The 55174-nt window shown below is 69.1% G+C and carries 53 protein-coding genes and 3 tRNA genes (1 of these 56 cut by a window edge); 25 read left to right on the top strand and 31 right to left on the bottom strand.

The genetic code is table 11. The features are described from left to right. Window positions 1-70, top strand: the final stretch of a protein-coding gene (locus tag ASF53_RS14010; RefSeq protein ID WP_056199293.1) for an alginate O-acetyltransferase AlgX-related protein. It extends 926 nt beyond the left edge of the window; the window shows 70 of its 996 coding nt (coding positions 927-996); its start codon lies beyond the left edge, outside the window; its stop codon occupies window positions 68-70. 12 nt (window positions 71-82) lie between these two features. Here ASF53_RS14010 and ASF53_RS14005 read toward each other — a convergent pair whose 3' ends face one another. Next, entirely contained in the window at window positions 83-814 is a 732-nt protein-coding gene (locus tag ASF53_RS14005; RefSeq protein WP_056199291.1) for an SOS response-associated peptidase, read from the bottom strand. Window positions 815-1013: 199 nt separating this feature from the next. Here ASF53_RS14005 and ASF53_RS14000 point away from each other — a divergent pair, with 199 nt between their 5' ends. The 3 genes from ASF53_RS14000 to ada all read left to right on the top strand — a co-directional run bounded on the left by ASF53_RS14000 (window position 1014) and on the right by ada (window position 4737). Further along, on the top strand, window positions 1014-2234 hold the full coding sequence (locus ASF53_RS14000; protein WP_056199288.1) for a GNAT family N-acetyltransferase: 1221 nt from the start codon (window positions 1014-1016) through the stop codon (window positions 2232-2234). Next, window positions 2231-3400 (top strand): M20 aminoacylase family protein, encoded by a 1170-nt coding sequence (locus tag ASF53_RS13995; protein ID WP_056199285.1) that lies wholly within the window; start codon window positions 2231-2233, stop codon window positions 3398-3400. Before ASF53_RS14000 ends, ASF53_RS13995 begins: the two co-directional genes overlap by 4 nt. 251 nt (window positions 3401-3651) lie before the next feature. Continuing rightward, entirely contained in the window at window positions 3652-4737 is a 1086-nt protein-coding gene (gene ada / locus ASF53_RS13990) for a bifunctional DNA-binding transcriptional regulator/O6-methylguanine-DNA methyltransferase Ada (protein WP_056199283.1), read from the top strand. Between the two features lie 4 nt (window positions 4738-4741). Here the strand turns inward: ada and ASF53_RS13985 are convergent, their stop codons facing one another. Then, on the bottom strand, window positions 4742-5764 hold the full coding sequence (locus tag ASF53_RS13985) for a cation diffusion facilitator family transporter (protein WP_056199279.1): 1023 nt from the start codon (window positions 5762-5764) through the stop codon (window positions 4742-4744). A gap of 132 nt (window positions 5765-5896) precedes the next feature. Here ASF53_RS13985 and ASF53_RS13980 point away from each other — a divergent pair, with 132 nt between their 5' ends. Further along, a complete protein-coding gene (locus ASF53_RS13980) occupies window positions 5897-6325 on the top strand; it encodes an HIT family protein (protein WP_056199277.1) in 429 nt (142 codons plus the stop codon). 56 nt (window positions 6326-6381) lie between these two features. On the opposite strand, the gene ASF53_RS13975 is transcribed toward ASF53_RS13980, so the two are convergent. The 7 genes from ASF53_RS13975 to ASF53_RS13945 form a co-directional block, all read right to left on the bottom strand. Beyond that, window positions 6382-6798 carry a PilZ domain-containing protein gene (locus ASF53_RS13975; protein WP_056199274.1) on the bottom strand — a complete coding sequence of 139 codons (417 nt, stop codon included), beginning with the start codon at window positions 6796-6798 and terminating at the stop codon, window positions 6382-6384. Window positions 6799-6879: 81 nt separating this feature from the next. Next, on the bottom strand, window positions 6880-7128 hold the full coding sequence (locus tag ASF53_RS13970) for a hypothetical protein (RefSeq protein ID WP_056199273.1): 249 nt from the start codon (window positions 7126-7128) through the stop codon (window positions 6880-6882). A gap of 69 nt (window positions 7129-7197) precedes the next feature. Further along, on the bottom strand, window positions 7198-9081 hold the full coding sequence (locus ASF53_RS13965; protein ID WP_056199269.1) for a glycoside hydrolase family 15 protein: 1884 nt from the start codon (window positions 9079-9081) through the stop codon (window positions 7198-7200). Window positions 9082-9173: 92 nt separating this feature from the next. Further along, complete coding sequence (locus ASF53_RS13960; RefSeq protein ID WP_056199267.1) at window positions 9174-9434, bottom strand: hypothetical protein; 261 nt, start codon at window positions 9432-9434, stop codon at window positions 9174-9176. 59 nt (window positions 9435-9493) lie between these two features. Then, on the bottom strand, window positions 9494-10651 hold the full coding sequence (gene nagA / locus ASF53_RS13955) for an N-acetylglucosamine-6-phosphate deacetylase (protein WP_502690589.1): 1158 nt from the start codon (window positions 10649-10651) through the stop codon (window positions 9494-9496). A gap of 106 nt (window positions 10652-10757) precedes the next feature. After that, entirely contained in the window at window positions 10758-11771 is a 1014-nt protein-coding gene (locus tag ASF53_RS13950; protein ID WP_056199263.1) for an SIS domain-containing protein, read from the bottom strand. Next, a complete protein-coding gene (locus tag ASF53_RS13945; protein ID WP_056200135.1) occupies window positions 11768-12655 on the bottom strand; it encodes an N-acetylmuramic acid 6-phosphate etherase in 888 nt (295 codons plus the stop codon). Before ASF53_RS13945 ends, ASF53_RS13950 begins: the two co-directional genes overlap by 4 nt. Window positions 12656-12908: 253 nt before the next feature. Between ASF53_RS13945 and ASF53_RS13940 the strand changes: the two genes are divergently transcribed. Together ASF53_RS13940 and ASF53_RS13935 are read left to right on the top strand one after the other, a co-directional pair. Further along, window positions 12909-13736 carry an endonuclease/exonuclease/phosphatase family protein gene (locus tag ASF53_RS13940; RefSeq protein ID WP_286134436.1) on the top strand — a complete coding sequence of 276 codons (828 nt, stop codon included), beginning with the start codon at window positions 12909-12911 and terminating at the stop codon, window positions 13734-13736. A 74-nt stretch (window positions 13737-13810) separates the two neighbouring features. After that, window positions 13811-14878: an asparaginase gene (locus ASF53_RS13935; RefSeq protein ID WP_056199257.1), complete on the top strand. Its 1068-nt coding sequence runs from the start codon at window positions 13811-13813 to the stop codon at window positions 14876-14878. A gap of 258 nt (window positions 14879-15136) precedes the next feature. Here ASF53_RS13935 and ASF53_RS13930 read toward each other — a convergent pair whose 3' ends face one another. The 12 genes from ASF53_RS13930 to ASF53_RS13875 form a co-directional block, all read right to left on the bottom strand. Next, window positions 15137-16666, bottom strand: coding sequence for a phospholipase D-like domain-containing protein (locus tag ASF53_RS13930; protein ID WP_056199255.1), 1530 nt, complete (start codon window positions 16664-16666; stop codon window positions 15137-15139). A gap of 58 nt (window positions 16667-16724) precedes the next feature. After that, window positions 16725-17423 carry a TVP38/TMEM64 family protein gene (locus ASF53_RS13925; RefSeq protein ID WP_056199252.1) on the bottom strand — a complete coding sequence of 233 codons (699 nt, stop codon included), beginning with the start codon at window positions 17421-17423 and terminating at the stop codon, window positions 16725-16727. A 146-nt stretch (window positions 17424-17569) separates the two neighbouring features. Further along, a complete protein-coding gene (locus tag ASF53_RS13920) occupies window positions 17570-17980 on the bottom strand; it encodes a hypothetical protein (protein WP_056199248.1) in 411 nt (136 codons plus the stop codon). A 213-nt stretch (window positions 17981-18193) separates the two neighbouring features. Further along, a complete protein-coding gene (locus tag ASF53_RS13915) occupies window positions 18194-18919 on the bottom strand; it encodes an SURF1 family protein (RefSeq protein ID WP_056199245.1) in 726 nt (241 codons plus the stop codon). A gap of 61 nt (window positions 18920-18980) precedes the next feature. Next, complete coding sequence (cyoD, locus tag ASF53_RS13910) at window positions 18981-19361, bottom strand: cytochrome o ubiquinol oxidase subunit IV (RefSeq protein WP_056199241.1); 381 nt, start codon at window positions 19359-19361, stop codon at window positions 18981-18983. Then, entirely contained in the window at window positions 19358-20005 is a 648-nt protein-coding gene (gene cyoC, locus ASF53_RS13905; protein ID WP_082482720.1) for a cytochrome o ubiquinol oxidase subunit III, read from the bottom strand. Before cyoC ends, cyoD begins: the two co-directional genes overlap by 4 nt. A gap of 8 nt (window positions 20006-20013) precedes the next feature. After that, window positions 20014-22017, bottom strand: coding sequence for a cytochrome o ubiquinol oxidase subunit I (gene cyoB, locus ASF53_RS13900; protein WP_056199238.1), 2004 nt, complete (start codon window positions 22015-22017; stop codon window positions 20014-20016). 39 nt (window positions 22018-22056) lie between these two features. After that, window positions 22057-23199, bottom strand: a complete 1143-nt coding sequence (gene cyoA / locus ASF53_RS13895; RefSeq protein WP_286134434.1) for a ubiquinol oxidase subunit II — start codon at window positions 23197-23199, stop codon at window positions 22057-22059. Between the two features lie 215 nt (window positions 23200-23414). After that, a complete protein-coding gene (locus ASF53_RS13890) occupies window positions 23415-24749 on the bottom strand; it encodes an MFS transporter (protein WP_056199233.1) in 1335 nt (444 codons plus the stop codon). 297 nt (window positions 24750-25046) lie between these two features. Next, entirely contained in the window at window positions 25047-28109 is a 3063-nt protein-coding gene (locus ASF53_RS13885; protein WP_056199230.1) for an efflux RND transporter permease subunit, read from the bottom strand. 39 nt (window positions 28110-28148) lie between these two features. Continuing rightward, window positions 28149-29300: an efflux RND transporter periplasmic adaptor subunit gene (locus ASF53_RS13880; protein WP_056199227.1), complete on the bottom strand. Its 1152-nt coding sequence runs from the start codon at window positions 29298-29300 to the stop codon at window positions 28149-28151. Then, window positions 29297-30448 (bottom strand): efflux RND transporter periplasmic adaptor subunit, encoded by a 1152-nt coding sequence (locus tag ASF53_RS13875; RefSeq protein WP_056199224.1) that lies wholly within the window; start codon window positions 30446-30448, stop codon window positions 29297-29299. The genes ASF53_RS13880 and ASF53_RS13875 overlap by 4 nt, the downstream gene beginning before the upstream one ends. A 219-nt stretch (window positions 30449-30667) precedes the next feature. Here ASF53_RS13875 and ASF53_RS13870 point away from each other — a divergent pair, with 219 nt between their 5' ends. Further along, window positions 30668-31228 (top strand): TetR/AcrR family transcriptional regulator, encoded by a 561-nt coding sequence (locus ASF53_RS13870; RefSeq protein ID WP_056199221.1) that lies wholly within the window; start codon window positions 30668-30670, stop codon window positions 31226-31228. A gap of 391 nt (window positions 31229-31619) precedes the next feature. On the opposite strand, the gene ASF53_RS13865 is transcribed toward ASF53_RS13870, so the two are convergent. Then, window positions 31620-32330: a response regulator gene (locus tag ASF53_RS13865; protein ID WP_056199219.1), complete on the bottom strand. Its 711-nt coding sequence runs from the start codon at window positions 32328-32330 to the stop codon at window positions 31620-31622. 1 nt (window position 32331) lies between these two features. Beyond that, complete coding sequence (locus ASF53_RS13860) at window positions 32332-33540, bottom strand: sensor histidine kinase (protein WP_056199215.1); 1209 nt, start codon at window positions 33538-33540, stop codon at window positions 32332-32334. A gap of 690 nt (window positions 33541-34230) precedes the next feature. Here ASF53_RS13860 and ASF53_RS13855 point away from each other — a divergent pair. The 6 genes from ASF53_RS13855 (at window position 34231) to ASF53_RS13830 (ending at window position 39701) form a co-directional block, all read left to right on the top strand. Continuing rightward, window positions 34231-34881: a response regulator transcription factor gene (locus ASF53_RS13855; RefSeq protein WP_056199213.1), complete on the top strand. Its 651-nt coding sequence runs from the start codon at window positions 34231-34233 to the stop codon at window positions 34879-34881. A gap of 193 nt (window positions 34882-35074) precedes the next feature. Next, complete coding sequence (locus ASF53_RS13850; protein ID WP_056199210.1) at window positions 35075-35836, top strand: LuxR C-terminal-related transcriptional regulator; 762 nt, start codon at window positions 35075-35077, stop codon at window positions 35834-35836. A 94-nt stretch (window positions 35837-35930) separates the two neighbouring features. Continuing rightward, window positions 35931-36749 (top strand): glycosyltransferase family 2 protein, encoded by an 819-nt coding sequence (locus ASF53_RS13845; protein ID WP_056199207.1) that lies wholly within the window; start codon window positions 35931-35933, stop codon window positions 36747-36749. Between the two features lie 181 nt (window positions 36750-36930). Beyond that, a complete protein-coding gene (locus ASF53_RS13840; RefSeq protein ID WP_056199205.1) occupies window positions 36931-38118 on the top strand; it encodes a CgeB family protein in 1188 nt (395 codons plus the stop codon). Between the two features lie 214 nt (window positions 38119-38332). Then, window positions 38333-38406 (top strand) — tRNA-Gln (locus ASF53_RS13835). 284 nt (window positions 38407-38690) lie between these two features. Then, the gene (locus tag ASF53_RS13830) at window positions 38691-39701 is read left to right on the top strand and encodes a 2-hydroxyacid dehydrogenase (RefSeq protein ID WP_056199202.1); all 1011 of its coding nucleotides are present in this window, start codon (window positions 38691-38693) and stop codon (window positions 39699-39701) included. A gap of 19 nt (window positions 39702-39720) precedes the next feature. Here ASF53_RS13830 and ASF53_RS13825 read toward each other — a convergent pair whose 3' ends face one another. Continuing rightward, window positions 39721-40683 carry a LysR family transcriptional regulator gene (locus ASF53_RS13825; RefSeq protein ID WP_056199200.1) on the bottom strand — a complete coding sequence of 321 codons (963 nt, stop codon included), beginning with the start codon at window positions 40681-40683 and terminating at the stop codon, window positions 39721-39723. A 173-nt stretch (window positions 40684-40856) separates the two neighbouring features. Between ASF53_RS13825 and ASF53_RS13820 the strand changes: the two genes are divergently transcribed. After that, the gene (locus ASF53_RS13820) at window positions 40857-41105 is read left to right on the top strand and encodes a hypothetical protein (RefSeq protein WP_056199198.1); all 249 of its coding nucleotides are present in this window, start codon (window positions 40857-40859) and stop codon (window positions 41103-41105) included. 32 nt (window positions 41106-41137) lie between these two features. After that, window positions 41138-41890 (top strand): sulfite exporter TauE/SafE family protein, encoded by a 753-nt coding sequence (locus ASF53_RS13815; protein WP_056199194.1) that lies wholly within the window; start codon window positions 41138-41140, stop codon window positions 41888-41890. A 62-nt stretch (window positions 41891-41952) separates the two neighbouring features. On the opposite strand, the gene ASF53_RS13810 is transcribed toward ASF53_RS13815, so the two are convergent. Next, on the bottom strand, window positions 41953-42864 hold the full coding sequence (locus ASF53_RS13810; protein WP_056199191.1) for an AprI/Inh family metalloprotease inhibitor: 912 nt from the start codon (window positions 42862-42864) through the stop codon (window positions 41953-41955). Continuing rightward, entirely contained in the window at window positions 42861-43835 is a 975-nt protein-coding gene (locus tag ASF53_RS13805) for a 2-hydroxyacid dehydrogenase (protein ID WP_056199187.1), read from the bottom strand. Before ASF53_RS13805 ends, ASF53_RS13810 begins: the two co-directional genes overlap by 4 nt. A 282-nt stretch (window positions 43836-44117) precedes the next feature. Here ASF53_RS13805 and leuC point away from each other — a divergent pair, with 282 nt between their 5' ends. Continuing rightward, window positions 44118-45527, top strand: coding sequence for a 3-isopropylmalate dehydratase large subunit (leuC, locus tag ASF53_RS13800; protein WP_056199184.1), 1410 nt, complete (start codon window positions 44118-44120; stop codon window positions 45525-45527). A 149-nt stretch (window positions 45528-45676) separates the two neighbouring features. Continuing rightward, window positions 45677-45761: transfer RNA gene (locus ASF53_RS13795), tRNA-Leu, on the top strand. 462 nt (window positions 45762-46223) lie between these two features. On the opposite strand, the gene ASF53_RS13790 is transcribed toward ASF53_RS13795, so the two are convergent. Further along, window positions 46224-46652 (bottom strand): DUF3597 domain-containing protein, encoded by a 429-nt coding sequence (locus tag ASF53_RS13790; RefSeq protein WP_056199182.1) that lies wholly within the window; start codon window positions 46650-46652, stop codon window positions 46224-46226. A gap of 211 nt (window positions 46653-46863) precedes the next feature. Between ASF53_RS13790 and ASF53_RS13785 the strand changes: the two genes are divergently transcribed. The 5 genes from ASF53_RS13785 to ASF53_RS13765 all read left to right on the top strand — a co-directional run bounded on the left by ASF53_RS13785 (window position 46864) and on the right by ASF53_RS13765 (window position 50234). After that, complete coding sequence (locus ASF53_RS13785) at window positions 46864-47889, top strand: ABC transporter substrate-binding protein (protein WP_056199179.1); 1026 nt, start codon at window positions 46864-46866, stop codon at window positions 47887-47889. 19 nt (window positions 47890-47908) lie between these two features. Then, on the top strand, window positions 47909-48661 hold the full coding sequence (locus ASF53_RS13780; RefSeq protein WP_056199176.1) for an ABC transporter permease: 753 nt from the start codon (window positions 47909-47911) through the stop codon (window positions 48659-48661). Beyond that, entirely contained in the window at window positions 48658-49419 is a 762-nt protein-coding gene (locus ASF53_RS13775) for an ABC transporter ATP-binding protein (protein WP_056200130.1), read from the top strand. The genes ASF53_RS13780 and ASF53_RS13775 overlap by 4 nt, the downstream gene beginning before the upstream one ends. Before the next feature lie 100 nt (window positions 49420-49519). Beyond that, entirely contained in the window at window positions 49520-49954 is a 435-nt protein-coding gene (locus tag ASF53_RS13770; protein WP_056199173.1) for a tellurite resistance TerB family protein, read from the top strand. A gap of 88 nt (window positions 49955-50042) precedes the next feature. Then, complete coding sequence (locus ASF53_RS13765; RefSeq protein ID WP_056199169.1) at window positions 50043-50234, top strand: hypothetical protein; 192 nt, start codon at window positions 50043-50045, stop codon at window positions 50232-50234. 45 nt (window positions 50235-50279) lie between these two features. Here ASF53_RS13765 and ASF53_RS13760 read toward each other — a convergent pair whose 3' ends face one another. Both ASF53_RS13760 and ASF53_RS13755 read right to left on the bottom strand, forming a co-directional pair. After that, window positions 50280-51899, bottom strand: a complete 1620-nt coding sequence (locus tag ASF53_RS13760; RefSeq protein WP_056199165.1) for a peptide chain release factor 3 — start codon at window positions 51897-51899, stop codon at window positions 50280-50282. A gap of 106 nt (window positions 51900-52005) precedes the next feature. Continuing rightward, window positions 52006-52755 (bottom strand): SDR family oxidoreductase, encoded by a 750-nt coding sequence (locus ASF53_RS13755; RefSeq protein WP_056199162.1) that lies wholly within the window; start codon window positions 52753-52755, stop codon window positions 52006-52008. A 198-nt stretch (window positions 52756-52953) separates the two neighbouring features. Here ASF53_RS13755 and ASF53_RS13750 point away from each other — a divergent pair. After that, a tRNA-Gln gene (locus ASF53_RS13750) sits at window positions 52954-53028 on the top strand. A 342-nt stretch (window positions 53029-53370) separates the two neighbouring features. Here the strand turns inward: ASF53_RS13750 and ASF53_RS25030 are convergent. Beyond that, a complete protein-coding gene (locus ASF53_RS25030; RefSeq protein ID WP_286134468.1) occupies window positions 53371-53736 on the bottom strand; it encodes a hypothetical protein in 366 nt (121 codons plus the stop codon). On the opposite strand from ASF53_RS25030, the gene ASF53_RS26735 reads away from it, so the two are divergent. Further along, complete coding sequence (locus tag ASF53_RS26735) at window positions 53669-53842, top strand: hypothetical protein (RefSeq protein WP_286134473.1); 174 nt, start codon at window positions 53669-53671, stop codon at window positions 53840-53842. The two genes, ASF53_RS25030 and ASF53_RS26735, sit on opposite strands and share 68 nt — an antisense overlap. Window positions 53843-55018: 1176 nt before the next feature. Here ASF53_RS26735 and ASF53_RS25020 read toward each other — a convergent pair. Next, window positions 55019-55174, bottom strand: a 156-nt coding sequence (locus ASF53_RS25020; protein WP_082482702.1) for an EF-Tu C-terminal domain-related protein, incomplete at its 5' end; no start/stop codon positions are given.

The following is a 55174-nucleotide window of genomic DNA, read 5'->3' as shown; positions in this document are numbered from 1 at the left end:
CAACCTCGACGATTACGCCGCCGAACGGTTCGGGGAGGAAGCGGTCGGGGGAAGCGACGCGGCGGCCTGAGCGAAGGACATTTCAGAACAATTCGCCCTGCACGATCGCGGCCTTCGCCGGAGCCCTGCGGCTGGCGGGCGGGGCCACCGGTTCGGGCAGCCCGGCATCGTCGTTGCGCGCATTGTTGACCCGCTCGCTCACCGGATCGAGCCGCAGCCATTCGTCCGGGCAGGGCCGGCAGAGGCGGGCGGCTTCGGGCGCATCCACCGCTGCATCGAGCCACGGGCCGATCGCTTCGGGCGCCAGGATCGCCGGCATCCGCTCGTGGATCGCGCTCAGGGTGCCGTTGGCCGAGCAGGTGATGATCGCCGCCGTATCGACTTCCGAGCCGTCCGCGCCCATCCACGGCTCCCACAGGCCAGCAAACGCCATTGGCGTCCCATCGGTTCGGCGCACCGCGAATGGCGTCTTCGTCGCGGCCTTGCCGGTCCCCTCGCGGCGCCATTCGTAGAAGCCGTCGGCCAGGAACACGCAGCGGCGGTGGCGCAGCGCCCCGCGGAAGGCCGGCTTCTCCGCCGCCGTCTCGATGCGGGCGTTGAACAGGGTGGGAAAGTCCGACGGATCCTTGAGCCAGGTCGGCCAGAGGCCCCAGCGCATCAGCCGGAAATGCCGCGCGCCGCTCTCGCTGATCACGACGGGCACCGGCTGGGTCGGCGCCACGTTGAAGCGGCCGGGGAAATTCGGCTGCTCGGGATAGCCGTAGAAGGCGCGGTAGACCTCCGGCGGCTGGCCGATGAAGAAGCGTCCGCACATGGACGCGATATGGGCTTTTGGCGAGGGCGGGATCAAGCGGCCGGGGCGCCCGAGTCACAGCGATGCGGGTGATCCGGCCCGTCCCCTCGGGATCAGGGTGAGGCGGGGATCGAATCCGTAACGCCGGCCCCGTTTTGTCGCGCCTCGCATTCGCCGAACCGGTATCCACTTCCGCGCTCAGGCGCTCTAACTTGGGGCCATGACCACCCAAGCGACGGCGAACGCTCCCGAGCCCGTCCTGCAGGTGCGCGCCGTGCCGGGCATGGCCCGGTTCGACGCCGCCGAATGGGACGCCTGCGCCACCTCCCCCGAGACCCTCGGGGCGGGCGACGAGACCTTCAACCCGTTCACCTCCTACGCCTTCCTCTCGGCGCTGGAGGAGGCGGGCTGCGTCTCCCGCCGCACCGGCTGGCTGCCGCTGCATGTCCGCGTCGAGCGCGAGGGCCGGCTCGTCGGCGTCGCGCCCTGCTATCTGAAGTCCCACAGCCAGGGCGAATACGTGTTCGACCACGGCTGGGCCGATGCCTACGAGCGGGCCGGCGGCAGCTATTATCCGAAGCTCCAGGTGAGTGTGCCGTTCACGCCCGTCACGGGGCCGCGCTTCCTCATCGCGCCGGGGGAGGATCCCGACACCGCCGCCTCCGCCCTCGTCGCGGGGCTGCGCGCCCTGCGGGCCGAGACCGAGGCCTCCTCGATCCATGTCACCTTCACCCGCGCGCGCGAGGCCGAGCAGGCCGAAGCCCTCGGGATGCTGCCCCGCATCGACCAGCAGTTCCACTGGGAGAACGAGGGCTATGCCGGCTTCGACGATTTTCTCGGGGCGCTCGCCTCGCGCAAGCGCAAGGCGATCAAGCGCGAGCGGCGGGAGGCTCTGAGCCAGGGCATCACGGTCGAGCACAAGACCGGCGCCGACATCACGGAAGCCGATTGGGACGCCTTCTACGAGTTCTATCAGGACACCAGCGCCCGCAAATGGGGCCGGCCCTACCTCAACCGCACCTTCTTCTCGCTGATCGGCGCGCGCATGCCCGAGCGCATCCTGCTCGTCATCGCCAAGAATGCGGGCCGGCCGATCGCCGGCGCCATCAACTTCATCGGCGATGTGGCGCTCTACGGCCGCAACTGGGGCTGCATCGAGGATCACCCCTTCCTGCATTTCGAGGTCTGCTATTATCAGGCCATCGACTTCGCGATCGCCCGCGGGCTGAAGCGGGTCGAGGCCGGGGCCCAGGGCGAGCACAAGCTCGCCCGCGGCTATCGCCCGGTGCCGATGCATTCGGCCCACGACATCGCCGATCCGGCGTTGGCCCGCGCCGTCGCCGACTATCTGAAACGGGAGCGCAGCCACGTGAACGCGGCGATGGCCGAGTACGCGGCGATGTCGCCCTTCCGCCGCACCTGCGAGGACGCCAGCGAATGAGCCCGCATACGAACCCGATCGACCGCATCCGCAGCTATGCCGACGAGCTGACCGCCCTGCGGCGCGATCTCCACGCCCATCCCGAGATCGGCTTCGAGGAGGTCCGCACCTCCGGCATCGTCGCCGCGCATCTCGAACGGTTCGGCATCGAGGTCCACCGGGGGCTCGGCAAGACCGGCGTGGTCGGCGTGCTGCAGGGCCGGCCGGGGTCTCGCCGGATCGGCCTGCGCGCCGACATGGACGCCCTGCCGATCACCGAGGAGACCAACCTCCCCTACCGCTCCACCGTGCCGGGAAAGATGCATGCCTGCGGGCATGACGGCCACACCACCATGCTGGTCGGCGCCGCCCGCTACCTCGCCGAGACGCGGGATTTCGACGGCACCGCCGTGTTCGTGTTCCAGCCAGCGGAGGAAGGGTTGGGTGGGGCCCGCGCGATGATCGCCGACGGCCTGTTCGAGAAATTCCCGGTCGACGAGATCTACGCGATCCACAACGCGCCCCATGGCCCGCACGGCGTGCTGCAGGTGCGGCCCGGCCCGATCATGGCGGCGGCGGACTTCTTCGACATCCGCATCACCGGCCGCGGCGCGCATGCGGCCATGCCGCACCAGGGCATCGATCCGATCGTGATCGCGACGGGGCTGGTGCAGGCGATGCAGTCGATCGTCAGCCGCAACAGCAACCCGCTGAAATCCGCCGTGGTCTCGGTCACGCAGATCCATGCGGGCGCGGCCTACAACGTCATCCCCGAGGGCGCGCATCTCACCGGCACTGTGCGCACCTTCGATGCCGACCTGCGTAAGCTGATCGCGGGGCGCATCCGCGAACTGGCAGCGGGCTTCGCTGCAGCCTACGGCGCCACCATCGAGGTGGACCTGCGCGACGTGTTCTCGGTGCTCGACAACCATCCCGAGCAGGCGGCGGCCGCGGCCGAGACCGCCGCCGAGCTGTTCGGCTCCGAAAAGGTCGAAGCCAACACCGTCCCGCGCATGGGCAGCGAAGACTTTGCCGACATGGTCGCGGCGGTGCCCGGCGCCTATGCCTGGCTCGGCGCCACGCCGGGGCCGGGCCTGCACAATGCGAGCTTCGATTTCGACGATAGCCTGATCCCGCTCGGCGCGGCCTATCTGGCGCGGATGGTGGAGCGGCGCACGGCGGCCTAAATCATCGGCTTTCGTCCGCCCCTCGCCCTCATCCTGAGGTGCTGGAGCGAAGCGGAAGCCTCGAAGGATCTTCCAGGTCCCGCGCGTTTCCTGGAGCATCCTTCGAGGCCGCTTTCGCGGCACCTCAGGATGAGGTGCGGGTCGGAAATCGTCGGCAAGCGAACGCGACAAGCGATTCGACCGCAAGGGACGGGATGCACCAGCCGCCGTCTCGCGCCAGGATCGCCGCATCCCTTCTCCCGGAGGAGCCGATGCTCGCCGAACCCGAAATCGCCCCGCCCGACGCGGCGCCCCTCACCGAGGCACAGATGCGCGCCGCCGTCGCCGCGCGCGATGGCGGTTTCGATGGGCGTTTCGTCTACGCGGTGCGCTCCACGGGGGTCTATTGCCGGCCGAGTTGTCCCTCGCGGGCGGCGCGCCCCGAAAACCTTTCCTTCCATGCTGGATCAGCCGAGGCGGAGGCCGCGGGATTCCGGTCCTGCCGCCGCTGCCGGCCCGACGAGCCCTCTCTGTCCGAGCAGCACGCCGAAACAATCACCCGCGCCTGCCGGCTGATCGAGGCGGCGGAGACGCCGCCTTCCCTCGACGCGCTGGCCCGTGCGGCGTCCCTGAGCCCGTTCCACTTTCACCGGATCTTCAAGACGGTCACCGGCGTGACGCCGCGGGCCTACGCCCAAGCCCACCGCGCGGCCCGCGCCGCCGACAGCCTCGCCGAGGGCAAAACCGTGACCGAGAGCGTCTACGCAGCAGGCTACGGCGCGCCGAGCCGGTTCTACGCGGGCGGGGCGGAGCGGCTCGGCATGAGTCCGTCGGCCTACCGCAAGGGCGGCGCGGGCGAGCGGATCTGTTTCGCGATCGACGCCTGTGCCCTCGGGCTGGTGCTGGTGGCGGCGACCGTTCGAGGGATCTGCGCGATCTTGCTCGGCGACGATGCCGAGGCGCTCCAACGCGATCTGACGGCGCGTTTCCCCAAGGCGGTGATCGCGGCCGGCGACGCGGATTTCGCGTCCACGGTGACTGACGTCGTGCGCCTCGTCGCAGCGCCGGGGGGGGCCTTCGATCTGCCGCTGGATGTCGGCGGCACCGCCTTCCAGCAGCGGGTGTGGCAGGCGCTGCGCCGCATCCCGGTCGGCACGACGGCGACCTATGCCGAGATCGCCCGCGCCATCGGCGAGCCGGCGGCGGTGCGGGCGGTGGCCATGGCCTGCGGCGCCAACGCGCTGGCCGTCGCGATCCCCTGCCATCGGGTCGTGCGCTCGGACGGGGCGCTCTCGGGCTACCGCTGGGGCACGGCGCGCAAGGCGGCCCTGCTCGCCCGCGAGGGGGTGAAGCGGTAACCCCTCACGCCGGAACGGCGGAGCCGGGCGGGGCAGCGTCGTGGCCCGTCGGCGCATCGGTGGGCTTGTCGGTCGGTGCATGCCCGGCGGCATGCGCCTTCCGCGCCTGGATCTCGATGAAGACGCGGGTGACGTTGCGGCTCTTCGCCTTGATCCGTTGCTCCAGCCGCGCCACCGTCTGCTCCACTTCACCCGCGGGTACGTCGTCGGCAAAGTCGAGGCTGAGGTTCACGAGGATGTCCGACGGGCCGAGATGCTGGGTCAGCACCTCGTTGACGTGCTGGACCGCGCTCTCCTCGCGCACCGCCGCCTGGATCGTGCGCACCACCTCCGGGTCGGCGGCCTCGCCGATCAGGAGGCCGTGGGTCTCGATCATCAGGAAGATCGACATGCCGATCAGAACGAGGCCGATGCCGATCGAGGCCCAGCCGTCGAGCGCGGGCTTGTCGAGGACATGCGCGAGCACCACGCCGCCGATGGCGATGACGAGGCCGATCAGCGCGGCGACGTCCTCCACGAGGATCGTGTAGAGCGCCGGGTCCTTGCTGCGCTGGATCGCGGTGATGGCACCGCGCTCGCCCTTCTCCGCCCAGAACGCCTTCACGGCAACCATGCAGGAGTAACCCTCCGCCAGGATCGCGAAGCCGAGGATCGAGACGTTCACCCAGAAGCCGGAGAGTTGCACGCCGAACAGGGTCGCGTCGGCGGCGGGCTCGGGATTCTCGATCTTGTGGGCGCCCTCGTAGATGGCGAAGATGCCGCCGCCGAGGAAGATGAACAGGGCGACGATGAAGGCGTAGAAATACACCTCGCGCCCGTAGCCGAAGGGATGCTTGGCGTCCGCCGGTCGCTTCGCCCGCTTCAGGCCGACCAGCAGCAGGAGCTGGTTGGCGGTGTCGACCAGCGAGTGCGCGCCCTCGGCCAGCATCGCGGTCGAGCCGGTGAGGAAGGCGCCGACGAACTTCGCCGCCGCGATGGCGAGGTTGGCGCCCGCCGCCGTGTAGATCGCACCCGTGCTTTCGGCCATGTCCGCTCCTGAGCGGCGCACGCCGCCGTCACGGGCTCGTCAACGCCGCGGGAGTGGTCAAGGTTGCTGGCGAGGTTGCTGCGATGAGCCGGCCCGTGCAACGTGCCGCCCGTTTCTGCCAGGAGCCGTGCGATGACGCCCTACGATCCGGACAACATCTTCGGGAAGATCCTGCGCGGGGAGATCCCCGCCCACAAGGTCTACGAGGACCAGCACAGCCTCGCCTTCATGGATGTGATGCCCCAGGGCGAGGGCCATACCCTCGTCATCCCGAAGGTGCCCTCGCGCGGGCTGCTCGATGCCGAGCCGCAGACGCTCGCGGCCGTGATCGGCACGGTGCAGCGGGTCGGCCGTGCGGTGAAGGCGGCCTTCAAGGCCGATGGGCTGACGCTGTTCCAGTACAACGAGCCGGCCGGCGGGCAGACGGTGTTCCACCTGCATTTCCACCTCGTGCCGCGCCATGACGGCGTGCCGCTGAAGCGCCACGAGGGCGGCATGGCCGACAATGCGGTGCTCGCCGAGCATGCCGCGCGCATCCGGGCGGCTTTGGACGAGGGCTGAGCCGGCTCCGCGACATCCGTTCGCGTCCTCTTCAGGAGCGCGGATGTCGCCTCCGCTCAGGCGTGCCGTGTCCCGTTCGTCGATCCAGCTCCCATGCTGCTCCCCATGGACGCGATCACCGCACGCAGGCCGGCATTCTCGGCCTCCAACTCGGCGATCCGGCGCAGCAGGACGGCGAGCGACGGGTCCACCGACGGGGCCGGCTCGGCGGCGGGCTTCTGCACTTCCGCGAAGGCGACGCCGACCGCGTCGCCGCGGCGCCAGCGCAGGTTCGACCGGAGGGTGATTTCTTTCTGCGGGATGAAGAGGTCGAACGTGTCCGGCAGGGTGCTGGTCTCGCTCAACTCCAGCCGTGCGCCCATCTCCGAGAAATCGCGCACGAGGCAGTCCATGCTGGACGCACCCTTGTTGAAGTGGATCCGTCCCTTGAGAAAGGTTCGCTTGCGAGGCTCCTGGCGCTTCTCGCTGATCATGATCGGTCTCCGGCCCGCCTGATTGCAGGCCTGTCTGGCATGCCGGCCGTTAAAGAATGCTCGACAGGATGGCCCACCCGCTCAGGGGCCGTCGGCCGCCCGCTCGGTCCCGGCCTCGTCGAGGCACTGGAACAGGTAGAAGCCGTTGAAGCGCACGGCGGTCGCCGCCGCGCGGTCGTCGAAGCCGGGGGGCGGGCTCGCGCTTTCATCGATCCGTCCACCGAAGGTCCAGCGGCGCCCGCCGACGAAGCGCGGCACGGCACAGCTCTCCGGAACTGCGCAGAAAAGCGCTTCCCTGCCCCGGCGGCGGAACAGGTTGTAGCTTCGCATCGGATCTCCTCCGCATCGCTGCACCCTCGGAATCAGAGGTAGCCCGACAATCGGTCCGGTTTGTGTCGATCAGGCCGGGACGGCGTCGGCCTCTGCCCGGCAATCCGGCTCCTCGGTCGGCGTCTCGCGGTCGGAGGCGGCGAGGCGGACGGCGTGGTTGATCACCGCCATATGGGTGAAGCCCTGTGGTAGGTTTCCGCGCTGCTCGCCCGATTCCGCGTCGATCTCCTCGGCGAACAGGCCGAGATCGTTGCCCCGCGCCAGCAGCCGCTCGAACAGGGCGGTGGCCTCATCGTTACGGCCCGCCAGTGCCAGACAGCCGACCCGCCAGAAACTGCAGGCGGTGAAGGTCGCCTCCTCGCCCTCCAACCCGTCATCGATCCGGTAGCGGTAGACGAGGTCGCCCGCGTCGAGTTCCTCGCCGACCCGTTCGAGCGTCCTCGCGACCCGCGGATCGTGCGGATCGAAGGCGCCGAATAGCACCGCGCGCAGCACGGCCGCGTCGAGGTCGTCCGATTCGTAGGCCATGGTGTAGGCGCCCCGCGCCGCGTTCCAGCCGCGGGCGTGGTACTCGGCCCGGATCTCGGCTGCCGCCCGCTCCCAATCCGCGATCGTGTCGGGACTGGCGAGACGGTGCTTCGGATCGGCGCGGGCGATCTGCACGGCGCGGTCGAGGCCGACCCAGAGCATCGCCTTGGTGTGCAGGCTCTGCTGTTTCTCCGTGCGCATCTCCCACAGGCCGTGATCGGGCGCGTGGCGGGCCCGCAGGATGTGGCCGGTGAGATGGCCAAGCGCCTCGGGCAGGTGGTCGTTGACCTTGACCGGCGGGTCGTACTCAACCGCCTCGAGGTAGCCGTGGAGGGCCACCAGGAACTCGCCGTAGATGTCGTACTGCTCCTGATCCGCCGCCGCGTTGCCGATCCGCACCGGGCCGGTGCCGCGCCAACCGCGCAGATGGTCGAGGGATTCTTCCCGCGGCACCCCACCGTCGAGGGCGTACATCAGGTGGAGGTTACCGCCCCGGCTCGTATCGGCCTCGCGCAGGAAGCGCAGGAACTCGGCGGCTTCGCGCTGGTAGCCGAGATTGACGAAAGCGGTGACGGTGAAGCTCGCATCCCGCATCCAGACGTAGCGGTAATCGTAGTTGCGGTTGCCCGGTACCGCCTCGGGCAGCCCCGCCGTCGCGGCGGCGACGATGCCGCCGGAGGGGCCATGCGTCAGGAGCTTCAAAGTCAGGGCGCTGCGAAGGACCGTCTCGCGGTAGGGCCCCTCATAGGTGCAGCGGCCCGACCATTCCTCCCAATAGGCCCGCGTGGCGGCCAGCGAGGCATCGACCGCGCCGGGCAGCCCCTCTCCCTTCGTGACGGGCTCATCGCCATGGGCGATCACGAGGTCGGCGCGTTCGCCGGCCGCCAGCGCGAAGGCGCCCTCGGCCTCATCGCCCCGGAGGGCGAGCGGCACGGCGCAGACGGCGCGGATGGTGTCCCCTCCGCCTTGGAAGCGGATACAGGTCTCGCCCTCCGCCATCGCCTCGGTCGGGGCGCGGGCATAGTCGAAGCTCGGGCGCAGGCGCCAGCGACCGGAGACCCGGCCGGACAGGCAGGCGAGGCGCCGGATCACCTGAGCCTGGGCCCGGCCGTCCGGCCCCTCCTCCGGCACCGTTTCATGACGGTGAAGCGGCATGAAGTCGGTGAGCACCGCCCGGCCGGTGGCCGTGACGAAGGTGGTTTCGAGGATATTGGTGCCGGGCAGATACCGGCGGATGGTCTCGGACAGATCGTCGAGGACGAGGCGGCAGGTGCCGCCCTGCTCGCTGTCGAGCAGGGCCAGGAACACCGCCGGCCCGTCATGCCGGGGCCAGCACAGCCAGTCGAGGGAACCGTCGCGGGCGATCAGGGCCGTGGTGCAGGTATCGCCGATCACGGCGTAGTCGGCGATGGCTCTGTCCGTCACGGTCGTTCCCGGTCGAGTGGCGCGGCGCCAACGTTTCCGTGCTTCGCAGGGTTCGCCCCTGCGACATCAGGCAACGCGGCGTGGGGTGCCGCTCAGAAGCGGGGCGCGCGGTTTCGCATCAACCGCCGCGACGGAGCCCGGACCGAGCGGGAGGCCCGCCGCGTGCCGTAGCTGCCGGGCCGCCGGTAATTGCCGTTGTTGACCCCGGCACTGCGGTCGTTGCCGGTGGCGCTGGACGACGGGGAGAGGCCGCTGCCCGCATTGCCGCTGTTGCCCTGCGCGGCCACGGGAGCGGCGGCGAGGGTCAGCGCTGCAGCCAGAGCGAACAGGCCGCTTCGAAGCGGAAGTTTCATGGTTCTCGATCCTCTTGGAAAAACGCCCCGACGGGCTCCGTGAGGGAGCGAACCATGGCTCAGACGGCTTGTTCCCCGCCGATCCACGTGCAGAGCACCGTCATATCGGCGGAGAGTGCGACGAAGTCCGCCGCAAAGCCGGGGGCGATCCGGCCGAGCCGGGTGTCGAGCCCGAGGAAGCGGGCCGGGGTCAGCGAGGCCATCGCCAGGGCCTCCGCGAGGGAAGCCCCGCCGCGCGTGCTCATGTGGCGCACGGCCTCCGCCATGGTGATCGCCGCGCCCGCCAGGGTGCCGTCCTCGCCGGTGAGCCGGTCGCCGGTCCGGACGATGCGGCGCCCGAACAGGGTGAAGGACGCGTCCGCGCGGGAATCGCCGACGGTTGGCATGGCATCGCTCACCAGCATCAGCCGCTCGCTTCCCTTAAGGCGCAGGGCCAACCGGAGCTGGTCGTCGCCGACATGGTGGCCGTCGGCGATGATCCCGGCGAACGTCCCGGCCTCCGCGAGGGCGACGCCGACCGCGCCGGTCTCGCGCGGGCCGATCTGCGACATGGCGTTGAACAGGTGGGTGAAGCCGGTGAGCCCTTCCGCCATCGCCGCCCGGATCGCGGGACCCGCATCTGCTGTGTGCCCGGCGCAGACGCGCGCGCCGCGGGCGACGAGGTCGGCCACCGCGCCGGCCGGCACCCGCTCGGGCGCCAGCGTCACCAGGGTGAGGCCATGCTCGCCCAGGCCGGTCAGGAGGTCGGCATCGCCGGGGCCGAAGTCCGCGAGCCGGGCGGGATCGTGGATGCCGATCCGCTGCGGGCTCAGGAACGGCCCTTCGAGGTGGATGCCGAGGATGCCGGGGACGCCCGCCCGGATCGCCGCCGCAACGCCGGCGATGGCCGCCCGGATCGCGGGCCGTGTGTCGGTGATGAGGGTCGGCAGCAGGGCCGTGGTGCCGCCGCTTCGGTGCGCCGCCGCGATCCGGGCGATGCCGGCCACGCTGGAATCGTCGTTGAGGAGCACCCCTCCGCCGCCATTCACCTGACAATCGATGAAGCCCGGCGCCAGCACCGCGCCCGCCGGCAGCCGGACGAGGGGCACGCCTGCGGGCGGTTCCGCGGTGACGTCGATGATATGCCCACCGCGCAGCAGCACGGTGCGACCGCCGAGCATCCGCTCGCCGTCGAAGACGTGCTCGGCAGCAATCGCGAAATGATCTTGGGTTCCCAAAGGGATCATCCCTTTGGCTGGGTCTCGGGGCAGAGCCCCGATATCATCCCAGGGCTCTGCCCTGAACCCGCGAAAGGGCTCGCCCTTTCGAAACCCGGACTCTTCATCACAGGGTCTCCGTCACTTTGGTGAGGCCGGTCGGCTTGTCCGGGTCGAGGCCGCGGCGGCGGGCCTCCGCCTCGATGGCGCGGTAGGCCGGCACCAGCATGGCGATGGGATCGCAGGCCGGATGGTCGTCGCCGAGCCAGGGCAAGGTGCCGAGGGGACCGCCGCAGGCATGGACCCGCATTCCGTCGCGGGTGAGGTCGCGCACGAGCGCATCTACGCCCTCGGCCAGCGGATCGGCCTGGCGCAGCGCGAGCACTGGCGTTGCCGCCGAGACGGAGGCGCGGGGACCGTGGCGCAGCTCCGCCGCCGAGTAGCCGAGCGCGGGCAGACGCAGGGTCTCGGCGAGTTTGAGCGCGATCTCGCGCAAGGGGCCGAGGCCGTGGCCGCGCCCGGTGACGAAGGCCGCCGGCGCGCCCGCGAGGTCGGCGCTCCAGGCGGACCAGTCGAGGGCAAGCGCCTGTCTCAGCCGCTCCGGCAAGGCGGCGAGGCCCTGTTCCAGCTCGGTGTCGCCGGCCCAGGCCGCCACCAGCGCGGCCCCCGCAATGGCGGAATTCGTCACCGTCTTGGTGGCGGCCACCGCCTGTTCCGGCCCGGCGAGGATCGGCAGGACGAGATCGCTCGCCCGCGCGGCGGGGGATTCGGGATCGTTGACGAGGGCGACCGTCAGCGCGCCGCCGGCCCGCGCGGCCTCGGTCGCGGCGACGAGATCGGGCGAGCGGCCCGATTGCGAGACCACGATGAAGAGCGCACCCGCCACCTTCGGCGGACGGTCGTAGCCCGTCACCACCGAGGGCGCGGCGGCCGAGACCGGCAGGCCGAGCCGCGTCTCGATCAGGTAGCGCAGATGCACGCCGGCATGGCCCGAACTGCCTCGCCCGCACACCACCACGAAGGGGAAGCTCCGGGCGCTCAGCGTCGTGCCGATGCGCGCCGCCTCACCGGCGGCCAGCAATGCTTCGGCGGCGGCGGGGATCTCGGCGATCTCCCGCGCCATGAAGGTCGTCGCACTCATGATCGGCCCACCTCACGAAGCGCCCGGCGCAGGTTGCCGTCGTGGCGCAGGAGCAGGTCGTCGGCCCGCATCGCGCTCATCCCGCCCGCGATCAGCACCGCGCGCTTGATGTCGCCCTCGGCCCGCGTCAGGGCGTCGGCGGCGATCTCCGCCGGGCAGCCGGCGAGTTCGGAGACCATGGCGACGCCGCGGGCGCGCAGCTTCCGGTTGGTCGCGCGCATCGCCACCATCCGCCCGCGATAGACCCGGCCGAGCCGGATCATCACCAGGGTCGAGAACAGGTTGAGGATCACCTTCTGCGCGGTGCCCGCCTTCATGCGGGTGGAGCCCGCCAGCACCTCGGCCCCCGTGGCGGCGAGGATGCCGTGGGCGGCTTCGCGCAGGATCGGCGCATCGGGGTTGTTGCTGACGCCGACGGTGACGGCGCCGAGGATGCGGGCGGCCTTCAGCGCCTCGACGGTGAAGGGCGTCGAGCCGCTGGCGGCCAGCCCGATCACCACGTCGCGCGGGCCGATCTCGGCGCGCCCGATCCAGGCGGCGCCGTCGGCGGCGGAATCTTCGGCATCCTCCACGGCGCGCAGCAGGGCGCCCTCCCCGCCGGCGATGGCGAAGCCGAGCTGCGCCTCCGGCCAATCGAAGGTCGGCGGCAATTCCGCCCCGTCCTGCACGCCGATCCGCGCCGAGGTGCCCGCCCCGACATAGACTAGCCGCCCGCCCTCGCGCAGGCCCGGCTCCGCGGCCCGCGCCGCCGCATCGATCGCCGGCAGGGCCGGCCCCACCGCCGCGACCGCCGCGAGCTGGCCCTCCCAGAGTGCTTGGAGGATATCGAGCCCGCCCCAGGCGTCGAGATCGACGTAGCGGGCGCTGGCGTCCTCGGTCCTCATGCCTCGCCCGTCCTGCTCGTCCGCATCGCGTCCATCCGGTTCCGTCTTCGGCACTGCATCACGCGCCTCGCCTGTTCGAAAGAGGTCATTCCCGATGCGGTTCCGCCAAGACCGGAAAACGGGCGTCGGCGTGATTTCGCTGCGTGCGATCCGACGCGACGAGGGATCGGTTGGCCGGTCCCGGCGTTCGGTCGGGGCGCGCCGCTCCGGCTCCTTGCAGGGGACGCGCCGCATTCTGGCCGGGGGAGAGGGCGTGCAACAGGGGCAGATCGAAGGGTATGCCGAGGACCGATCGGAGATCGCGTTCGATGCGCTGGCATCGGTGGCGTCGCGGCGCTTGCGCCTGCTCACCTACAATGTCCGCCATTGCCGCGGCACCGACGGGCGGGTCGCGCCCGAGCGGGTCGCGCAGGTGATCGCCGCCCTGGCGCCGGACATCGTCGCGCTTCAAGAGGTCGATGTCGGGCGCGCGCGCACCGGCGGTCTGGATCAGGCGGAGGAGATCGCCCGGCTGGTCGAGATGAGCGCGCATTTCCACCCGGCCCTGCATGTCGAGGAGGAGCGATACGGCGATGCCCTGCTGACCCCCCTGCCCTCTCGGCTCAAGCGCGCCGGCCCCCTGCCCGGCCTGCTGCGGCGCCCCGGCCTGGAGCCGCGCGGTGCGCTGTGGGTCGAGGTGACGGCGGGCGCCAGCAAACTTCAGGTGCTCACCACCCATTTCGGGCTGCTCGGGGCGGAGCGCGTCGCCCAGGCCAAGGCGCTGCTCGGGCCCGATTGGCTCGGCGATCCGGCCTGCCGCGCGCCGACGGTGCTGCTCGGCGACTTCAACGCCACGGGCTGGTCGCGCGCCTACCGCCGGCTGAACGAACGCCTCACCGATGCGCGGCGGCTCACGGGGGAGCGGCGCTGGCGGCGCGGCGGCGCCACCTTCCCGAGCCGCTTCCCCCTGCTGCGCATCGACCATGTCTTCGTGAGCGAGCGCATCGCCGTCGAGCGCATCACGGTCGTGGACACGCCGCTGGCCCGGAAGGCGTCGGACCATCTGCCGGTTCTGGCGGAGATCCGGATCGAGCCGGGTTGAGGGGATTTCCGCGCACGAGCATGGTCGCCCGCAGGCTGGCCCGACGACCGGCCGTCAACAGGAGAGGATGCGCGATGACGAAGACGAACGGAAACCTGAGCGCTCTCGGTCTCGCCGCCCTGATGGCGCTGTCGGCCGGGCCGGCTCGGGCGGAGCCGCCGCGGATCGCCGTGGACGCGACCGGCGGCACCATCGCGATGAAGCTCGATCCGACGACCCATGCGCCGGTCCCGGCCCTGTCGGGCGAGGATCTCGTCTCGGTGGTGCCCAAGCTGAAGGACATCGCCACCATCGAGGTCACCGAATTCAGCAACGTGCCGAGCGATTATATGGGCCCGGACCGCTGGCCGGCGCTGAGCGCCAAGCTCGACGCGCTGCTCGCCGATCCCGGCATCCGCGGGGCGATCGTCCTGCACGGGACGGACACCCTCGACCAGACTGCCTACTTCCTCGACCTGACGCTCAAGAGCGACAAGCCGGTGGTGCTGGTGGGCGCCCAGCGCAACGCCTCCGACGGGGATGCCGACGGCCCCCGCAACCTCCTCAACGCCGCCCGCCAGATCCTGGCCGAGGGCGCAGTGGGCCAGGGCGTGACGGTGACGCTCAACCACCGCATCAACGCGGCGCGTGAGGTCCGCAAGACCCACACCAGCAACGTCGAGACCTTCAATTCCGGGGAAGCCGGTATCCTCGGATACGTGGACGAGGACCGCGTCGTGTTCAGCCGCCGCTCCCTGCGCCGCCAGACCCTGCCGCTCCCGGAGCGGATGCCGCGGGTCGATCTCGTGGCGATGTATGCCGGCGCGGACGGCTCGCAGGTGCGGCACGCCGCCGAGAGCGGGGCCGAGGCGATCGTGGTCGAGGCCTATGGCTGGGGCAACGTCAACGCCGAGATGCACGACGCCATCGCCGAGGTCATCGCGCGGGGCGTGCCGGTGATCGTGGCGACCAAGGTCCATGACGGTCGTGCCCTGCCGGTCTACGGCTTCAAGGGCGGCGGCAACACCCTGCGCAAGGCCGGCGCGGTGTTCGCGGGCGACCTCACGCCGGACAAGGCCCGCATCCTCACCCTGCTCGCCCTGCCCGCGGGCAAGGAGGCGCGCAAGGATCAGGCGGCGTTGCAGGCGGTGTTCGACAAGTAGCAGTGCTCGGCGGCCTTGCCGCCGAGCCTTCTTCGAGCCGGGTTTCCGAGACCCGTTCAATCGACCTGTTCCGGTGACCAAGACGCTCCTCATGCTGAGGCGCCGAGCGAAAGCTCGGCCTCGAAGCACTCCGCCATGCGTCTCCCGGGGAGCCTGTGCCATGGGATCGACCGTTCCGGCGTGCTTCGAGCCCCGCTACGCGGGCGCCTCAGCATGAGGACCGATGAGCTTGCCGGATAAGCGCCCTCAAACAGGGGCTCAGGTCGCCTCGAGAACCTCCTCCGGCGATGGCGCTCCGGCCTTCGAATCCACCACACCTTTGGCCCGGCGCAGCGCCTTGCGGCGGCGCCACGGGCGCCACGCATCGGCGGGGCTTACCGGGTCACCGAGATGGAACGACTCGACGAGGCGGGCCACCGGGCCGCGGCGGGACGGGACGAGGGGGCAGACCCGCGAGCACGGCATCAAGCGGGGATCGTCGAGCACGGCGCGCAGGGAGCCGCGCGCCTCGAAGGCTTGTGCGAACACGTCGGGCGGGCAACCGCCGTGATGGGAGAGCAGCCGGACGAGAAGCCGCCGCAAAGCTGCGCGGGACTCGGCGGCGTCGGACGGCACCTCCACGGCGAGGTCGCACTCGGTGTCGTAGCCGAGGGAGCGGTTGTTGAGGTTGGTCGAGCCGATCCGCAGCAGGCCCTCGTCGATGATCGCGACCTTGGCGTGGACCAGGATCGGCCGGCCTTTCTCCGTGTGCGGCGCCACGATCCGCAGGCGGTCGAACCGGTCGGCGCGGCGCAAGGCCCGGATCAGGCCGCGGCGGGCGCTGTCCATGGTCAGGCGGTCGAAGCCGCTCGGGCTGCGCTCGGACAGCACGATCACGATCTCCGGCCCGTCGGGTTCGGCGAGACGCTCGGCCAGCGCCTCCGCGATGACCGGCGAGGTGAGATACTGGTTCTCGAGATAGATGAAGCGCTGCGCCGCGCGGATCGAGGCGCGATAGAGCGCGGTGCTCTCCGTCACCGCCGGACACCCGTCCCGCGGCGGATCGGTGCGGGCGAGCCCCACCGTCACGTCGGTCAGGTGCGGCGCGAGGGTTTCGGGCCAGGGATCCCAGTCCGGATCGCTGTCTACAGAGGGAACGGCTTCGCCGGCGGCGCGGCGCCAGCGCTCGCGGGCCAGATCCGCCAGCGCCCGCGCGGCGTCGCGATCGACCAGCATCATCACGTCGTGGCGCGGCGGGTAGTCCTCGCCGGAGGGCAGGCGGCGGCGGGGGTCGCGGTCGCGGTGGGCGGGGGTGTCCCAGCGGTTCACCTCGAAGTCGCTGCCGCCGCTGAAGGCGATCGCATCGTCGATCACGAGGATCTTCTGGTGCTGGCAGGCGCCGAAGGGCAGCGTGCCGTCGATGCGGAAGTCGATGTCGGGACCGAGGCTCGCGCGCACGCTGTCGGGGGTGTGGTCGTTGCCCGCCGAGATCGGCCAGGGCATGTCCCAGATCAGGATGCGGATGGCGAGTTCCGGCCGCGCGGCCTTGAGGCGGCGCAGCAGCTCCGCCAGGGTCTCGCCGGCATCGGGCGAATCCCCCGGCAACAGGCGCGCGCGCGGATCGAAGCTCCAGCCGATCAGGGTGATGGATGTACGCGCCTTCAGCAGCGCCGCGTGGGCAGCAGCGAAATAGGCCGCGCCGTCATGCAGCACCGCGACGCGCCCCGCTCTCTCCTGCCGCCAGCAGGTGAGCCCGGGCCGCAGCCAGCTCTCGGACGATCCTTGACCCACCCCGAATTCCATCCTCATGCGCGCAACCACCCGCCACGCCGCGACGGCGCGCTCAATCCCTGTTCGAGCGGAACGCTCATCGCGCGCCCGCCTTTCCCAGCTTGATCTTGCTCGCTTCGAGCTTCGCCCGCACCCGGCGCCGGGTAAGTTCCACCGCTGCGACGGTGGCGAGGAGGCCGAGGCCGAGGGTGATCCAGTGGGTCGGCTCGTCGCTGCCGGCATGGCGGCCGATGACGCCGAGATAGACGCAGACCAGAGTGCCCGGCAGCATGCCGATCACCGTGGAGACCAGATAGGCGGAGGTGCGGACATCCGTCACCCCGAAGACGTAGTTCTGCGCGTTGAACGGCACGAAGGGGCTGAGCCGCATCAGGGTCATGAGCCGCCAGCCGCCGTCGCCGACCGCCTCCACGGTGGCGTTCAGCGCCGGCCGCCGCGCGATCAATCCCCGCACCCGCTCGCGGAACAGGTGGCGGGCGGCCACGAAGGCGAGCCAGGAGCCGAGCGTTGCCGAGAACAGCACCACCGGCATCACCGCCCAGCCGAAGGCGACCGCCCCGGCGATGGTGAGCGGGGTGCCCGGCACGATGAGGAGGGTCGCGAGGAAGAACAGCACGCCGAAGGCGAGGAGGCCGTAGGGGCCGAGGCCATTCGCCCAACCTGAGAAAGCGCGCAGCCAATCCTCGACGGGCAGGAGATACCATGCCCCGATCGCCAGCGCGGCGGCGCCGGCCGTGGCTGCCCAGGTCTGGGCCGAGCGGCTGGGTTTATCCATTCGGTGGCTCGAAGGGGGAACGGCGCGCCTGTCGCACGCGTCCGCAAACCGTTGGCCGGCGCAACTGTTCCGCCAAGCTTGGCCGTTTTCGCGCGCGGTTCGCTCGGTGCCCGCTCAGAGCGGCGCCGGTTCCGCCCACCTTGCCCTCACCAGTCGCGGTCGAGCCGCACCGCGATCCGGCTCGGGCGCGCGCCCACGAGCGTCCGTTCGAGGGAGGTGAGCGCTTGGCGCGCCTTGTTCAGCCGGGGACTCCGCCACCGGCGCTCGTAGCCGCGCGGCGCGATCACCGCCTCGCCGAGGCGGTCGCCCGCAAAGACCAGACGGTCCACCGCCCGCCGGATCGTCGGCGTTTCCTCGGTCAGCACGCAGAGGTCGGAGAGATAGTTACGCAGGGCATGCAGCTCGTTGCGGCCCCCGCCCTCTCCCGCCAGGGCGACGATCGTCTGCTCCATGGCCATGATGAGATCCGCCAGGGGCTCGGGGACGCGACGGGTGACGCCGTCGCCGTCTCGGCGATCGCGTCCTTTCCGTTCAGGCCCGTGCAGGGCGACTCCCATGATGGCTCCCCACCCTTCATCCGGCGCGGCAAGGACTGCCGCGAATCGCAATGGCGACCGGTGTACGAAGGGTTAACAACCTCAACCGTTCAATCGATACAGGTTCGCGGATAAAATGTGAAAAATAGTTTTCAAGTGTCCGGGGCCTCGCCCCACCCGAGCGGTGGACGGACGCTGCCGCGGATGCCCTGCCCTACTGACCGACGACGTCCGTCAGCGGCGCGGCTTCCTGCGAGACCCTCTGAGGACATAGATGAGAGCCGCGGCACTCATCAGCGCGAGGGCGTACCACGTCAGCGCGTAGACGAGATGATTGTTGTGGAAAACCACCACCGTGAGGCCGCCGACCGGCAGGCCGCCGGGATTGGGCGCCGCGTCGGCATCCACAAAATAGGGTGCGACCTCGTTCGGTGTGCCGTCGATGCCGCGGGCGGCGGCGATGGCCGCGACGTCGCGGGAATACCAGCGGTCGCCCGCCGGGTCGTTGCGGCGCAGGAAGCCGCCGCCGGGCTCGGCGAAGCGTAGCAGGCCCGTCACCGCCACGTCCCCGTCCGGCTCACCCGCGGCACGGGCCGCGCGCTCGCGCGCCTCCGTCGGCACGAAGCCGCGATTGACGAGAACGGTGAAGCCGCGGTCGGTCACCAGCGGCACGAGAACCCAGAAACCGGAGCCGCGCGCGGTCACCGCCTGGACCAGGGTGGCGCGATCGTAGGCGAAGCGCCCGGTGAGCCGGACCCGCCGGTACTCGGCGGAGGCGGCGGTGAGGCCGGCCCATTCCTCCGGCCCCGGTGCGGGCGTGGGCTCGGCGTGGATGCGGGCCTCGACCCGGTCGATCAGGTCGAGCTTCCAGATCCGGCGCTCGACCTGCCATGTGCCGAGGCCGAGGAACACGCCCGTCACCGCGAGACCCCCCAGGATCAGCGCGAGCCGGACGAGCAAAGGGCGCCGCCGTCCCGTTACCGGGGCGGCGGGCGCCGGAGCGTCGGGTTTTTGGGATGCGTCAGGGAGCGTGACGCATCTCCTCGGCCGAGACCGGCATCATGTTGGTGTTGAGGTGGTGCATGACCCAGATCGATCCGCACAGGGTGATGACCACGAGGGTGATCGTGAAGACCAGCGCCATGAAGGTCCAGCCGCCCTCCGACTTCGTATTCATGTGCAGGAAGTAGATCATGTGGACCACGATCTGCACCGCGCCGAGCCCGAGGATGACGACGCCGGTGACGAGCTTGTCGCCCAGCACGTCGCCCATCACCAGCCAGAACGGGATCGCCGTCAGGATGACGGAGAGCACGAAGCCCGTGACGTAGTCTTTGAAGGAGCCGTGGCCGTGGGCGTCCTGCCCGTGACCGTGATCGTCGGCGTGCGCTGCCCCGCTCATTGCAGGACTCCCATCAGGTACACGAAGGTGAAGACGCCGATCCAGATGACGTCGAGGAAGTGCCAGAACATCGACAGGCACATCAGCCGGCGCTTGTTCTCCGCCCCGAGGCCCTTGAGCCGGGTCTGGATCATCAGGGTGACGAGCCAGATCAGGCCGAAGGTGACGTGCAGGCCGTGGGTTCCGACCAGGGTGAAGAACGCGGACAGGAAGCCGCTGCGCTGGGGCGTGGCGCCTTCGTGGATCAAGTGCGCGAACTCGTAGAGTTCGAGCCCGACGAAGGCCGCGCCGAACAGGCCGGTGATCGCGAGCCAGAGTTGGGTCTTGGCGAGGTCGTCCTTCTCCATCGCCAGCATGGCGAAGCCATAGGTGATGGAGGAGAACAGCAGCATCGACGTGTTCACCGCCACGATCGGCAGGTCGAACAAGTCCTTGGGCGAGGGCCCGGCCGCATAGCTGCGGCCGAGCACGGCGTAGGTGGCGAAGAGGACTGCGAAGATGAGGCAGTCGCTCATCAGGTAGATCCAGAAGCCGAGCATCGTGCCCCCTTCCGGGTGATGCTCGCCCTTGAGATCGAGGAATTCCGGCACGTCGGTGGCGGACATCCGGTCGCCGACGAGGGTGTGAGTCGCGTGCGTTGCCATGATGCTGCTCAGACCCGCGCCGCCAGCGCCTCGGTCCGCCGCTTCTCGGTCCGGCTGACCGTCTCGGCGGGGATGTAGAAGTCGCGGTTGTAGTTGAAGGTATGGCCGATCGTGATCGCCAGCATCGCCACGAAGGTGAGCGCTGCGAGCCACCAGATGTACCAGATCATCGCGAAGGAGAAGACGATGCTGACCACGCCCAGGATCACGCCGGTGGCGGTGTTCTTGGGCATGTGGATCGGCTTGTAGCCCGAGAGCGGCCGCTGGAAGCCACGGGCCTTCATGTCCCACCACGCGTCGAGGCTATGCACCACGGGTGTGAAGGCGAAGTTGTAGTCCGGCGGCGGCGAGGAGGTGGCCCATTCCAGGGTCCGGCCTTCCCACGGATCGCCGGTCACGTCGCGCAGGGCTTCGCGGTTTTTGATCGAGACCGCGAACTGGACGATCATCGCACCGATGCCGAGCGCGATCAGGCCCGCGCCGATGGCGGCGATCACGAACCAGATCTGCAGCGACGGGTCGTCGAAGTGCTGGGCCCGGCGGGTCACGCCCATCAGCCCCAGGACGTAGAGCGGCATGAAGGCGACGTAGAAGCCGATGGTCCAGAACCAGAAGCTGACCTTGCCCCAGAACTCGTCGAGCTTGAAACCGAAGGCCTTCGGGAACCAGTAGTTCACGCCGGCGAACATGCCGAACAGCACGCCGCCGATGATCACGTTGTGGAAGTGCGCGATCAGGAACAGCGAGTTGTGGAGCACGAAGTCGGCCGGGGGCACGGCGAGCAGCACGCCGGTCATGCCGCCGATGGTGAAGGTGACCATGAAGCTGACGGTCCACAGCATCGGCACATCGAAGCGGATGCGGCCGCGATACATCGTGAACAGCCAGTTGAAGATCTTCGCGCCCGTCGGGATCGAGATGATCATCGTCGTCAGGCCGAAGAACGAGTTCACGCTCGCGCCCGAACCCATCGTGAAGAAGTGGTGCAGCCAAACGAGGTAGGACAGGATCGTGATGACGACGGTCGCGTAGACCATCGAGGTGTAGCCGAACAGGCGCTTGCCGCTGAAGGCCGAGGTGACCTCCGAGAACACGCCGAAGGCCGGCAGGATGAGGATGTAGACCTCCGGGTGGCCCCAGATCCAGATGAGGTTGAAGTACATCATCGGGTTGCCGCCGAGGTCGTTCGTGAAGAAGTGCGTGCCGACGTAGCGGTCGAGGCTCAGCAGCGCGAGAACGGCGGCGAGGATCGGGAAGGCGGCCACGATGAGCACGTTCGTGCACAGCGAGGTCCAGGTGAAGATCGGCAGCTTCATCATCGACATGCCGGGCGCGCGCATCTTCACGATGGTCGCGACCAGGTTGATGCCGGACAGCGTCGTGCCGATGCCCGCGATCTGCAGGCCCCAGATGTAGTAGTCGACGCCGACGCCGGGACTCATGTCCGCGCCCGAGAGCGGCGGGTAGGCGAGCCAGCCGGTGCGGGCGAACTCACCGACGAACAGCGAGATCATGATCGTGGCCGCGCCGGACACCGTCATCCAGAACGAGAGGTTGTTCAGGAACGGGAAGGCGACGTCGCGCGCGCCGATCTGCAGCGGCACGACGAAGTTCATCAGGCCGGTGACGAACGGCATCGCCACGAAGAAGATCATGATCACGCCGTGGGCGGTGAAGATCTGGTCGTAGTGGTGCGGCGGCAGGAAGCCCTCGTTGGTGCCAAACGCCATCGCCTGCTGCGAGCGCATCAGCAACGCGTCGGCAAAGCCACGCAGCAGCATCACGAGCGCCAGGACGACGTACATGATGCCGATCTTCTTGTGGTCGACCGAGGTCAACCAGTCGCGCCAGAGCGGACCCCAGAAGCGGAAATAGGTGATGGCGGCGATCACCGCGATCCCGGCCACGGCGACGCCTGCGAAGGTTACTTGCAGGATCGGTTCGTGGAACGGGATGTCCTCCAGAGAGAGGCGCCCGAACAGCAGGTGCTGCAGGTCCGTGTTTGCGAACATGGGTTGAAACTCGTCCGTAAATCCTGAGGCGGCGACGGATCAGTTGTTGGTCTGGTCGGGAGCGGTTCGGCCTTGGCCGCTCCCCTCGTGGCTCTTCTCGCCGTCGGGCGACTCGCTCTTGGGCGCGCGGTGCGAGGCCGGGGTCGTCGCCCCCGGGGCCTCGTCGCCGCGCTGCACATGGCGGTTGTCGTACTGGAGCCGCTCGGCGTTCTCTTGGCTCTCTTTGCCGGCACCGCCCTTGGCGTCGATGGTCATCATCTCGTGCATGCACATCTTGCCGGGCACGGCGCACATGCCGAGGATCTTGCTGAAGAGGCCGTCGGCAAACGAAGCGTAGTAGGTGACGGGAACACGCTCGCTCGGGCGCTCGAGTTCGAGATAGGCATCACGGCTCAATTCCGAACCCTGCTGCTTCACTTTGGCAATCCACTGGTCGAAGCCGTCCCCGTCGAGCCCGTGGAACTTGAACGTCATGCGCGAGAAGCCGGTGCCGCTGTAGTGCGACGACAGACCGTCATAGGCGCCCGGCTTGTTGATCACGGCGTGAAGCTGCGTCTGCATGCCGGGCATCGCGTAGATCATGCCGGCGAGCGCCGGGACGTAGAAGGCGTTCATCACCGAGGAGGCGGTGATCTTGAAGGTGATCGGCCGGTTCACCGGCGCGGCCAACTCGTTGACGGTGGCGATGTTGTATTCGGGGTAGAAAAACAGCCACTTCCAATCGAGTGCAACGACCTGGACCTCGAGCGGCTTCACTTCCGCCGCGACCGGCTTGCCGGGCTCGATGCGCGAGAGCGGCCGGAATGGGTCGAGGGTGTGGGTGCTGATCCAGGTCAGCGCGCCGAGCGCGATGATGATCATCAGCGGCGCGGTCCAGATCACCACTTCGAGTCCGGTCGAGTGGTCCCAATCGGGGTCGTGGCGGGCCGCCGTGTTCGAGGCGCGGTAGCGCCACGCGAACAAGAGCGTCAGCACGATCACCGGGATGATGATGAGCAGCATCAGCCCCGTCGAGGCGAGGACGAGGTTGCGCTGCTGCATGGCGATGTCGCCGGAGGGCTGCATCACCACGAGGTTGCAGCCGGCGAGCAGGCCGAACAGCGGCAGGAGGACGAGACCCCGCAGGATCCGGCCCGCGGAGCCGGCCCCGGCACGGGCTCTCAATGAACGGTCGGCGGTCATGGCCACGAATCTTCGTTCCATCGCAAGGGCCGCGCGGGTGACTTCCCGCGTGGCGGCGGTTCATTTCTTTCCGGAGATGCCGAGCCGAGCGTGTCGGCCGACCTCTCCGGGATCGTGTTGTGGCGCGCTTCGTCTCGCCGAACCGGCATCCGGACGTCGTCGAAAAGCGCTGTCGGTCCCGCGGCGAGACGGAGGCTCGGCCCGCGGGGCCAAACTCACATCTGGCGCATCTCGGACCGGTCGAGGGAGAGCGCGAGCAGCGTCGCCAGGGCGCCGGACAGCAGGTACACGCCGACCATCGCCAGGCCGTACTCGGTGGAGAGGTACAGCACCACGAGGGGGGCGAAGCCCGCGCCGAACAGCCAGGCGAGGTCGGAGGTGAGCGCCGCGCCGGTGTAGCGGTAGCGCGCCCCGAGCCGCGAGGTCACGGCGCCGGCGGTCTGGCCGTAGGACAGGCCGAGCAGCATGAAGCCGATATTGACGTAGATCGTCTGGCCGATGGCGTTCTCGCCGAAGATCAGCGGCGCCAGGATGCTGCCGCAGGCGAAGACGGCGATCAGCCCGGCGCTGATGAGCAGCAGATTGCGCCGCCCGATCTGGTCGGCGATCAGGCCGGAAGCCGCGATCGCACCGGCGCAGACCATGGCGCCGGAGAACTGCACCATCAGGAAGTCGCCGGCCGAGCGCTCGCTCGACAGGGCGAGCCACGCGATCGGGAAGATCGTGACGAGGTGGAACAGGGCAAAGCTCGCCAACGGCACGAAGGCGCCGATCCACACGTCGAGGGCGTGGTGACGGGCGAGATCGATGACGCTGACCGGCTCCAGCCGGCCCTTGTCGAGAAGCCGGGTGAATTCGGGGGTGGCGACGAGCCGGAGCCGCGCGAACAGGGCCACGACGTTGATGGTGAAGGCGCAGAAGAACGGGAAGCGCCAGCCCCAATCGTTGAAATCCTCAGGGGTCAGGTTGACGGAGAAGAACGCGAACAGCGCGCTCGCCACCATGAAGCCGAACGGTGCGCCGAGCTGCGGGATCATCGCGTACCAGCCGCGGCGCTCCCGCGGCGCGTTGAGGGCGAGCAGCGAGGCCATCCCGTCCCAGGCGCCGCCGAGCGCGAAGCCCTGCGCCACCCGCAGCACCGCGAGCAGTTCGATGGCGACGACGCCGATCGAGTCGTAGCTTGGCAGGAAGCTGATCGCCGCGGTCGAGCCGCCGAGCAGGAACAGGGCGATGGTAAGCTTCACCCCGCGTCCGTGCCGCTTGTGGACCCACATGAAGAAGATCGACCCGAGCGGGCGGGCGACGAAGGCCAGCGCGAAGATCGCGAATGCGTACAGCGTGCCGGTGAGCGGGGCGGCGAAGGGGAAGAACACCTTCGGGAACACCAGAACCGAGGCGATGCCGAACACGAAGAAGTCGAAATACTCCGACGCGCGCCCGATCACCACGCCGAGCGCGATGTCGTTGGGGCTGACGTCGTGGTGGCTCATCGCCGCTTGCGCATCGCGCTCGAGCGGGTGGGAATTGGCCGTGGCGTTGTCGGTGGTCATCGCGGGCAGCCGGCTCGCCTGAAGGTGATCGGAGCCGCCGCCTTGGCGCGGCGTTCGGGACGTGCCTAGCGGATGGCTTGACATCCGCAAAGAGGTTTTGGCGACGCGTGTTGCCGCACAGGACGGCTATGCAGCGAAAGCAGAGATCATGCGCTTAGGCGCAGAAATCCCGGCTCGAAGCGCGCGAGATGCATAATAGAACTAGTTTCATCTGTGCGCGATCGTCTCCGATCCGCCGGATGCCACGGGATGTCGCTGGCATCGGTGCGAGAACCGGCCGCGTCGGCCGGCCCGGCCTCAAGGGCCGGGCGCGGCCGCGTCGCGCGAGGGCGGCCTGATCCGGTACCAGCCGACATAGAGCGCGGGCAGGAACAGCAGGGTCAGGCCGGTCGCCGCCAGGATGCCGCCGATCATGGCGTAGGCCATCGGCCCCCAGAACACCTCGCGGGCGATCGGGATCAGGCCGAGGCTCGCCGCCGCCGCCGTGAGCAGGATCGGCCGCATCCGGTGGCGGGTGGCCTCGACCACGGCATCCCACGGCGCCATCCCCTCCGCCTCGCATTCCTCGATCTGGCTCACCAGGATCACGGCGTTGCGCACGATGATCCCGATCAGCGCCAGGATGCCGAGGATGGCGACGAAGCCCATCGGCTTGTCGAACAGGAGAAGGGCCGGCACCACGCCGATCAATCCGAGCGGCGCGACGGAGAAGACGAGAAACAGCTTCTGGAAGCTCTGAAGCTGGATCATCAGGAAGAAGGCCATGGCCAGCAGCATCACCGGCACGACCGCCGCGATCGGCCCCTGACCCTTGCCCGCCTCCTCGACCGCACCGCCGGTCGCCAGCAGGTAGCCCTCCGGCAGCGCCTTCATGTAGCTGTCGATGGCGGGCTTGAGCGCGGCGACGACCGTGGGAGGCTGGGTTCCGTCCTTGATGGTGGCGCGCACCGTCAGCGTCGGCACCCGGTCGCGGCGCCAGACGATCGGCTGTTCGAGATCGTAGTCGATCTTGGCAAAGGCCAGGATCGGCACGACCGAGCCGTTGGAGAGGGCGACCTGAAGGCTCTGGAGCGTGTCGAGCGAGGTGCGCTCCACGGTGCGCGCCCGGCCGACCACGTTCACGAGGTAGATCGAATCGCGCACCTGCGTGATCGCCTGTCCGCCGACGACACCGTTGAGGATGCCGGCGATGTCCTGGCTGGTGACGCCGAGCTGGCGCGCCTTGTCCTGCAGGATCTCGACGCGCAGCACCTTGCCGGGCTCGTTCCAATCGAAGGTCGGCACGGCGAGGCGCTTGTCGGTGGCGACCACGTCGGCGAGCTTGAGGGCGAGGCGGCGCACCTCCTGCACGTCGGGCCCGGAGAGACGGTACTGAATCGGGCGCCCGACGGGGGGGCCGAGATTGAGCGGCTGCACCAGAATGTCGGTGCCGACGAAGTCGTGCCGGCCGATCTTCTGGAGCCGCTTGATGACTCGATCGCGGATCTCCAGCGACTTCGTGACGATCACGATCTGCCCGTAGAAGGCGTTGGCGAGCTGCTGGTCCAGCGGCAGGTAGAAGCGCACCGCGCCCTGGCCGACATAGGAACTCCAGCGCTCGATGTCGGGGTCGCCCTTCAGGTGCGCCTCGAAGCGGTCCATCTGCGCCCGCGTCTCGGTGATGGTGGCGTTCTGCGGCAGCGTCAGATCGACCAGCACCTCGGAGCGGTCGGACGACGGGAAGAACTGCTGCTGCACGCGGCCCATCCCGACGACGGCCAGCCCCATCAGGACGACGCAGATGATCACGGTGATCCAGCGCAGCCGCATCGCGACCCGAAGAACCGCCATGAAGGCGCGGGTGAACAGGCCTTGCTTCTCCGCATGGTGCTTCATGGTCTTGGGCAGCATGGTGACGCCGAGAAGCGGCGCGAACAGCACCGCGACCACCCAGGAGACCAGGAGCGAGGCGGCGATCACCACGAACAGCGAGTAGGTGTACTCGCCCGCCGACGAGCCGTTGAAGCCGATCGGCAGGAAGCCGGCCACCGTCACCAGGGTGCCGGTGAGCATCGGGAAGGCGGTGGAGGTGTAGGCGAAGGTCGCTGCCTTCTTCAGGTTGTCGCCGAGTTCGAGGCGGGCCACCATCATCTCGACGGTGATCATCGCGTCATCGACGAGGAGTCCCAGCGCGATGATGAGGGCGCCGAGCGAGATGCGCTGGAGCGTCACGCCCATGATCTGCATGACCACGAAGACGATGGCGAGCACCAGCGGGATCGAGATCGCGACGACGAGCCCGGCGCGCAGGCCCAGACTGACGAAGCTCACCACCAGCACGATGACGACCGCCTCGACCAGGGCCTTGGTGAAGCCGCCGACCGCCTCTTCCACGATTTTGGGCTGATCCGAGACGAGGTGGATGCCGACGCCGATGGGCAGCTTGCCCTCGACGACGTGCATGCGCTCCTTCAGATCCTCGCCGAACTTCAGCAGGTTGGCGTTGGGGCGCATGGCGATGGCCAGCCCGATCGCCGGCTTGCCGCCGACGCGGAACAGGGCGGCCGGCGGGTCCTGGTAGCTGCGGGAAATCTCGGCCACATCCGCGAGGCGGAAGAAGCGGTCGTTGAAGCGGAGATTCACGTCGCGCAGCGATTCTTCAGACGAGAACTGCCCGCTCACGCGCAGGGAGACCCGCTCGGGCCCCGCCTGGACCACACCGGAGGCGGCCACCGCGTTCTGCGATTGCAGCGCCTTGATCAGCGCCTGGATGTCGATGCCGTAACCCGCGAGCTTGCGGGTCGAGAAGTCGAGATAGATCGTCTCGCCCTGCACGCCCATCAGCAGGGTCTTGCCGATATTGGGCACCTTGAGGATCTCGGTGCGCACGCCCTCGACGTAGTCGCGCAATTGCCGGTGGGTCAGGCCGTCGGCGGTGAAGGCGTAGACGTTGCCGTAGACGTCGCCGAACTCGTCGTTGAAGCTCGGGCCCTGCACGCCCTGCGGAAAGGTGTGCTGGATGTCGCCGAGACGCTTCCTTACCTGATAGAAGGCGGGCTGGATCTCGTCCTTCTTCGTCGTGTCGCGGAACTGCACGAACACCGTCGCCTGACCCGGCGTGGTGTAGCTGCGGACGTAGTCGAGCGCGTTGATCTGCTGGAGTTCCTTCTCGATCCGGTCGGTGACCTGATCGAGGGTGTCCTTGATCGTGGCGCCGGGCCAGCTCGCCTGGACCACCATGGTCTTGATGGCGAAGGGCGGATCTTCCTCCCGGCCGAGGCCCGAATAGGCCATCACGCCCGCTGCGAGACAGACGAGCATCAGGAACCAGACCAGCGAACGGTGGCCGAGCGCCCAATCGGAAAGGTTGAAGTCCTTCACGCGCGGAAACCTCTGCAGATTGTCTTGCCGGGTTCCGGCTCAGTTCCGTTCGTCGGCCAGCCGGACGGTCTGGCCCTCGCGGAGGGAATGGGCGCCCGCGACCACGACCCGCTCGCCGGGCTTCAGCCCCGTGCGCACGGCGATGCGCCCGTTTCCGTCTGGCCCGTCCCCGTCGAGGGTCACGTCGCGGCGCTCGACATGCCGGTCGCCCGGCTCAGCCCCCGGCGCGGCCCCTTGCCCGCCTGCCTTCTCGTCCCCGCGCCCCTCGGCCTCCGGCACGATCCAGACCGAGCGGCGTCCCTCCGCGTCGAGGAGCGCGGTGGCCGGCAGGACGAAGCGGCGCTCGATGTGGCGCTCCAGCGCGACGGTGATGGTCGCGCCGAGCCGGAAGGCGGGACCGGGCTCTTCCAGGGTCAGGCGGACGCGGCGGGTGCGGGTGCCGGATTCGGCGAAGGGGGCGACCTCGCGCACCCGGCCGCGGGCGGTGATCTCCGGCGCGCTCTGGAGCACCACCGTGAACAGCCCGTCCTTGGGCATGGCCCCGGCCAGCGTCTCGGGGATGTCGACCACGGCCTCGCGGGTCTCGGGCCGGGCCAGCGTCACGATCCCCTGCCCCGGGCTCACGACTTGCCCGATCTCGGCGAGCCGCTGGGTGACGACGCCGTCGAAATCGGCGTGCAGCTCGGTATAGCCAATCTGGTCGCGGGCCTTCTGCAGGCTGGCCCCGGCCTGGGCGAGGCGGGCCTGGGCGGTGTCGCGCCGGGCCACCGCCGCGTCGAGCTGGGCCTGGGTGACGTTGCCGCCCTCCATCAGGCGCCGGGTGCGCGCCTCGGTGGCCGTCGCGTTCTCGGCCTGGGCCTTGGCGTCGGACAGTTCCGCCTCGGCGCGGCTGAGGTCGAACCGCGAGACGATCGGGTCGAGGGCCGCGAGGCGCTGGCCCTTCTTCACCACGTCGCCCACGGTGACGTCGCGCGCCACCACCCGGCCGCCGATCTGGAAGCCGAGCTGCGACTGGTAGCGCGGCTCGACCGTGCCGGCGAAGGGGCCGAAGATCACGCTGTCGGTAGGTTGGGCCAGGGTGGTCAGGACCGGCCGCACGGGCGGCGGCGCGGGCGCCTCCTGCGACGGCTGGCAGGCAGTGAGCGGAATGGCGCCGGCAAGGGCGGCGCAGACCAGAAGCGCAGGCCTCATCGTCCGCCCTCCCCGGCTGCGGATTTCGTGGGTTCCGGCGCGGCGTCTTGGCCCGCGAGCGCGACGTGCTGGCCGGGGCGCAGGAACTGGATGCCGGCGATCACCACCGTTTCGCCGGGCCGGACGCCGTCCTTCAGGACGATGTCGTCGAAGCCGTAGCGGTCGATCTCGACGCTGCGGATCGAGACCGTGCCCGCGGCGGAATCGTAGACCCAGACCGCCGGCCGGTTGTCGGAGCGGTAGAGCGCCGACCAGGGCAGCACCACAGCCTCGCGCGAGGCGAAGCGGCCCCGGCCGATCACCACGGCGCCGAGCGTCATCGCCGGCGGGGTCGATTCCAGCCCGACCTTGACGCGCACCGTGCCGCTGGCCGCATCCACCGTCGGCGAGATTTCGCGCACGTGGCCCGTCACCGCCGCCGTGGGATCGGATTGGAGCGTGACGTGGATGGTCTTGTCGCCAGGCGGGTTGGCGGTCAGCGCCTCGTAGACGTTGAACACCGCGTCGCGCGGGCCGTCCTGGGCCAGCACCATCACGGCCTGGCCCGCCTGCACCACCTGCCCGACCTCGAAGGTACGGTTCAGGACGATGCCGGAGACGCCCGCGCGCAGCTCGGTATAGGAGAGCTGTTCCTCGGCGGTGCCGAGCGCCGCCTTGGCCGAATCGACCGCGGCCTGAGACGTGCGCAACTGCTGCTCGGCGTTGTCGTAGGACGGGCGCGTGGTGTAGCCGCCGCTGATGAGCTGCTTCTGGCGCTCGAAGGTCACCTTGGCCTGGGTGAGCTGCGCCCCCGCCGAGACCAGGGCGGCGCGGGCGTTGTCGAGATTCGCCCGCTGCGTCAGCGGTTCCAGCACCGCCAGCACCTGATCGGCCGTGACGTGATCGCCGACCTCGACCCGGCGCTCGGCGACCTTGCCGTTGGTGCGGAAGGCGACGTTGGTCTGGGCCTGAGCCTGGATGTCGCCGGTGAGCACCACATCCGAGGTGACCGGCCCCTTCGTCGCCGTCACGACCCGCACCAGCACGACGGACGGGGTCTCCGCCTCTGGGAGCGCTGAGGTCGCGGGCGCATCCGCCGAAAAGGCCGCCGTCACGAGGAGGGCCGAGAGGGCGGTGGCGGTGAGGACGGGACGGAGCCGTGGGGACATCGGCCGAGTTTCCGGACGGCGGGGACGGGGCATACGGCCGATTCGGGGGAGGACGGCTTTCGCGGCGCAGGCTTATCGCCTATCTTACCGACCGTCCAGACGGTTTTTAAGCGAGCTGGTGTGGGAGGCGCTCCTGGCCTCTCCCGAAACATGAACGCCTGCAGTGGTTTCGTGTGGCATGCTGGATGTCGCGTGCAGAGGCAGGGATCGGGGGCGACCATGTCGCAGAAGACGCGCAGCCGGCGCGACGACCGTGCCGAAGTGATTCTCGACGCGGCGGGCGCGGTGCTGCGCCGAGGCGGCGGGCGGGCGCTGACCATCGACGCCGTGGCGACGGAGGCCGGCCTGAGCAAGGGCGGCGTGCTGCACCATTACGCCTCGAAGGATGCGCTGATCCTCGCCCTCGTCGGCCGCAAGCTGGAGGAGCTGCGCGCCGGCATCGCCGCCTGTGAGGCCGAGCGGATGCCGGGGGCGACGGGCCTCGCCCTCGGCATGATCGAGCACCTGCGCCGCAGCTATTGTGAGCAGGACGAGTTCAGTCGCGCCCTGCTCCTCGCCTCTGCCGAGAATCCGGATGCGCTCGCCGGCTACCGCGCCTTCGTGGCCGAGCGGCTCGCCCGGTTCGAAGCGGCGGAGGGGCCGACCGGCGTCGGGGCCGCCCTGTTCTTCGCGCTGCTCGGCGTCGTGATGGGCCGCACCCTCGGCTTCCACGATTTGAGCGCCGCGCAGATTGAACCGCTTCTAGGCGCGCTGGAACGCGCCGCGCAGGAACTCGGCTAAGCAGGCTCAGAGAGTTGGTCGGGCTCGTCGCGGGCCGTTCGAACGGAGAAGGCGATGGCATCCGCCTCAGCCGCGCCTTGCGCCGTGCCCTGACGAGCGTCGCTCTTAGGAGGATGTCGGCCGGGGCCGTGCAGCGCCTTCGATGAAACGGGCGGCTTTGGCCGATCGGGTGTGGTCTACGCGAAGAGCCCTGCGCAATCGGCAAGAGAGCGCCTGCCCCGGTCATGCGAAGCGGCAGAATCCGATGATCGATGGCCTATCGGCTGCATTCCGTCGACGGCCGCGTTTCGGTTGCCGGTTGCGTGCCGAATGAAAAGCACAAGGTGGTCGGGTACGCCGTTCATAGGATGGTCTCAACTCTACGCATACGAAACGCTGTTTCTCGAACGACTCACATCGGCGACGACGGCCGTTCCGACAGCAGCCGCCTGTTCTCGGTCTCGAGCCAGCCTTGGCCGAGGGCGAAGCGGACGATGCTGGCGCGGGAGCGGAGCCCGAGCTTCTTGCAGCCGCGGATCTTGTAGGTATCGACCGAGGCCGCCGAGATCGACATGGCGAGACTGACCTCTTTCATCGTCATGCCGAGGGCGATGAGCCGGAGCACCTCGCGCTCCCGTGCGGTGAGGCCGCCCTCCTGGCCGGGATGGGGCGCGGCCGGGCCGGCTTCCGTGCGGTCGGGCGGCGCGGGCGGCGCGCGCATTTCGGCATCCACATATCGGCCGCCCAGGACGACCGCTTCGATGGCCTCCAGCAGGCTGTTGCCGGCGGAACGCTTCAGCACGTAGCCCTGGGCCCCGGCGGTCAGCGCCTCATCGACGAAGGCGAGATCCTCGTTGACCGTCAGGAAGACGATGTGCACCGCGGATCCCGTTTCACGGAGCGCGCGGGCCACTGCGAGGCCGCTCATGCCGGTCATGGTGATGTCCATGACGACGACGTCGGGCTGGGTCCTGTGGACGAGGTCCAGGGCGTGCCGGCCGTCACTGGCTTCGCCGACGACCTCGATGCCGGCCGTCTCCCCGAGCAGGCCGCGGACGCCGCTTCGGAAAATTGGGTGGTCGTCGATCAGGGCAACCCTGACCCGTTCTTTTACCGTTCGCATCTCATCCCCCTATCAGCGGCAATCGCGCCAGAATCGTCGTCCCGCCGCCGGGAGGCGATTCGATCATCAGCGTCCCTCCGAGCAGCGTCAGCCGCTCGCGCATGCCCGCGAGTCCGAACCCGCCCCCTGCCCGTCGCGCCTCGGGCGCTCGCTCGCATGCGAGCCCCGGCCCGTCGTCCTCGATCGCCAGGGTGACGCCGGTGCTGGCGTATTGCAGGGTCACGGAGACGTGGCGCACCCCCGGCGCGTGCTTGACGACGTTGGTCAGAGCTTCCTGCACCAGCCGAAAGATCGTCACCTCGATCTCCGGCGTGAGGCGGACCGTGGTCCCCGAAAGCTGGAATTCGATGGGGATCGCGCTCTGGTCGGACCATTCGCGCACGAGACCGCCCAGGGCGAGGGTGAGGCCGAGTTCGGTCAGGGTGACCGGGCGCAGCTCCCGCACCACCTGGCGCAGGCTGGCCGAGATCGCATCGACCTGCTTCAGCATCGCCTCGACCTGCGTCGGCGAGGGCGCACGCCGCAGGCGGTCGAGCTGAAGCTTCAGCCATGCGAGCTGCTGGCCGGCCTCGTCATGAAGTTCCCGGGCCAGACGCTCCCGCTCGGCCTGATGCGCTCGGTAGAGTTGGGCCAGCACCGCGTCCCGGTCGCGCTCGGCGCGGAGGCGGGCCTGCGCGGTGCTGCGCAAGTCGGCCAGCAGGAGGTCACGCTCGCGCAACAACGCTTGCTGGCTGCGGTGATGACGCTCGCGCGCGGCGAGTTCACGCCGCAGCATCGCCGCCTCGGTCGCCTGAAGGCTGAACCGCATTTCCGGTGTCGGCAGGAGCCGCAGGAGAACCAGGGGATCGATCCCCTCCCGGTTCAGGCGGAAGCCGTGGCAGCGGAAACGGCGTGTCCCGCTTCCCCGCTTGATCGCGATCACGCCGGGGAGCGGCGTCCGCGTCGCCCTGGCCCGGGCCAGAAACACCGTCGAGACCCTGCCTGTGAGCAAGGGTTTGCCGGACGGCAAGGTCGTGCGGTTGCGTGAGGTGTTGCCGCTCGGATGGGTCGGGGACGGATCGTCCCGCGCCAGCAGCAGGCGGGCGGGATCGTTGGCGTAGGCGATGCTGCCCGAACGGGCGACGACCAGGACGGGGGCATCGATCGAATCGAGGACGCGCGCCGCTTCCGCGGTCAGCGAGCCCGAGCCCGCTGCCACCCTCTGATCCATCGACGAGGCCCCCCTCGACACGTCACAGACCCCGTGCGTCCACGCGTGTTGTTCCGTGGTGCTGGGGAGGGCGCGATAAGCGTGTCGAGAACGTTCGGCATCGGCGTTCGTACATCAGCAGCGTGATCGAGCCGCCACTCCCCGCCGCGATTACTGACATCGTCAGAGCCCCCGTTACCCACCGCTGCCCAGGTGACATGATCCATCCGGATTATGATCGAAACACCGGATTAATTCGGCCCAGGCGACCGTAGGGTTGTACGATATGACTCTGCTGCGGCGCGGTATATAACAAAAGTGTTTCTCCGATACCTCATTGTTGATAGCCCGAAAGGCGTATTCAATTCAGGATTGATAGCGCGTCGCGGATTTTCTGGATTCAGCCCGTGATAGAATCGACGATTCAAAATAATATTTGCCAATATCGGGTAATCTCTTGAGAGAAACTTGCTGGCCGCGGTCTGCATGGTAAGCATTGCACGGGCAAAGCTCTGCTGCGGGGCAGGAGAGTTTTTAAGTTTGTCTACAATCTGGGATTTCGTTCTGATTTAACGTTGTCCCGAGCGTAGTTCAGGCGAAAACTGCGATTTTCAAACCATAAAAATAGATCGGCGCGACCAAAGCGAATTTGTCATTGGCAGAAACGTTTTCCTCGTGATGACCGGCAATCTAAGGAGTTAACGCTCAGTTATGTTGCGGATCATCATCGCAGATGACCAGAGAAACTTCCGCACATTATTGCGTAGAAGTTTGGAAATCAATTTGAGCGGAATTATCGTTGTCGATGTTTCAAACGCATCAGAACTGATCAACAGCCTCCGGTCGCCGCTGAAAACGGACCTCGTCATCGTCGGATCGCGCCTGCTTCCGGCCGGGGATCCGACCTATCTCGGCGCCCTGAAGCGAGCGGCCGGGAACGCACGCCTCCTGCTCGTCGTTCCGCACGCCTCGGCCGACCTGTTCCAGGATGCCCTGAGCCTGGGCTTCCACGGATTGATCGTGCGGCGCCAGCGCCACGAGGAAATGCTCGAGGCCGTCCGAACCACGCTCGACGGCCGGCTCTACGCCCCCAGCGCGATCCTCGCCGTGAAGCCGTCGGAGGCCGGGGCGGCGCTTCGGCAGCCGGAGCGGAGCGTGCGAACGTTCGGGCTGACCCTGCGTCAGCGCGAAGTTCTTGCGCTGATCGGCAAGGGATTATCCAATCGAGAAATCGCGATCACCCTGAGTATCGCCGAGGCGACCGTGAAAATTCACGTTTCCGCCGTGATCCGGATGCTCGGCGTCAGAAATCGAACCGAGGCTGCGCTGCTCGCGCCGACCATACTCAAGGGCAAAATCTAGTACGAACTGGATAGGCCTTGCTGAGATGTCCAAGTTTTTTCTGACATGACAGGACACCTCCCATTCGGTCTAGTTAATTTGTGCCTAACCATTCTGCGACGCACAATAAGCGCGTATGAACGGCCAGAACGGAATCTGGCGGTCAGGGTGGTCCGGCGCGGGAGGTTTTCAGGAGATCAGGGGAGTAGCTCCGATGGAACACATCGATACGCTCATCGTCAGTGATAACCGCATGGTCCGGGAAAGCCTGATCGCGCTTCTGTCCGGCACACGCTTCATGGTGCGGCAGGTCGCGGCCAGCCCGGCTCTTCACCAGTCCGATCTCAAGGCGGCCCACTTGGCGCTCGTCGTCATCGATGAGGAGGCCGCGGGCATCGTCGGGCAGGTCGCCGAGGCGCTGCCGGACGTCAAGATCGTGGCGCTCGCGCTGCGCGATACCGAAGGGCTGATGCTGCGCAGCCTCCAGCTCGGCGCCTCGGCCTATCTGACCGAGGACGTCTCCCCGTCCGACCTGCTCAAGACCCTCGAGGTGGTGATCGCCGATTGCGCGGTGCTGCCGGTGAGCTTCCTCGGGCGTTTGTGCCTGGCTTTCGACCCGGTGCGCGCCCCCGGCCCGGTCGCCGCCCTGACCGGGTTGCAGCGGGCCGACGGCACCTCGCTCTCCAGCCTGTCGAGCCGCGAGGTCAACATCCTCGAAGGCTTGGCTCTCGGCGAGTCCAACAAGGTCATCGCCCGCAACCTCGATATCGCCGAGGCGACGGTCAAGGTTCACGTCAAGGCGATCCTGCGCAAGGTTCGGGTAAAGAATCGGACGCAAGCCGCGGTCTGGGCGATGAACAAGGGCATCGTCACCAACGGCTGCGCCCCCACCGAGCGGTTCGGCGGCCTCGTACCGCCCCTCCCCCTCGTCGCCGGCCGTGACAGCTTCTCCGGCACCCTGGCCGCTGTCGCCTGACGATCGTGCGGCGCCGTGAGGGCCCGGCGCCGCCCCTGCCCGACTGCGCGTGATCCCGAATGCGATCGCAAGCCAAGAGACGAGGAAGTCGGCCATGAAGGTGTCCGTGGTCACCCCGACGCTGAACGGCGTCGAATACTTACGCGAATGCATCGAATCCTCGCGGGCCAGCGCCCGCAACGGCATCGAGGTCGAGCATGTGATTGTCGATGCGGGCAGCACCGACGGCACCGTCGAACTCGCGCAAAGCCTTGGCGCCACCGTGCTCCAGGGCAAGGATCGCGGCATCTTCGACGCGATCAACAAGGGCTCCTTCGCCGCCTCGGGCGAGCTGCTCGGCTTCCTGGGCGCCGACGACGTGCTGCTCGAAGGCGGCCTGGAGGCTGTGGTCGAGGCCTACAAGAGCAGCCGTCGGCGCTGGGTCGTCGGCGGGATCCGCTGGATCGACGGGCGCGGCCGGGGCCTCGGCGGGTTGGCCGCCCCGCCCAACTGGATGACGCCGCGCATGCTCGTGTGCCTCGGCTGGAACCCGGTCATGCACATGGCGACCTACATCGCGCGGGATTTCTACGCCGAGCTCGGCGGGTTCAACTACGCGTTCCGGGATTGCGGCGATTACGAGATGTTCTGCCGGGCCCTGGCACAGGAGCCCTATGCCCGCGTCGGCCGGCCGGTCGCCTGCTTCCGCCGCACGGGTCAGAACAACAGCGCCAACCTCGCCCACAAGGCGCGGGCAATGGGCGAGGTCGCCCAGGTGAAGGGGGTGCACGGGCCGTCCTCCCGCGCCGAAGAGCTGTTCTGGCGCTACGCGCTGAAGGGGTATTTCAACGCCCGCAATCCCGATTGGCTCGTCAGCAAGCAGCTCGATCTCGGCCGCAGCCGGCTGAAGCTTCAGCCCCACGCCCACTTCTGATGTCCGAGGCGATGCCCTCGCGATCCCGCCGGTCCGGCGGCGGGCGGCGGCTCGGCCATCGCGCCGGCGCCATGAGGCGCAGGCCGCGCCGTTCGATCGGATCCGGTGGCACCGTCCCGGCGCGGGGCGGGCGCCGCTCTGCCGACCCCGAAGCCGCCATGGAGCCACCCATGGAGTCGCTATGGAGACGCTGATCGACCGCGCCCACCAAGCGGCGTCGGAGGGACTTCCGGGCCCTCCGCGGATTCTCGAATTCGGGCTGATGCCGCTCGTAACAGCCGCCTTCCCCGAGCGCACGACCTTCCTCGACACGCGGCTGCGCTGGGCCGACGTGCGGACCCGCGCGCCGCGGTCCGGCAGCTTGCCCCTGCGGCTGTTGAGGCTGGCGCGGCGGGTAGCCGGCATCGGCCGCGCCTGCCTCGCTCAGGACTACGACATCGTCGTCGCCCGGTGTGTCGGCCCGGTCAACAGCGCCGGGCACGCCTACCCCGTCCATGCGGCCTTGAGCCTGATCGGGCTCGCCTTCCGCGGCCTCGTCCTGTTCGCCGCCCGCGGCCCCCGCGTCCGGCTCGCGGTCCTCGACGTGACCGACCATCTCACGATCCACCCGCGCGACCGCGCCTTCCTCCGGCGTTGCGACCTGTTCTTCAAGCGCGAGTTGGCCGCCAATCCGTGGAACACCCTCGAAACGGTGCTGCCCCGCGGCGCCTGCGCCGGCCATGCCCGGCAGGATCCCGACTGCCTCGCCCTGCGGGCCAAGCTGCGCCCCTTCGCCCTCGGGATCGAGGCCACGGCCCTGAAAGCCCCGCTTCCGGCCGCCGCGCGCAGCTACGACCTGTTCTACGCCGGCTCGGCGCAGGGGATCGCTTTCCGCGAGGCCGTGAGCGGCGTCCTGCCACGACTGGCGGCCCGCGGCTGGCGCATCCACGCGCCGACGCACCGCCTGAGCCCGGAGGCCTTCGCCGAGGCGATCACCCGGAGCCGGTTCTGCCTGTCGCCGGGCGGCGTCGGCTGGGATTGCTACCGGCACTACGAAGTCGCGTCACTAGGCAGCGTGCCGATCTTCGACACCCGCCCGCTGACCGGCATCGAACCCTTCCTGCACGGCCGCGAGGGGTTCTATCTCGACCCGCAGGAGGATCTGGAACGCGCCCTCGACCACCTTTTGCGCACGGACGACGCGGGGGTCGACCGGATGACCTCGGCAGCGCAGGCTCTGGTCGAACGGGTCTACACCTTCGACGCGCTGGCCCGCTACGTCATCGCCGAGACCGTGGCCCTGGGCCCATCCACGCGGGCGGCGGCCCCGGCGCCGACGGAGGTGCTCGTCGCAGCGAAGGCCGGCCACCGACAGCCTTCCCTGAACTGAGCGGGCGGATTCTCAACGCGCTCAGGCACCGCCGCCGGACCCTCCCAAGCCCCGGCAACCGTGGCCATTGCGCCTCACCCACACGATCGCGCGTGCATCCATGTTGACGCGACGCCCGTCACAGCCTATCTGACGCCAGCACCGAGCGCGGGATCGCGGCAAACGCCGTTCCGCTCGCATCCGGCCCCTTCAACAGGGCTGGTGGCGGCTCCGGTGGGGGATAGTTTAACGGTAGAACCGCGGACTCTGACTCCGCTAGTCCTGGTTCGAATCCAGGTCCCCCAGCCATCTTTTTTCACCCGCTTGGTCCATGACCCGGCGGGTTTTTCGTTTCTGGCGTCCCATCTGCTGGCTGATCCGCCCAGCAACGCGCTTCGTGTTTCGAGGGTGCACGACGACCCGGCAGGGGCGATCCACCCAAGCGACGCGCGGGGGGCGACGCCGTTCGGTGCCGGTCGCGATCCAGAACCTGCAAGGCGGCCGGGTTCATGTGCTGTTTGAGGCAGCGTTCGCGGCGGGGATCGGCGATCATCGATCGCTTGGTCGGATCGCAGCCCGCGAGATGAGGTGGCATGGACGTCACGATCTTCAGCACCAAAGCCTATGATCGTCGGTTCCTGGACGAGGCCAATGCGGCGGCGGGCGAGCCGCATCGGCTGCGCTATCTCGAAGCCAGGCTGACCCATGAGAGCGCGCCGCTGACGCAGGGCGCGGCGGCCGTGTGCGCCTTCGTCAACGATGTGCTCGACCGGCCCGTGCTGGAGGTGCTGGCCGCGTCCGGCACGCGGATGGTGGCGCTGCGCAGCGCCGGCTTCAACAATGTCGATCTTCCCGCCGCCTCGGACCTCGGCATCGCGGTCGGCCGCGTCCCGGCCTATTCACCGGACGCGGTGGCCGAGCATACCGTGGCCCTGATCCTCGCGCTCAATCGCAAGATCCACCGGGCCTATGCCCGCGTCCGCGAGGGAAATTTCGCGCTCGAGGGGCTGCTGGGCTTCGACCTCAAGGGGCGCACGGCCGGCATCGTCGGGACCGGCAAGATCGGCGTCGCGGTCGCGCGCATTCTGGCCGGCTTCGGCTGCCGCGTGCTGGCCTACGACCCCATGCCTTCGGCCGAACTCGCCGGCTTCGGCGCGGAGGCGGTGGGCCTCGACCGGCTTCTGGCCGAGGCGGACATCGTCTCCCTGCATTGCCCGCTGACGCCCGACACGCATCACATGATCGATGGTGCCGCGCTGGCTCGGATGAAGCGCGGCGTGATGCTGATCAATACGGGGCGCGGGGCGCTCGTCGATACCGCCGCGCTGATCGAGGGATTGAAATCGGGGTCGATCGGCGATCTCGGCCTCGACGTCTACGAGGAGGAAGGCGGCCTCTTCTTCGAGGATCTGTCGAACCAGATCATCCGGGACGACGTCTTCGCGCGCCTGCTGACCTTCCCGAACGTGATCGTGACCGGGCATCAGGCCTTCTTCACCGCCGAGGCGCTGGCGGCGATCGCGGCGACCACCATCGAGAACCTGTCCAGCTTCGAGAGGCAGGGCGTTCCGCGGCATCCCGTATCGGTCGAACGCCTCGCCTGATCGCGGCGGCTGACGTCGATCACGAATGTCCGGCAGGGCTCTGCCCTGGACCCGCGAAAGGACTGGTCCTTTCGAAACCTGGCTCTTCGGTCGCGCCGAGATGCGCCACCAAGTGCTCGGCGAGCTGGCGGGCATGCGGCGGGAGCGCCGCGAAGCGGCGGGCGCAGAGCCGGAGCTGGCGCACGGCCCAGGGCTCGTCGAGCGGGATCGCGCGGATCGCCAGCGTCTCGGCCGCGCGCCGCGCCGCTGCCTCGGGCACGATCGCCACGCCGACACCCCGCTCGACCATGCGGCAGACCGCATCGAGCCCGTTCAGCCGCACCCGGAGCTTGAACGGACGGCCGGCGCGGGCGGCGTGGGTCGCCAGATGCGCCTGCAGCGCCCGGCCGTGGCTGAGGCCGACCAGGGGCTCGTCCAGCACCTCCCAAAACGACACACCGCTCCGCTGCGCCAGGGCATGGCCCGCCGGCACGGCCAGAACGATCCGGTCGAGATGGAGCGGCAGGGTTTCGAGCGCGCCGAGATCGGTCGTGTCGGCGACGATGCCGAGATCGGCCAGCCCCCCGGCCAGGGCATCGACGGTCTCACGGCTGGTGCGCTCCTCCAGATCGATGTCGATGCTCGGATAGGCCGCGAGGAAGCCCGACAGCGCATCGGGCAGGAAGGCGGCGACCGCCGCGGTGATCGACAGCAGTCGGACATGGCCACGCAGGCCATGGGCGTACTGGCCGAGTTCGCCTCGCATCTGTTCGAGCTGGCCGAGCACGAGCCGGGCGTGATGCGCCACCGCAAGGCCCGCCGGGGTCGGCCGTACCCCGCGGGGATGGCGCCCCAAGAGCGGCACACCGCCATCCGCCTCCATGCCGCGGATGCGCTCGCTCGCCGAGGCGAGCGCCAGCCCGGCCCGCTCGGCGCCACGGGTGATGCTCTCCGCCTCGACGACATGGAGGAACAGCCGCAGGTCGGTCAGATCGAAGCGCATGGAGCATCGTCCCGAAAGGTGGCCGCCGGCTTTCGGAAAAAGACGATGCAGAAACAAAAAGCTAGAGCATCGTCGGCGAGGCCGCATCCCGCGGCAAGGGCTTCGGCTCAGCCGAAGGCTGACACGGGCCAGTTCCGCATTGTCGCGCACCGTCACGCTGCGAAAGTCCGGCTATGCCACGCGACGCACAGACGACGATCCGCTCGGGCGATGCCCGGCTCGAAACGGCGGCCCTTCTCCTCGCGGGTTTGACCGCGCTGGTCGCCATCGCCCGCTCCGATGCCGGACCGCGCGCTTGCATAGGCGCACCGCCGGCCGCAATCGCCCGGCCCGTGCCGGCCGCCGCGCCGCTCTCCGCGGAGGAGGCCGAGGCGGACGCCGCGCGGCAGGCGATTCTGCGCGATATGCGTCTCCACGACTGACCCTTGCATTCTCCCCCGATCAGAACGTGCTCATGACTTTTCCCATGGATCCCCTCCCCCTCGCCGTGGCGGCGTCGGCCTTCCTGCTTGCGGGCTTCGTCAAGGGCATGGTCGGGCTCGGCTTGCCGCCCGTTGCCATGGGCCTGCTGAGCCTCGTCATGGCGCCGGTCCAGGCCGCAGCGCTGCTCGTCGTGCCCGCCATCGTCACCAATGTCTGGCAGCTCGCCGCAGGCCCGCGCTTCGGCACGCTGCTGCGCCGGCTCTGGCCGATGCTGGCGGCGAGCGTGGTCGGCACCCTGGTCGCGGCGGGAATCCTTCATGGGAATTACGGCGCCGAGGCCACGGTCTTCCTCGGCCTCGCTTTGATCGCCTACGCCGTGATCGGCCTTGCCGCCCTGCGGCTCCATGTTCCGCCGGGCATGGAACGCTGGCTCGGGCCCCTCGTCGGCGCGGCGACGGGGCTGGTGACGGCGGCGACCGCCGTCTCCTCATTCCCCTCCGCGCCCTATCTCGGCGCGCTGGGCCTGACCAAGGACGACCTGATCCAGGCGCTGGGCCTGTCCTTCACCGTCTCCACCGTCGCGCTCGCCATCGCCCTGGCCGGCGGCGGCGCCCTCTCGCTCAGCGTCGCGGGCACCTCCCTCATCGCCCTCGTCCCGGCCCTGGTCGGGATGGCGCTCGGCGGCTGGGTGCGGGGGCGCGTCAGCGAGCGCGTGTTCCGCCGCTGCTTCTTCGTCGGCCTGCTGGGCCTCGGGTTGCACCTCGCCCTGCGGCCGCTGCTCTGAGCCGCGGGACCAAGAGCATCGTCTTTCCCCGAAAGCCGGCCTCCACCTTTCGGGACGATGCCCTACGGCTCGACCTTCCGGAGCACGAGGGCCACGCCGATCTCGGGGTCGCGGCGCCAGCGCCCCTCCCCGATCGCCACGAGGCTCACCGCGTGGCCGCGCCGCGCCTTCAGCGTCAGATGCCCGTTGGCAAAGCGCCAACTCACCGGATCGAACACCGTGATCCCGCTGTCGCGGCAATCCGGCAGCACCCGCACGGGGGCCGTGTCCTTCCCGGCCTCGAGCGACAGCGAGAATTCGAGGCGGCAGACATCCTTCTGCTCGGCGCGGTCGAGGGCATAGAGGCCCGGAGCCGGACCCTCCGCGGGCTTCTCCGGTGCGGCGGCCGCGGCGGGCGCGTCGCCCTCCGCCGCATTCGTCGCGGGCGTGACGGTGGCCGTGCCGGGGGGCGCGGGCGGCAGCATCGCCGCGATCTGCAACGGCACGAGGTTGTAGCGCTCGCCGTTCTCGGCGGTGGCCCCGAGGCTCATCCCGTCCGGGTTCTTGGCGAAGGCCAGCACCGGCCGCAGGTTCCGGTCCACGAGGCGCAGGCCCTCGCCCGTGAACAGCCAACCGCCGATGCCGGCCATGAGCGGTAGCGCCCGGCGGCAGCCGGCGGGGAAGCGCGCCGCGCGCCCGCTCGGCCCGGTCTCCATGGCCAGCGTCAGCACACAGCGTCGCCGCCCGCCCTCCAGGGACAGATCCCAGGTGCCGGCCGCACCGGTCAGGGTCTCGGGCAGGGTCGCGAGCCCGGTCGGCGCGCCGCCCGCGCCCTCCGCCGGCGTGACCGCGGGCGCGGGCTCGGCTTCGGGCGGATTCTCCTGCGCCCGGGCCGCGCTCGGCGGCAGGGCCGCCAGGGCGGCGGCCAAAACTCCGGCCCAAGCTCCTGACCGTGCCATTGACCGTGCCATGCGCATCATCGTCGGGCCCCTCATCGCTGGCCCTTCCAGGGCGTTTCCGGCACCGGCGTCACCGGGCCCTTGCCGTCGAACCACGAGAACAGATTGTCGGTGAGCAGCCGGCCCATCGCCGCGCGGGTGTGGTGCGAGCCCGAGCCGACATGCGGCAGCAGCACGGTGCGATCGAGGTCGATCAGCGCCTGCGGCACCTGCGGCTCGTTCGCGAAGACGTCGAGCCCCGCCCCGAGGATCGTCCCCGCTTGAAGCGCGGCGATCAGCGCCGCCTCGTCGATGACGCTGCCGCGGGCGATGTTGACGACGATGCCGTCCGCCCCGAGCGCCGCCAGCACCCCGGCATCGACGATCCCGTTCGTGCTCAGGCCCCCGGGTGCGGCCACGATCAGCGTATCGACCGCCTGGGCCAGCCCGAGCAGGCTGTCATGGTAGGCATAAGGAATGTCGGCCTGCGGCCTGCGCCCGTGATAGGCGATTTGCACGCCGAACCCTTCGAGCCGCCGGGCGATCGCCCGTCCGATCCGGCCGAGCCCGAGGATGCCGACCCGGCGCTCCCGCAGGCTCGTGGTGAGCGGGAAGCTGCCCTCGCGCCAGCGCCCGGCGCGCAGGTAGCGGTCGGCCTGCGGAATCTGGCGCAGGGTGGCGAGCAGGAGGCCCAGCGCGAGGTCGGCCACCTCATCGGAGAGCACATCCGGCGTGTGGGTGACGACGATGCCGCGGCGATGCGCCTCAACCGCATCGATCGTGTCGTAGCCGACGCCGAAGCTCGCCACGATTTCGAGCCGCGGCAAGCGGTCGAACAGCTCCGCATCGATCGGGCACATGGCGCCGACCGCGAGCCCTCGGATGCGCGGTCCCACCGCATCGAGGAACGCCGCGCGGTCGGGCGCTTCCTCCAAACGGTGCAGGCGGAAGCGCTCGGCGAGCCGCCCGGCCACGTCGGGGCGGGTCTGCCGGATCAGCAGGATCTCGGGCGTCTCGGCTGGCGGCACCGGCTCGCCTCCCAAAGGTCGGCAAAGGGGAAATCAACAAAGGAGGGGCCGGGAGTATCGCTGCGCCGCGCCCCGGTCCAGCCGGGGCGAGCCGGGTGGGGTGGGCCGGCTGCAAAAGTGTCATGCGTGCCGCATGTGCGCCGCCGCCCTTCCGAAATCGCCGGAGGAGCATTACACAAGAGGTCTTCCGGATACTCCCCGCGATCCGGCCGCATGGTTTCCCGCGGCCCGGTCGAGGCGTTTTCCGCGATGGAGCCTTCAACCCGTCAGAATAGCTGCATCATGACCGCGCCGCGCACCCTCTACGACAAGATCTGGGACGACCACGTCGTCGATGTCGAGCCGGATGGCTCCGCCCTCCTCTACATCGACCGCCACCTCGTGCACGAGGTGACGAGCCCCCAGGCGTTCGAGGGGCTTCGCGTCGCCGGCCGTACGGTGCGCGCGCCGCACAAGACGCTGGCCGTCGTCGATCACAACGTCCAAACCTCGGACCGCTCCAAGGGCATCGAGGATCCCGAGAGCCGCACCCAGCTCGAGGCGCTCGCCGAGAACGTGCGCGACTTCGGCATCGAGTTCTACGATGCCTTCGACAAGCGCCAGGGCATCGTCCACATCATCGGGCCGGAGCAGGGCTTCACCCTGCCGGGCCAGACGATCGTGTGCGGCGATTCCCACACCTCGACCCACGGCGCCTTCGGCGCGCTGGCCCACGGCATCGGCACGTCTGAGGTCGAGCACGTGCTCGCCACGCAGACGCTGATCCAGCGCAAGGCCAAGAACATGCGGGTGACGGTCGACGGCACCTTGCCGCGGGGCGTCAGCGCCAAGGACATCGTGCTCGCCATCATCGGCGAGATCGGCACCGCCGGCGGCACCGGCCACGTCATCGAATATGCCGGCGAGGCGATCCGCGCCCTCTCGATGGAGGGCCGGATGACGATCTGCAACATGTCGATCGAGGGCGGGGCCCGCGCCGGCATGGTCGCGCCCGACGAGACGACCTACGCCTACGTCAAGGACCGCCCGAAGGCGCCGAAGGGCGCGGCGTTCGACGCCGCCCGCCGCTACTGGGAGAGCCTGGCCACCGACGAGGGCGCGCATTTCGACCGCGAGATCCGTCTCGACGCGGCCAACCTCCCCCCGCTGGTTTCCTGGGGCACGAGCCCTGAGGACATCGTCTCGATCCTCGGCACGGTGCCCGATCCGGCCCAGATCGCGGATGAGAACAAGCGCCAGTCCAAGGAGAAGGCGCTGGCCTATATGGGCCTGACGCCGGGCACGCGGATGACCGACGTCACCCTCGACCGGGTGTTCATCGGCTCCTGCACCAATGGCCGCATCGAGGATCTGCGGATCGTCGCCAAGATGGTCGAGGGCCGCAAGGTGCATGACAGCGTCTCGGCGATGGTGGTGCCAGGCTCCGGCCTCGTGAAAGCGCAGGCCGAAGCCGAGGGGATCGACCGCATCCTCAAGGATGCCGGCTTCGACTGGCGCGAGCCCGGCTGCTCGATGTGCCTCGGCATGAACCCGGACAAGCTGCGGCCGGGCGAGCGCTGCGCCTCGACCTCGAACCGCAACTTCGAGGGCCGCCAGGGCCCGCGCGGGCGCACCCACCTCGTCTCCCCGGCCATGGCGGCGGCGGCGGCGGTGGCCGGCCGCTTCGTCGACATCCGCGAGTGGCGCGGCTGAGCCTCACTCCGGCGCGGTGGGCCTGTGTTGCCCCCGCGCCGCGGGAAAAGCCCGCTTCGGGATTTTTGACCGGCGGCGACGAAACAGCGATTGACGCCTTCGCCGCCGCCCCCTAAACGAACCCCATCGCCGACCGGCAACGGTCCGGCGCCCAGGTGGCGGAATTGGTAGACGCGCTGGTTTCAGGTACCAGTCTTGCAAGAGGTGAAGGTTCGAGTCCTTTCCTGGGCACCATTTGATCTCCCGCTTATCGAGATCCTTGGTCTTCTAAGTTTTGATCCCGTACCTTGTTGAAGGGTGCGGGATTTTTTCTTGCCTGAAGGGTTCCGCGTCGCCCGGTTAGCGATGCGCTTGCAGAGCGCTGTGCCGGCTTCCGTCGGCCCATCCGAGCCGCGCTTCGGTGGCCCTGTGCTTCGGCCGCGCGACGGGGGGCGACCGTGGGCCGATCCGATCGGCCGGTAGACTCATCCCAAACGATTTCGCGGTGATCCATCGGCGCAGCCCGCAGTGTCCTTCGACGCCATCGCGTTGGCGACCCTCGCACGGGCGCTTGGGTTCAACGTCCACCGCCTGCTTGAACCCGCCGGCCTCCGCTCCTGCAAGCAGCCTAAAAACGAAAGTGGGCGGCGGGCGTTCATGCCCGCCACCCACTTTTTTACGTCGGCGAGGGCGCCGACGTGACCGCTATCGGTTCTCTCAGTCCTTGAGATCGGCCGGGACTTTGCCGCCGTTCTCTTCGAGCTTCTTGATGACCTGCTTGTGCAGCCAGATGTTCATTGAGGCCGAGTCGTTCTTGTCGCCGGTGTAGTGCAGCTCGTCGGCGAGCTGCTGGCGGGCGTGCAGGCTCGAATCGAGGTCGAGGAGCTTCATCAGATCGACGATCGAGCTGCGCCAGTTCAGCTTCTGCGAATTCTTCGCGGCGAGGTCGTTGAGCACGGCCTCGACATCGACCTGTCCGCCCGACGACGTTCCGCCGCTGGTGGGCGTGGAGGCCGGGGCGCTGCCGCCGCCGGAGGACGGCTGGGCCTGCGTCTCGGACGGCTTGGCGGACGACTCGCCGGCCTTCGCCTCCGACGTGCCGAAGGGGTTGAGGATCTTGCTGACGATGCTTCCGAGGAGGCTCATGGCGTAGAATGTCCTGTCGTCTGTCCCGCGGCGTGGATGCCGCTTTCGGCTGGGTAAACGGTAGGAGGAACGGGGCCGTTCCGTCGCAGGCCGGCAAAGCTTCGTCGTCCGGCCTGCCGCTCCCGCGTGACGCCAGTGCGGAAGCGCGATTGGAAGATGGCGCCCGCTGTGCCATGGGGAACGCCATCCGGCTCCCCTGGAACCCGTCTCGATGCGCAATCTGTTCAAGGCCTTCGCCCTGATCGCGGGGCTTTCCGCCCTTCCCGTAGCCTTCGCCGCGCCCCTCGCCGCGCAGACCGTGCCCGTACGCATCGGCGTGATTCCGGTGATCGGCGCCGCCCCGGTCTTCGTCGCCAACGGCGAGGGATGGCTCAAGGAAGCCGGGCTGGCCCCGGCCTTCACCACCTTCGAATCCGGCCCCAACATGATCCAGGCGCTGGCCTCCGGCACCATCGACGTCTACGTCGCCGGCATCGCGCCGCTCGCGGTCGCCCGGACCAAGGGCATCGACGTGCGGGTCGTGGCTGCCACCGCCATCGAGGAGATGGTGTTCGTGGCCGCCCCCAAGCTCGCGCCCTACTTCGCCTCCGCCCCGAGCAAGGCCGAGGCCTTCAAGCAGTTCAAGGCCAAGGAGGGCCGCCCCGCCCGGCTCGCCACGCAGCCGCCCGGCTCGGTGCCGAACACCACCCTCCAGCACTGGCTCTGGCAGGTGGTGAAGGCCGACAAGGCCGATGTCGAGATCGTCGCCATGGGCATCGACGCGACCCAGCAGGCGCTGCTGGCCGGCGCCGTCGATGGCGCCTCGATCCGAGAGCCGGCGCTCACCATCGTCCAGGGCCGCAACCCGAAGATCACGTTGATCGCCACCGGCGGCGAGATGTTCCCCGATCAGCCGGGCACCGTGGTGGCCGTCTACGGCAAGTTCGCCGACGCCAACCCGAAGGCGGTGGAGGGCCTCGTCTCGGCGCTGGTCAAGGCGACCGACCTCTTGAAGACCGATCCGGCGCGGGCCGCCCCGCCGGTCGAGGCGGCTTTGGGTAAGGGCATCACGGACGTCGCCACGATCCAGAAGGCGCTCTCCTCGCCGGCCGCGAAATTCGTCGCCGATCCGCGCACGATCATCGAGGCGACGAAGAAGATGCAGGCCTATCAGGTCTCGATCGGCACCCTCGACAAGGAGGCGCCCACCGACGGCCTGTTCGACGCCAAGCCGTTCGACGCGGTCAAGAAGCCCTGATTTCCACGACCCGGACACCATGACCCCGTTCCGCTCGGCCGCCCTGGCGGTCGTCGGGCTGGCCGCCTTCCTCGCTCTGTGGGAGGCCGCCCCCCGGCTCGACCTCATCAACCCGGCCTTCCTGCCGCCGCCCTCCTCCATCCCGGCGGCCTTCGCCCGGGAGATCGCCAACGGCGCCTGGCCGACGGCGGTCGTCGAGAGCCTGAGCCATTACATGGTCGGGCTCGGCGCGGGCGCGCTCGCGGGCGTCGCCCTCGGGCTGGCCACGGGCATGTTCGCGTGGTTCGACAGCCTGACCGCGGGGATCGTGCGGCTGCTGCGGCCCATTCCCGGCCTCGCCTGGGTGCCCTTCGCCATCATCTGGTTCGGGGTGCAGCCCTCGGCCGCCGTGTTCATCATCGCCATCGGCGTGTTCTGGATCGTGTTCTTCGCGACCCAGGGCGCGGTGCGCGGCGTCGATCGCGACCTGATCGAGGTGGCCCAGGCCTTCGGCTTCCGTGGGCCTCTGGCGCGGCTCACCAAGATCCTTCTGCCCGCCGCCACGCCGGGTATCCTCGTCGGCCTGCGCACGGCGCTGGGTCAGGCTTGGATGGCGGTGGTCGCGGCAGAGATCTTCGGCGTGCCCGGCATCGGCGCGCGGATGATGCAGGCCTCCTCGCTCCTCTCCACCGACATCGTCGTGGTCTACATGCTCACCATGGCCGGGCTGTACGGCCTGTTCGATACCGGCTTCGTCGCCCTGCAGGGCTGGCTGCTGCGGTGGCGCGCATGAGCGGCCCCATCATCGACATCCGGGGCCTGAGCCTCGCCTACGAGCGCGACGGGCGGCGCACGGAGATCCTGTCCGCCCTCGATCTGGCGGTGCCGCGCGGGCAGTTCCTCGTCATCGTCGGCGAGTCGGGCGTCGGCAAATCCACGCTCCTGCGCGTGCTGATCGATCTGGCCAAACCCAGCGGCGGCACGGTCCATCTCGGCACCGATCCCCAGAAAACCCGCACGCCGATGGCGCTGGTGTTTCAGGATGCGCGGCTGCTGCCCTGGCGGCGGGTGATCGACAACGTCGCCTTCGGCCTGGAGCGGCACGGCCTCTCGAAGGCCGAGCGCCGTGAGCGGGCGGCGGCGATGCTCAAGCTCGTTGGGCTCTCCGACCTCGCCGGACGCTGGCCGCACCAGCTCTCCGGCGGGCAGCGCCAGCGCATCGCCATCGCCCGCGCCCTTGCGGTCGAGCCCGAGGTGCTGCTGATGGACGAGCCGTTCTCGGCGCTCGACAGCTTCACCCGCGAGGGCCTTCAGGACGAGATCCAGCGCATCAAGGCGCAGACGGGCAAGACGGTGCTGTTCGTGACCCACGACATCGACGAGGCGGTCTACCTCGCCGACCGGGTCGTGGTGCTGGCGGGCAGCCCCGGCCGGATCGCGGCGGACGTCACCCTCGCCCCGCCCCGCCCGCGTCAGCGCCGGGATGCGGCTCTGGTCGAGGCGGCGCGCCACCTGCGGGCGGAACTATCGCGGCGCTCGGCGGAACTGTGAGGGATCCGTCAAGCTTGCCATCTTGACGGGTCGCTGCCTGCGTTGGAACCATCGGGCTAGGGTCGTGCGCTTGGAGCCAGGCGCCTGGGGGGATTGCAAGATGGGGTTTTTTCAGGACGCCCTCGTCCGTTTGAACCGGGTGGTGATGTCCTATGCCGGCGATTCCGTTTTCATGCAGGCGGCGGTCTCCGCCGCGGCCAACGTGATCGTCGCCGACGGTGACACCGATGACGAGGAGATCGAGGCGGCCCTCGTCAGCATGCGGGCCAACCCGATCCTTCAGAAATCCTACGACACGCTCACGCTCGAACAGGCGCTGTTCGAGGCGCTCGCCCGCGCGGAGCTGCGCGCCGGGCGCCTGGAGAACAGCCAGCACGTCGCGGCCATTGCCGACCGTCCCCTGGAGCAGCGCCAGCACGTCTTCCTGATCGCGGCGGATGTGGCCGATAAGGGCGGCATCACCGAGAGCGAGCATGTGGTGCTCGACGATCTGGCCCGGGCGCTCGACGTGGACAAGGCGGCGCTGCTCGGCTGAGGCGTTGCGCTGGAGCGCGCTTCGCCAGCAACCCCTTCTCTCGGACAATGCCGAGCCTATACTCCACGGCTCGGACAGGAGCGCGGCCATGTACAAGGTAACCGGCACGGATCCCGCCGGCCGCACGCTGGCCTTCGCCTGCGGCACGGACGAGCAGGCCCTCGAAAAGACCTGGGAGTTGGCCGGACGCGGCTTTCGCGACATCTCCGTCGCCGACCCGAAGGGACGCGAGATGAGCGCGATCGCCTTCGAGCGTTCGCTCGATTTCAACTACGATTGAGAACCGCGTGGCGCGGCCGATGGCTCAAGGCCTCGGCCGCCCCGCTCACGCCGCCCGCTTCTGGTAATCCTTCACGTCCGTGAACCGGATCTTCTCCCAACGCTCTTCCTCGTAGCGGAGTGAGAAGGCGGTGGTGGCCATGAAGACCGGCGCGCCGTCGAGATCGCTCGCCATGGCCGAGCCATGGGAATTCACGAACCGGTCGATCTCGACCTCCGATTCCGCCTCGATCCAGCGGCAGACCGAGAACCGCGTCGTCTCGTAGTCGATCGGCAGGCCATATTCCGCCTGCAGCCGCTCCTTCAGCACGTCGAGCTGCAGCGCGCCGACCACGCCGACGATGGCCGGTGAGCCGTCCTGCGGGATGAAGACCTGCACGACGCCCTCCTCGCCCATCTGCTGGAGCGCTTCCCGGAGCTTCTTGGCCTTCATCGCGTCGGTGAGCTTGATCCGCCGCATGATCTCGGGGGCGAAGCTCGGCACGCCGCGGAAGACGATCTCCTCGCCCTCGGTCAGCGTGTCGCCGATGCGCAGCGTCCCGTGGTTGGGGATGCCGACCACGTCACCGGCATAGGCCTCGTCGGCGATGGCCCGGTCCTGGGCGAAGAAGAATTGCGGCGCCGAGAGCGACATCGGCTTGCCCGTCCGCACCAGCTTGGCCTTCATGCCGCGCCGAAGCTGGCCCGAACAGACCCGCATGAAGGCGATCCGGTCGCGGTGGTTCGGATCCATGTTCGCTTGGATCTTGAACACGAAGCCGGTCATCTTCGGCTCGGATGGCTGCACGGCGCGCTTGTCCGCCTCCTGGCCGCGCGGGGGCGGCGCGAAGCGGGCGAGCCCGTCGATGAGGTCGCGCACGCCGAAATTGCGCAGGGCCGAGCCGAAGAAGACCGGGGTCAGGTGCCCCTCGCGGAAGGCTTCGAGATTGAAGGTCTTGAGGCCGCCTTCGGCCAGCTCCACCTCCTCACGCCACGCATCGGCCGCGCCGTTCTCCGTGAGCAGCGTATCGAAGAGCGGATCATTGAAGCCCGAGACAGGGATCGTACCCGCATCGTCCGCGGCGTCGAGCCGGCGCACGCGGTTGCCGCCGAGCTCGTAGGTGCCGGCGAAGTTGCGCCCCAGGCCGATCGGCCAGGTCACGGGGGCCACGTCGAGGGCGAGCGTCTTCTCGATCTCGTCGAGGGTCTCGAACGGGTCGCGCGCCTCGCGGTCGAGCTTGTTCACGAAGGTGACGATCGGGATGTCCCTGAGCCGGCACACTTCGAACAGCTTGCGCGTGCGCGCCTCGATGCCCTTGGCGGCGTCGATGACCATCACGGCGGAATCGACAGCCGTGAGCGTGCGGTAGGTGTCCTCCGAGAAGTCCTCGTGGCCCGGCGTGTCGAGCAGGTTGAAGACGCAGTCGCCATACTCGAAGGTCATCACCGAGGTGACGACCGAGATGCCGCGCTCCTTCTCGATGCCCATCCAGTCGGAGCGGGTGGAGACACGGTTGCGCTTGGCCTTGACCTCGCCCGCGAGCTGGATCGCGCCGCCGAACAGCAGCAGCTTTTCCGTCAGCGTGGTCTTGCCCGCATCCGGGTGCGAGATGATGGCGAAGGTGCGCCGCCGCGCGACCGGATCGGTCTTCGCGTCAGCGGATTTGGCGTCTGTTTGCATCAGCATGGCGGGCACCGGCCGCCGCGGGGCGGTCGGCCGCTCGTCTCGAAGGGGGACCGGGCGGTGTTCCGCTCTCTACGCGTTCCGCGCCGCCTACGCAAAGCCGACTCCCCTACCCTCGCCCGACGAAGGGCATGTTCGTCGCCATCACGGTCATGAACAGCACATTGGCCGAGAGCGGCAGCCCGGCCATGTAGACGACCGCCTCGGCGACGTGGGCCGCCTCCATATACGGTTCCGGTCGGATCGAGCCGTCGGCCTGCCGCGCGCCCTGCCCGAAGCTCTGGGTCATCTCGGTCTCGGCATTGCCGACATCGATCTGCCCGCAGGCGATGTCGAAGGGGCGCCCGTCCAGTGCGGTGGCGCGGGTCAGGCCGGTGATGGCGTGTTTGGTGGCGCTGTAGGGCGCCGACATCGGCCGCGGCGCGTAGGCCGCGATCGAGCCGTTGTTGATGATGCGCCCGCCCCTGGGCTCCTGCCGGCGCATCATCCCGAAGGCGGCGCGGGTGCAGAGGAAGGTGCCCGTGAGGTTGACGTTGACGCTGGCAAGCCAATCCTCGACCGCGATCTCATCCACCGTCGCGGCGGGGGTGAAGATCCCGGCATTGTTAAACAGAAGGTCGAGCCGCCCGAAACGCTCGCCGACTGTTGCGAACAGGGCTTCGACGGCGCGCGGATCGGACACGTCGGTCGGCACGCATAAGGATGGGCCCGGCAACGCCGCGGCGACCCGCTCCAGCGCCTCGCCCCGCCGTCCGGCCAACACCAGCCGCCACCCGGCCTGCGCCAATCCCAGCGCTACCGCCCGCCCGATGCCGGAGCCTGCCCCGGTCACGACCGCCACCCGATCCCGCATCGTCATCCCTTACCATCCCGCTCCTGCCATCCGGCCCCACGATAAGCCGTCGCATCGATCCGGCGCAGGGGCGCCGTGCAGGCTCGCCCAAAGGCACGAGCCCAAGCGATCGTTTCACAAACGTGCGTCGGTGCGTGGCGTCGGCATTCAACCCAGTTGCCAGTCCCGCCGGGCCCGTCTAGAGATCCGGCGGCTTGAAGCCGATGGGGCGTCGCCAAGTGGTAAGGCAGCGGTTTTTGGTACCGCCATTCCCAGGTTCGAATCCTGGCGCCCCAGCCAAGCCTTCACTCCGTCGTTCCGTGCCAACGACTTAGATGCCGGACCTCTTTTTCCGCGCATACGCGTAATCGTCAGCAATCTGCCATGGCCGGACATGGCGAGGCCCCGGCAAGGGGCGCTCGATCTTCGCTCTTGGTGTGTGATGGCGGATCGAGCCTGAACCGGTCGGACTGTTTCCCCAGGTCTGGCAGATGACTTCACAGGGCGCCCGGTCGCGCAAAGTTCTGAGCCGGTAACCGCCATTGTAGGCCTCCACGAACAGCGACCGATGAAGGTGCAGCGCGCCGTGGCTGGCGTGGGGTGTGCGAGCCGCCCCGCGCCCGTGAACGGACCATCTCGGGTTCAGATGTAATGACGGCGCGACGGCCGCTGTCGGTCCGCGGAGGCGACCAGAGCCGCGGCAAGGCCGACGGCCACCAGATCCTCGGCGAGCCCCCGCGCGAGACCGAAGGGCGCAGCTGGGCCGGCTCCCCGCGTAGCGCGGCCCATCAGCGTGCCGGCGACGGCGCCCGCGACACCGGCCAGGGCACCGGCCTCGGGCGAAGCGTGGCGCCCGGCGAGCATCCAGCCACCAACGGCGCCGATCGCGAGCCGAACCGCGAATGAGGGGGGAATGCGCCGGTCGGGCGCGAACGGCATCTTGTCCCCGGCCATCTCCGCCAACGCTGCCGTGGTGGCGACGGTCCGCGCAACGGGACCGGACGGGATCGCAGCGCTCCGGGTTCGCCCGCGCGCGGCGGCCCAACTCAGCGCGGCGCAGGCCGACATGGTGCGCAGCCCGGCCAAGAACCCGATCCCGGCCGAGGCCCCATAATCCTGCATCGCGTGTGCCCTCCGCTGGATGGACTGCTCATACCGAGGAGCAAGACGCCAGCGCCGGCCGGTGTTCCGAGCGACATCATCGCAGCTATGCGGGTGCACTCGCGGGTTTCCCGGAGGCGTCGCGAAAGGCCGCAGGCGGCCTCGGGAGCCCTCGGAGCGGGTGAGCGTTGATCGGGGCCCATCATGAATCGCGGCGGTCGAGTCTCTGGCTCCCGGCCGCGAGTGCGCCGGCCGCTGCGTTCTCCCCGTTCGCTTGCGGCCGGCGCATCCTCTCTTCCCAGGCGTTGCCAACTGCCGAAGCGGGCGACCTCCGCTTCATCAATCTAACCGGCGTGGCCATCCTCGGCGACATCAGCCGCGCGTCGGGCAACCATGCGCTCCCGTTCTTTGCTAGCCTGACCGCCAAAGGCGGATCTAACCCAAGCCGGTCCGGTCGGAGCCGGACGGAGGCGATGTCGCTTCGTGGAACATCACCGTTTTAATCTCGCCGCTCTGTCTGAAAACCGACCCCCGCCGCCGCTCCGCGTTCGCTGCGCGCATGCCCGGAACATGAGCATCGAGCGCGCGTTCTCTGCGCACTTCCTGAATAATTGATCGCCAACAAGGCATCCCAATGCGCGACGTCAACAAGTCGAACGGCACTGCTATGCTTGCGACGTGGAAGCGTAGCGGTAAAACCGCGCCCACGACGAGCAACGCCGGACGGGCGAAGTCAGTACCCGTTACCATGACAAGCCATGTGCCCCATGGGCCGCAAAACGCGCCGGCCAACCGCATTTCGCGCACAAGTGATTTCGAGGGATTCGGCTCCTTCTCGAGCTGAGGGTCCAGATAAGTGAAGTCCGGGTTCGGCTGGCCCCTCCGATAGGCTCAAGGTCTGACTGCCTAGCCGGACATATACGCCGTGCGGATCGTGATGGCGCTGGAGTGCCCCGTGCGGATCGGCCTGCGCGATCGGGTGCCCGCCTGGCAGAAGGGATCGGTGCGGTGGTCGCCGCGATGTTTGAGCGACCCGCGCAACTGGGCAATGCGCCTGAGCAAGCCGTCGCCGTCGGCTCGTGGGCCCACGGCACATACGAAAAAAGGGCCGGCGCTGCGCGCCGGCCCTCGTCGTTTTGTCTGATCGAGGCGGCCGCACGAGCGAAGCCCGTGCGGCCAACCCAAAAAATCAGTCGTTGATGGCGGCGACGACGCCGGCACCGACGGTGCGGCCACCCTCGCGGATAGCGAAGCGCAGCTTCTCTTCCATGGCCACCGGCACGATCAGCACCACGTCCATGGTCACGTTGTCGCCCGGCATCACCATCTCGGTGCCCTCGGGCAG

The organism is Methylobacterium sp. Leaf123 (assembly GCF_001423405.1).
Classification (GTDB): Bacteria; Pseudomonadota; Alphaproteobacteria; order Rhizobiales; family Beijerinckiaceae; genus Methylobacterium.
Note: the sequence above shows the minus strand (reverse complement) of the source record. Positions and strands in the feature narration are given on the sequence as shown.

What these genes read in the sequence shown, in the direction of transcription:
- ASF53_RS13815 (WP_056199194.1), top strand. Translation starts at nt 41,138, where the DNA reads ATGACTTTTCCCATGGATCCCCTCCCCCTCGCCGTGGCGGCGTCGGCC.
- ASF53_RS13875 (WP_056199224.1), bottom strand. Translation starts at nt 30,448, where the DNA reads ATGTCCCCACGGCTCCGTCCCGTCCTCACCGCCACCGCCCTCTCGGCC.
- leuC (WP_056199184.1), top strand. Translation starts at nt 44,118, where the DNA reads ATGACCGCGCCGCGCACCCTCTACGACAAGATCTGGGACGACCACGTC.
- cyoB (WP_056199238.1), bottom strand. Translation starts at nt 22,017, where the DNA reads ATGTTCGCAAACACGGACCTGCAGCACCTGCTGTTCGGGCGCCTCTCT.
- ASF53_RS13810 (WP_056199191.1), bottom strand. Translation starts at nt 42,864, where the DNA reads ATGAGGGGCCCGACGATGATGCGCATGGCACGGTCAATGGCACGGTCA.
- ASF53_RS13845 (WP_056199207.1), top strand. Translation starts at nt 35,931, where the DNA reads ATGAAGGTGTCCGTGGTCACCCCGACGCTGAACGGCGTCGAATACTTA.
- ASF53_RS14005 (WP_056199291.1), bottom strand. Translation starts at nt 814, where the DNA reads ATGTGCGGACGCTTCTTCATCGGCCAGCCGCCGGAGGTCTACCGCGCC.
- ASF53_RS13945 (WP_056200135.1), bottom strand. Translation starts at nt 12,655, where the DNA reads ATGAGGACCGAGGACGCCAGCGCCCGCTACGTCGATCTCGACGCCTGG.
- ASF53_RS13930 (WP_056199255.1), bottom strand. Translation starts at nt 16,666, where the DNA reads ATGAGGATGGAATTCGGGGTGGGTCAAGGATCGTCCGAGAGCTGGCTG.
- ASF53_RS13920 (WP_056199248.1), bottom strand. Translation starts at nt 17,980, where the DNA reads ATGGGAGTCGCCCTGCACGGGCCTGAACGGAAAGGACGCGATCGCCGA.
- ASF53_RS13970 (WP_056199273.1), bottom strand. Translation starts at nt 7,128, where the DNA reads ATGCGAAGCTACAACCTGTTCCGCCGCCGGGGCAGGGAAGCGCTTTTC.
- ada (WP_056199283.1), top strand. Translation starts at nt 3,652, where the DNA reads ATGCTCGCCGAACCCGAAATCGCCCCGCCCGACGCGGCGCCCCTCACC.
- ASF53_RS13770 (WP_056199173.1), top strand. Translation starts at nt 49,520, where the DNA reads ATGGGGTTTTTTCAGGACGCCCTCGTCCGTTTGAACCGGGTGGTGATG.
- ASF53_RS13975 (WP_056199274.1), bottom strand. Translation starts at nt 6,798, where the DNA reads ATGATCAGCGAGAAGCGCCAGGAGCCTCGCAAGCGAACCTTTCTCAAG.
- ASF53_RS13755 (WP_056199162.1), bottom strand. Translation starts at nt 52,755, where the DNA reads ATGACGATGCGGGATCGGGTGGCGGTCGTGACCGGGGCAGGCTCCGGC.
- ASF53_RS13775 (WP_056200130.1), top strand. Translation starts at nt 48,658, where the DNA reads ATGAGCGGCCCCATCATCGACATCCGGGGCCTGAGCCTCGCCTACGAG.
- ASF53_RS13865 (WP_056199219.1), bottom strand. Translation starts at nt 32,330, where the DNA reads ATGCGAACGGTAAAAGAACGGGTCAGGGTTGCCCTGATCGACGACCAC.
- ASF53_RS13760 (WP_056199165.1), bottom strand. Translation starts at nt 51,899, where the DNA reads ATGCTGATGCAAACAGACGCCAAATCCGCTGACGCGAAGACCGATCCG.
- ASF53_RS13960 (WP_056199267.1), bottom strand. Translation starts at nt 9,434, where the DNA reads ATGAAACTTCCGCTTCGAAGCGGCCTGTTCGCTCTGGCTGCAGCGCTG.
- ASF53_RS13870 (WP_056199221.1), top strand. Translation starts at nt 30,668, where the DNA reads ATGTCGCAGAAGACGCGCAGCCGGCGCGACGACCGTGCCGAAGTGATT.
- ASF53_RS13850 (WP_056199210.1), top strand. Translation starts at nt 35,075, where the DNA reads ATGGAACACATCGATACGCTCATCGTCAGTGATAACCGCATGGTCCGG.
- ASF53_RS13860 (WP_056199215.1), bottom strand. Translation starts at nt 33,540, where the DNA reads ATGGATCAGAGGGTGGCAGCGGGCTCGGGCTCGCTGACCGCGGAAGCG.
- ASF53_RS13825 (WP_056199200.1), bottom strand. Translation starts at nt 40,683, where the DNA reads ATGCGCTTCGATCTGACCGACCTGCGGCTGTTCCTCCATGTCGTCGAG.
- ASF53_RS13985 (WP_056199279.1), bottom strand. Translation starts at nt 5,764, where the DNA reads ATGGCCGAAAGCACGGGTGCGATCTACACGGCGGCGGGCGCCAACCTC.
- ASF53_RS13765 (WP_056199169.1), top strand. Translation starts at nt 50,043, where the DNA reads ATGTACAAGGTAACCGGCACGGATCCCGCCGGCCGCACGCTGGCCTTC.
- ASF53_RS13830 (WP_056199202.1), top strand. Translation starts at nt 38,691, where the DNA reads ATGGACGTCACGATCTTCAGCACCAAAGCCTATGATCGTCGGTTCCTG.
- ASF53_RS13840 (WP_056199205.1), top strand. Translation starts at nt 36,931, where the DNA reads ATGGAGACGCTGATCGACCGCGCCCACCAAGCGGCGTCGGAGGGACTT.
- ASF53_RS13855 (WP_056199213.1), top strand. Translation starts at nt 34,231, where the DNA reads ATGTTGCGGATCATCATCGCAGATGACCAGAGAAACTTCCGCACATTA.
- ASF53_RS14000 (WP_056199288.1), top strand. Translation starts at nt 1,014, where the DNA reads ATGACCACCCAAGCGACGGCGAACGCTCCCGAGCCCGTCCTGCAGGTG.
- ASF53_RS13790 (WP_056199182.1), bottom strand. Translation starts at nt 46,652, where the DNA reads ATGAGCCTCCTCGGAAGCATCGTCAGCAAGATCCTCAACCCCTTCGGC.
- ASF53_RS13950 (WP_056199263.1), bottom strand. Translation starts at nt 11,771, where the DNA reads ATGAGTGCGACGACCTTCATGGCGCGGGAGATCGCCGAGATCCCCGCC.
- ASF53_RS13880 (WP_056199227.1), bottom strand. Translation starts at nt 29,300, where the DNA reads ATGAGGCCTGCGCTTCTGGTCTGCGCCGCCCTTGCCGGCGCCATTCCG.
- ASF53_RS13785 (WP_056199179.1), top strand. Translation starts at nt 46,864, where the DNA reads ATGCGCAATCTGTTCAAGGCCTTCGCCCTGATCGCGGGGCTTTCCGCC.
- ASF53_RS13995 (WP_056199285.1), top strand. Translation starts at nt 2,231, where the DNA reads ATGAGCCCGCATACGAACCCGATCGACCGCATCCGCAGCTATGCCGAC.
- ASF53_RS13820 (WP_056199198.1), top strand. Translation starts at nt 40,857, where the DNA reads ATGCCACGCGACGCACAGACGACGATCCGCTCGGGCGATGCCCGGCTC.
- ASF53_RS13980 (WP_056199277.1), top strand. Translation starts at nt 5,897, where the DNA reads ATGACGCCCTACGATCCGGACAACATCTTCGGGAAGATCCTGCGCGGG.
- ASF53_RS13935 (WP_056199257.1), top strand. Translation starts at nt 13,811, where the DNA reads ATGACGAAGACGAACGGAAACCTGAGCGCTCTCGGTCTCGCCGCCCTG.
- ASF53_RS13780 (WP_056199176.1), top strand. Translation starts at nt 47,909, where the DNA reads ATGACCCCGTTCCGCTCGGCCGCCCTGGCGGTCGTCGGGCTGGCCGCC.
- cyoD (WP_056199241.1), bottom strand. Translation starts at nt 19,361, where the DNA reads ATGAGCGGGGCAGCGCACGCCGACGATCACGGTCACGGGCAGGACGCC.
- ASF53_RS13925 (WP_056199252.1), bottom strand. Translation starts at nt 17,423, where the DNA reads ATGGATAAACCCAGCCGCTCGGCCCAGACCTGGGCAGCCACGGCCGGC.
- cyoC (WP_082482720.1), bottom strand. Translation starts at nt 20,005, where the DNA reads ATGGCAACGCACGCGACTCACACCCTCGTCGGCGACCGGATGTCCGCC.
- ASF53_RS13890 (WP_056199233.1), bottom strand. Translation starts at nt 24,749, where the DNA reads ATGACCACCGACAACGCCACGGCCAATTCCCACCCGCTCGAGCGCGAT.
- cyoA (WP_286134434.1), bottom strand. Translation starts at nt 23,199, where the DNA reads ATGACCGCCGACCGTTCATTGAGAGCCCGTGCCGGGGCCGGCTCCGCG.